Genomic DNA, 55805 nt, shown 5'->3' with positions numbered 1-55805 from the left:
CCCTGCCGCTGCTCGCGCCCATGTCCGAGGTCGCCGGTCGGCTGGCCCCCCAGGTCGGCGCCTACCACCTGATGCGCGCCGGCGGCGGCCGCGGCGTGCTGCCCGGCGGTGTCCCGGGCGTGCCGGCGGGCAAGGCCGTCGTCATCGGCGGTGGCGTCTCCGGCTGGAACGCGGCGCAGATCGCCATCGGCATGGGCTTCCACGTGACCCTGCTCGACAAGGACATCAACAAGCTCAAGGAGGCCGACAAGATCTTCGGTACGAAGATCCAGACCGTCGTCTCCAACGCCTTCGAGCTGGAGAAGGCCTGCCTCGAGGCCGACCTCGTCATCGGTGCCGTGCTCATCCCCGGCGCCAAGGCCCCGAAGCTGGTCACCAACGAGCTGGTGTCCCGTATGAAGCCCGGAAGTGTCCTTGTCGACATCGCGATCGACCAGGGCGGCTGCTTCGAGGACTCCCGCCCGACCACCCACGCCGAGCCGACCTTCCAGGTCCACAACTCGGTCTTCTACTGCGTCGCCAACATGCCCGGCGCCGTCCCCAACACCTCCACCTACGCGCTCACCAACGCCACGCTGCCCTACATCGTCGAACTCGCCGACCGGGGCTGGGTGGAGGCGCTGCGCCGCGACGCCGCGCTGGCCCGGGGCCTCAACACGCATGACGGACAGGTCGTTTACCGCGAGGTGGCCGAGGCGCACGGCCTGGAGCACGTGGAGCTCGACCAGTTGCTCGGCTGAGCCCCCTTCCGTGAGCGCCACGATTAAGTCACCTTTTCGCAAAGGCGATACGTCAACAAGGCGCGTCAACGGCTCACACACGGCCGGACCTTGCCCCACAAGGTCCGGCCGGATGTGTGTATGGTCACTTTGCGGCTCTCGGCCAACTCGCCTCGAACGTAACCCTTCGACCGATTCGCACACCGGTCGAACCTGCCGTGCGACGGCCGTACGCCCTTGACAGCGACATGTTTCATTGCCGACACATCGGGCCGGGTCCGGCGGATTGTGTTGCTGCGGACGCCCGACACGCCATAGAGTCGCCAACCGTCGGCATGGTGCCACGCTGACCTTGTCTAGAAGTTTCCTGGTCACCAAGGAGGTAAGACGACTTGTGAATGAGTCGACATTTGCTCCCGGGGGTGGTCAACCAGGAATGCCTACGCTGGGCCCGGGCCCCGCGGGGCCTCAGGCTGTCGGCTCCGTCGCTGTCCGAACCTTCGCAGCCCACCAGAGCCGGACCCGCCCCCGCACGGCTCTGTCAGCACACCAGAGCATGGACGGTCATCACGTGAACGCCATGGCCGGCGACGGAAGTGGCGCGCCCCACAACCACTTCGCCGACTACGACGAACTGCCCGACGGGCACTTCTACGACCCCGACGCCGAATACGAGCCGGACCCGGAGTACGCGGCCACGCTCGCGCCCGACGCTGCCCGCCAGCGCCGGGAGCGCATCGGCCCGACCGGACGCCCGCTGCCGTACTTCCCGATCCCGGGACCGCTGACGAACCACGGTCCCGCGACGATCATCGCGATGTGCAACCAGAAGGGCGGCGTCGGCAAGACCACGTCGACCATCAACCTGGGTGCCGCGCTCGCGGAGTACGGCCGCCGGGTGCTGCTCGTGGACTTCGACCCGCAGGGCGCGCTGTCGGTCGGTCTCGGCGTCAACCCGATGGAGCTCGACCTCACGGTCTACAACCTGCTCATGGAGCGGGGCATGTCGGCCGACGAGGTGCTCCTGAAGACGGCGGTCCCCAACATGGACCTGCTGCCGAGCAACATCGACCTGTCGGCCGCCGAGGTCCAGTTGGTCTCCGAGGTCGCGCGCGAGTCGACCCTCCAGCGGGCGCTGAAGCCGCTGATGGACGACTACGACTACATCGTCATCGACTGTCAGCCCTCGCTCGGCCTGCTCACCGTCAACGCGCTGACGGCCGCGCACAAGGTGATCGTGCCGCTGGAGTGCGAGTTCTTCGCGCTGCGCGGTGTGGCGCTGCTGACCGAGACCATCGAGAAGGTCCAGGAGCGGCTCAACCCCGAGCTGGAGCTCGACGGGATCCTCGCGACCATGTACGACTCGCGCACCGTGCACAGCCGTGAGGTGCTCGCGCGTGTCGTCGAGGCGTTCGACGACCACGTCTACCACACGGTCATCGGGCGCACGGTCCGCTTCCCGGAGACCACGGTCGCCGGTGAACCGATCACCACGTACGCCTCCAACTCCGTCGGTGCCGCCGCCTACCGCCAGCTCGCCAGGGAGGTGCTCGCCCGGTGTCACGCCGAGTGAGTCTGCCGGGGGCCGACGAACTCTTCCGTACGACAGGGGGAATGGCGCTGCAGCCGTCCGCCCCCCGGCGCCAGGCCAACGGCGAGGTCCGGGTGCCCGCGCCGGCGGGCGAGAGCGACGGGGTGGCGGCCGGCCCGGGCGAGGACGCGCCACAGGCCGTGCCCGCGCAGGGCGGGGACGGCGAGGGCGCGGAGCATGTGGCGGCCGACGCCGAACAGACCGACGCCGAGCCGCGCAGCCGGACCGTCGCCGGGGAACGCCCCGCGCGGCGGCCGGCGGCACCGGCGCAGGAAGGTTCTGCCGCCGCTGCCGCCGCAGGCGAGGCTCAGCAGCGCAAGCGGGGGCGGCAGGCCGCCCGGCGGCCCAGTGGGCGTGAGCGGCACGACGAGAAGATCACCGTGTACGTGTCCGCCGAGGAGCTCATGGATCTGGAGCACGCCCGGCTCGTGCTCCGCGGTGAGCACGGGCTGGCCGTGGACCGGGGGCGGATCGTGCGGGAGGCGGTGGCCGTGGTCCTCGCCGACCTGGAGACCCGTGGGGATGCGAGCATCCTCGTACGACGGTTGCGCGGGCGGTAGCGGTAGCCTGCGGGGGCTATGACCTCGAACGACGTTCCCAGTCCCGCACCCGGTGCCGCCGGTGGTCGCCGGCGCGCGCTGGGGCGGGGGCCGGGAGCTCCGCGGGCGGAGCCGGATAGACCTCTGGACGCGCCGGTTCCCCAGGAGGAGCCGTTCGCCGATGAGCCCGTGGCTGTCGAAGAGGTACCCGTTGTTGAGGAGGTGCCGGAGGCCGATGTGCCGCCGGAGGCCCCCGACGGTGTCTTCAAGGTTCGGCTTGCCAACTTCGAAGGGCCCTTCGATCTGCTGCTCCAGCTGATCTCCAAGCACAAGCTGGATGTGACCGAGGTCGCGCTGTCGAAGGTGACCGATGAGTTCATGGCGCACATCCGGGCCATGGGGCCGGACTGGGACCTCGACCAGACCACCGAGTTTCTTGTCGTCGCCGCGACACTGCTCGACCTCAAGGCCGCCCGCCTGTTGCCCGCGGCGGAGGTCGAGGACGAGGCGGATCTGGCGCTGCTGGAGGCGCGGGACCTGTTGTTCGCGCGGCTGCTCCAGTACCGCGCGTACAAACAGATCGCCGACATCTTCACGTACCGGCTGGACGTGGAGGCCCGCCGTTACCCCCGTACCGTCGGCCTCGAACCGCACCACGCGGAGCTGCTGCCCGAGGTGGTCATCAGCATCGGGGCGGAAGGATTCGCCAGGCTCGCCGTGAAGGCGATGCAGCCCAGGCCCAAGCCGCAGGTGTACGTCGATCACATCCACGCGCCGCTGGTGAGCGTGCAGGAGCAGGCCGGGATCGTCGTCGCGCGGCTGCGGGAGCTGGGGGAGGCCAGTTTCCGGGTGCTGGTGGCGGACACCGAGGACACCCTGACCGTCGTGGCCCGTTTCCTCGCGCTCCTGGAGCTGTACCGGGAGAAGGCGGTCGCGCTCGACCAGGAGACCGCGCTCGGGGAGCTGCTCGTGCGCTGGACGGGTGGGGACGGGGACGCGGCGCCGATGGTCACCGACGAGTTCGACCGGCCGCCGGAGACACCCGAGGAGCCCGGGAAGGAGAAGAAACAGTGACCACCGAGGACACCGTCGCCGCGCTCGATCTCAAGGGCGCCCTGGAGGCCGTCCTGATGGTCGTGGACGAGCCCGCGACCGAGGAGCACCTGGCGAAGATCGTGGAGCGGCCCCGGCGGCAGGTCGCGGACGCGCTGCGCGAGCTGGCCGACGAGTACACCGTGCAGGGGCGGGGCTTCGAGCTGCGGTTCGTCGCGGGTGGCTGGCGGTTCTACACCCGGGCCGAGTACGCCCCGGCCGTGGAGCGGTTCGTCCTGGACGGGCAGCAGGCCCGGCTCACCCAGGCCGCGCTGGAGACGCTGGCCGTGGTCGCGTACCGGCAGCCGGTCAGCCGCAGCCGGGTCTCCGCGGTGCGCGGAGTGAACTGTGACGGTGTGATGCGCACCCTCCTGCAACGGGGTCTGGTCGAGGAGGCGGGCACGGAACCCGAAACAGGTGCGATCCTGTATGCGACGACGAACTACTTCCTGGAGCGGATGGGCCTGCGCGGTCTGGACGAGCTCCCGGAGCTCGCGCCCTTCCTCCCGGAGGCGGAGGCGATCGAGGCCGAGACCCAGGAAGCGGTGCCGTCGTTCGACCCGGACGCGCCCGACGCGCCGGGCGCAGCGGACGTAGACGACTAAGACGGAACTTTGATGCGAAGCAGCAGCGGCAGGAACAGCAGCGGAAACAACGGCGGGAGCCGTGGTGGCAACAGCGGCGGCCGCGGCGGGAGCAGCGGTGGCCGCGGTAATTACCGCGGCGCCGGGAACGCCCGCGACGACAAGCAGGGCGGCCGGCCGAAGAAGCCGCGCCCGGAGGAGCGGCGCTACGACGTGGGCCCCGGCGCCACTCAGGACGGCCCGAAGTCGGGTCGTGGCGCCTCGGCGCGCGGCGGCGCCAAGGGCGGGCCCAGGCAGGGCCAGGGCACCGGTCGTGGCCGTACGGCACCCGGCAGCTCCCGTGAGTACGAGGCGCGCGCCGAGGAGCGCAACCGCGAGCGGTACGCGGGCAAGAAGGACATCAAGCTGCCCAAGACCTTCCCGGGCGCCGAGCAGGAGGGCGAGCGGCTGCAGAAGGTCCTCGCGCGCGCGGGCTACGGCTCCCGGCGGGCCTGCGAGGAGCTGATCGAGCAGGCGCGGGTCGAGGTCAACGGCGAGATCGTGCTCGAGCAGGGCAAGCGGGTCGACCCGGAGAAGGACGAGGTCAAGGTCGACGGCCTGACCGTCGCCACGCAGTCGTACCAGTTCTTCTCGCTGAACAAGCCGGCCGGGGTCGTTTCGACGATGGAGGACCCGGAGGGGCGGCAGTGCCTCGGGGACTACGTCACCAACCGCGAGACCCGGCTCTTCCACGTCGGGCGGCTCGACACCGAGACCGAGGGCGTCATCCTGCTCACCAACCACGGCGAGCTGGCGCACCGGCTGACCCACCCCAAGTACGGCGTGAAGAAGACCTACCTCGCGCACATCGTGGGCCCGATCCCGCGCGACCTGGGCAAGAAGCTCAAGGACGGCATCCAGCTGGAGGACGGGTACGCGCGCGCGGACCACTTCCGGGTCGTCGAGCAGACCGGCAAGAACTACCTGGTCGAGGTCACGCTGCACGAGGGCCGCAAGCACATCGTGCGCCGCATGCTGGCCGAGGCGGGCTTCCCGGTCGACAAGCTCGTGCGGGTCGCCTTCGGGCCGATCACCCTGGGCGACCAGAAGTCGGGCTGGCTGCGGCGGCTGTCCAACACGGAGGTCGGGATGCTGATGCAGGAGGTCGACCTCTAGAAGCGTCCTGAGTGCGGCTGTGGCGGCCGATGCCGGGTTTTCCGGTGTCGGCCGCTTCCGTTTGCGGAGAAGGCGCTCAGAGCGGCGCCAGGGGCTTGTGCCGACCGACGACGCTCTTTATAGTCGTAACGACTATTAGTCACACTGACCATAAAGGGGGTGGCGGTCGTGCAGGGCTACGACAAGTACGCCTACGAACCCTTCGCCGTCACCGTCGACCTCGCCGTGCTCACCCTCCGCTCCGGCACGCTGCACGTGCTGCTCGTCGAACGGGGACAGGAGCCGTACGCCGGGCGGTGGGCGCTGCCCGGGGGGTTCGTGCTGCCGGACGAGTCCGCCGAGACCGCCGCCCGGCGCGAGCTCGCCGAGGAGACCGGCCTGGACGACCTCTCCGGTCTGCACCTGGAGCAGCTGCGCACCTACAGCGAGCCCGGCCGTGACCCCCGGATGCGGGTCGTGTCCGTCGCCTTCGCCGCGCTGCTGCCGGACGCGCCCGAACCGACGGGCGGCGGCGACGCGGCCCAGGCCCGCTGGCTGCCGTACGACACGGCCGGGCCGCTCGCCTTCGACCACGACCGGATCCTGGCCGACGCCCACGACCGCGTCGGCGCCAAGCTCGAGTACACCTGCCTCGCGACCGCGTTCTGCCCGCCCGAGTTCACGCTCGGGGAGCTCCAGGGGGTCTACGAGACGGTGTGGGGGACGGGGCTCGATCGTCCCAACTTCCGCCGCAAGGTGCTGGCCACACCGGGGTTCGTCGAGCCCGTGCCCGGTGCCGCGCGCCTGACCGGCGGCCGCGGCAAGCCGGCCGCCCTCTACCGCGCGGGCACCGCCACCGCGCTCCACCCGCCCCTGCTTCGACCGCCCCGGGAAGGACGATCCGCATGACCATGACCACCGTGAAGAAGCGCGCCGCCACCGGATCCCTGCTGGGCCTCGCCCTCGGGGACGCGCTCGGCTTCCCCACCGAGTTCAACGACGTCCCCTCGATCCTCGCCAAGTGCGGGCCCTGGCGGGAGATGGAGCTGCCCAAGCGCCCCTTCGTCTCCGACGACACCCAGATGACACTGGCCGTGGCCCGCGCCATGCGCACCGCGATGGACCGGGGGCTGCTCGTGCCGACGCGGCTGGAGCGGCCCCTGCGCGAGGAGTTCGTGGACTGGTACCAGTCGCCGGAGAACAACCGGGCCCCGGGGCGGACCTGCCTGACCGCCTGCAACCTGCTGAAGGACGACCGGCGGCTGTGGCAGGACGCCAGCCAGATCGGCTCCAAGGGCTGCGGCGCCAACATGCGCGTCGCCCCCGTCGGTCTGGCCCCCGGTCTCAGTGAGGAACAGCGCGCCGGGGCCGCCCAGTTCCAGTCCGCGCTCACGCACGGGCACCCCACCGCGCTCGCCGCCTCCGACCTCACCGCCCACGCCGTACGGCTGCTCGTGCAGGGGGCCGAGCCGGCCGGACTGGTCGCGCTGCTGCGGTCGTACGCCCTCGACAACCGCACCCGCTACCACCACCGCTGGCTCGGCGACCTGTGGACCCGCAGTCAGGACCCGGACCCCGAGCACTTCATCGCGCGGGGCTGGGACGAGTGCCTGGGCGTCCTGGACAGCCTGGAGGCCGCGCTGCGCGACCCGGCGCCCGAGAGCGACCCGTGCCTGGCCACGGGAGCGGGATGGATCGCCGAGGAGGCCCTGGCCACCGGGCTGCTGTGCTTCCTGCTCTTCCCCGACGAGCCGGTGACCGCACTGCGCCGGGCCGCCTGCTCCTCGGGCGACTCCGACTCCATCGCCTGTCTGACGGGCGCCTTCGCGGGCGCGTACGCCGGTGCCGAGGCCTGGCCCACGCCGTGGGCGGACCGGATCGAGTACCAGGGGGAACTGGTGACGCTCGGGGCGCTGTGGGACCTGTGATCAGGCCAGTGTGGGTGATCAGGCCAGTGTGATGGAGCCGCCCGTCACCGTGATCTGTTCCTGGGGCAGTGGCTCGGTCGCCGGGCCCGCGGCCACCGAGCCGTCGGAGATGCGGAACTCGCTCTTGTGGCAGGCGCAGTTGATGGTGCCGTCGGCGACGGTGCTGACCGTGCAGCCCTGATGGGTGCAGACCGCGGAGAAGGCCTTGAAGTCGCCCTCCGTCGGCTGGGTGACGACGACCTTCGGGCCCGCGAAGATCTTGCCGCCGCCGACGGGGATCTCACTGGTCTTCGCCAGTTCCTCACCGGCGGCGCCGGTGGTGGACCGGTCGGTCGTGGTCGAGGTCGACGAGGAGCCGCCGTCGTCGTCGTCGCAGCCCGCGGCGAGGGTCGCCGCGGCCGCGCCGCCCGTGGCGATGAGGACGGTGCGCCGTGTCGGGGAGAAAGTCATGTCGTCACTCCGAAAGTGCGGAAGTACCAGAGCGCGGATGTCAGCCAGATGATCGTGAGCACGACGAAGACCAGTCCGCCCACGACCGGCAGCAGCCAGCCCGGGAGTCGCTCCGAGCGGAGCAGCAGCATCTTGGCAGTGAAGGCGCCGAAGAAGAAGCAACCCAGGAGGGAGTGCCACAAAACGCGCTGTTCGTATGACTGATAGCCAAGCGCGTACAGGCAGTGGACCGCAACCGGGACCGAGATCAGGAAGGCCGCTCGGCCCGACCACCGGTGCAGGGTTCCCGACCAGCGAGGGCCCGGCAGCCTGCTGTACAGCATCAGCGCCGACACGCCCTGGACCAGCGCGAAGAACACCGCGGCCGTCGCCAGCCACGACTTCACCGCGATCGTGCTGCCGAGGCCCGCCAGGTTGAAGACGGTCCCGGACGGGTCGTGGACCCTGCCGTACACCCCCAGGGCGACCGCCACCGCGGCGGCCGCCAGGGCAGGGACCAGATAGCGGGCGGGGTGCGAGCCGGGCGGTTCGGGGGAGGGGAAGTCCTGCGTGACGGCGTTCGGGTCGACGGACATGATCGACTCCCTGGTGGTGTGGTCAGGGGGTGGCGGGGCGGGCCGTGAGCCGTTCTCCGTCGACCGTCACCGCGCCGGTCTCCGGATCGAACCCGGGCGCGGGGGACGCAAGGCCGTCCCGGGTGAGGACGCCGACCTGGGTGCCGTCCTTCAGCACGATCCAGCCGGCGTCGATCGTCGCGGAGCGCACGGTGGCCGTCGCCCGGTACAGCCCCGACGGCTTCTTCGCCTTGTCGGCGGTGAACCCGTGGTGCGCGCCCGCCACGTCGACCGTGCCGCGGATCACCTTGCCCTCCTTCAGCGTGCCGTCCAGCCGGGCGCCGTTCTTCCCCGTGAGCCGCAGGGTGCCGTCGTCCTCGACGTCGCCCTTCAGCCAGGACTCCTTCGTACGGCCGTCGCAGAAGTACGCGATCGCCTTCCCGTCGCGCAGGGACAGGGCGATCGCCGCCGAGTCGTCGTCCGTGCGGCCGGCGTAGTCGGCGTTCGGGGGCGGAGTGGCGGAGGCCGTGGCGGTGGGGCCGGGGGAGCCGGAGCTCCGGGTGGGCGCCGGACTCGGTGATCTCTCCTGCCGGGAGGACGAGGCGTTCGTCCCGCCCGGCGTACCCGTCGTCGCGTTGAGCGCCAGCAGGAACACGGCGAGCACCAGTCCCGCGAGCAGGGTGAGCAGGGGTCCCGGACGCTTCATGTCGGCCCTCCCCGAGGCGGGTGTCCTGCCGTCACCCCGTCATGACAGCGGAAGCCGCGCCCGGCGTAAAGGGCGTACGGGGGCACGTCCGTCTCAGCGGGCGGGCGGAGCGCACCCGGCCCGGCAGCGGCTGACTAGGCTGGATGTCTCAAGAGCCGTACATCAGCAAGGAGCAGCGCCGTGGCGGTACGAGCGGTCCGGGGAGCCGTCCAACTGGAACGCGACGAGGCCGGGCACATGGACGAGCAGGTCGGGGCCCTGCTCACCGCCGTCCTGGAGCGGAACTCCCTCAGCGTGGACGACCTGATCAGCATCTGGTTCACGGCCACGCCCGACCTGCACAGCGACTTCCCGGCGGCCGCCGCCCGCAAGCTCGGGATCGTCGACGTGCCGCTGATCTGCGCGCAGGAACTCGACATCGAGGGCGCCATGCCGCGGGTCGTGCGGATACTCGCGCACATCGAGTCCGACCGGCCCCGCGCCGAGATCAGCCATGTCTACCTCGGTGCCGCCGCCGCCCTGCGCAAGGACATCGCCCAGTGAGAACCGCGCTCGTCATCGGTACCGGCCTCATCGGTACGTCCGCCGCCCTGGCCCTCGCCCAGCGCGGCGTCGTCGTCCATCTGGAGGACCACGACCCGGAGCAGGCCCGTACGGCGGCCGCGCTCGGCGCCGGCACCGACGAGGCACCCGAGGGGCCGGTCGACCTCGCCGTCGTCGCGGCCCCGCCCGCCCATGTGGCCGGGGTGCTCGCCGACGCGATGCGCCGGGGCGTGGCCCGCGGCTACCTCGACGTGGCCAGCGTCAAGGGCGGGCCGCGCCGCGAGCTGGAGGCGCTCGGCCTGGACCTGTCGGCGTACATCGGCTCGCATCCCATGTCCGGCCGGGAGAAGTCCGGCCCGCTGGCCGCGACCGGCGACCTCTTCGAGGGCCGGCCCTGGGTGCTGACCCCGACCCGGGACACCGACACCGAGGTGCTGAACCTCGCCCTGGAACTGGTCTCGCACTGCCGGGCCGTCCCCGTGGTGATGGACGCCGACGCCCACGACCGTGCCGTGGCGCTCGTCTCCCACATGCCCCACCTGGTCTCCAGCATGGTCGCCGCCCGCCTGGAGAACGCCGAGGAGGCCGCCGTACGGCTGTGCGGACAGGGCATCCGGGACGTCACCCGGATCGCCGCCTCCGACCCCCGGATGTGGATCGACATCCTCTCCGCGAACCCCGGCCCGGTCGCCGACCTGCTCACCGACGTCGCCGCCGACCTGGAGGAGACCGTGCAGGCGCTGCGCGCGCTGCAGTCCTCCGACGAGGCCAAGCGCCGCGAGGGCGCCGACGGCGTCGAGGACGTGCTGCGCCGCGGCAACGCCGGGCAGGTCCGCGTCCCCGGCAAGCACGGGGCGGCTCCGCGGGTGTACGAGGTCGTGGCGGTGCTGATCGACGACCAGCCGGGGCAGCTGGCCCGGATCTTCGCGGACGCCGGGCAGGCGGGGGTCAACATCGAGGACGTGCGCATCGAGCATGCGACGGGGCAGCAGGCGGGTCTCGTGCAGTTGATGGTCGAGCCGAAGTCCGCGGTGGTGTTGTCCTCGGCGCTGCGTGAGCGTGGGTGGGCCATCCGGCAGTAGCCGGGGGCCGCCGCCCCCGGACCGGCTGCTCGGCGTGCACCTCGGCCAAGAGGGTGACGTATGCCCGGTAACCTTGTGCGGGGCACAGTCGCGCCCCGTACACCCACCGCCTCGCACCAGGAAGGTGTCCCCCCGTGGAAAACGGCGCCGCCCAGCCCGTGATTGTCGCCATCGACGGTCCCTCCGGCACGGGCAAGTCGAGCACGTCCAAGGCCGTGGCCGCCCAGCTCGGGCTGAGCTACCTGGACACCGGCGCCCAGTACCGGGCGATCACCTGGTGGATGGTGACCAACGGGATCGACATCGAGGACCCCACCGCCATCGCCGCCGTCGCGGGCAAGGCGGAGATCGTCTCCGGCACCGACCCGGCGAACCCGACGATCACCGTCGACGGCATCGACGTCGCCGGCCCGATCCGTACCCAGGAGGTCACCTCCCAGGTCAGCGCGGTGAGCGCCGTACCGGAGGTGCGGGCCCGGATCACCGAGCTGCAGCGGTCGCTGGCCGCCGGAGCGGAGAAGGGGATCGTCGTCGAGGGGCGCGACATCGGTACGACCGTGCTGCCCGACGCCGATCTGAAGATCTTCCTCACCGCCTCCCCCGAGGCCCGTGCCGCCCGCCGCAGCGGTGAGCTGAAGGGCGCGGACGTGCACACCACCCGTGAGGCGCTGATCAAGCGGGACGCGGCCGACTCCTCCCGCAAGACCTCCCCGCTCGCCAAGGCGGACGACGCCGTCGAGGTGGACACCACCGAGCTGACGCTGGCCCAGGTCATCGAGTGCGTCGTCACCCTCGTCGAGGAGAAGCGAGCCGCGAAGTGAGCGATCTGCCTTCCGCGAGGGGCGCCGAGATCGGGCGCCGGATCGGCGTCGGCCTGATGTACGGGCTGTGGAAGCCGCGCGTGCTGGGTGCCTGGAAGGTCCCCGCGAGCGGTCCGGTGATCTTCGCGCCGAACCACTCCCACAACCTCGACGGCCCGATGGTCATCGGCGTGGCGCCCCGGGCCTCGCACTTCCTCGTCAAGAAGGAGGCGTTCGTCGGCCCGGTCGGCACGTTCATGGTCCGCACCGGCCAGATCGCGGTCGATCGTGCGTCCACCGACCGTACGGCCATCGCCCGCGCGCTCGGCGTCCTGGAGAACGGCGGTGTCCTCGGCATCTTCCCGGAGGGCACCCGCGGCGAGGGCGACTTCGCCTCCCTGCGCGCCGGGCTCGCCTACTTCGCCGTACGCAGCGGGGCGCCGATCGTGCCCGTCGCCGTACTGGGAAGTTCCGAGAAGCGCGGACGGTTGATAAAGGGGCTTCCCCCGCTGCGCTCCCGGGTCGACATCGTCTTCGGCGACCCGTTCGAGGCGGGGGACGGCAGCGGACGGCGCACCCGCAAGGCGCTGGACGAGGCGACCGAGCGCATCCAGAAGCACCTGGCCGCGCACCTGGAGCACGCCAGGCGGCTCACCGGCCGCCGCACGGCGGGCGAATAAACGCCGCGCGCCCGACCGGGCGCCGGGCAACACTGAGTAGTGGGTCACCCGGGACGAACGGGGTGATCCACCGATCACCACGATGAACGACGAGGTACGGACTTCATGAACGACCACATCCAGCCCGGCGGCTCGGACGGATTCGAGCACGACCACGGGGCGCTCGGCGACGCCGAGTACGCGGAGTTCATGGAGCTCGCCGCGGAAGAGGGCTTCGACCTCGAGGACGTCGAGGGCGCCATCGAGGAGGCGGGTCACGGGCCGCTGCCCGTGCTCGCCGTCGTCGGCCGTCCGAACGTCGGCAAGTCGACCCTCGTCAACCGGATCATCGGGCGGCGCGAGGCCGTCGTCGAGGACAAGCCGGGTGTCACCCGTGACCGCGTGACCTACGAGGCCGAGTGGGCGGGCCGCCGCTTCAAGGTCGTCGACACCGGCGGCTGGGAGCAGGACGTCCTCGGCATCGACGCCTCCGTGGCCGCGCAGGCCGAGTACGCGATCGAGGCCGCCGACGCCGTCGTGTTCGTCGTCGACGCCAAGGTCGGCGCCACCGACACCGACGAGGCGGTCGTACGGCTGCTGCGCAAGGCCGGCAAGCCCGTCGTGCTGGCCGCCAACAAGGTCGACGGGCCGAGCGGCGAGGCAGACGCGGCGTACCTGTGGTCCCTGGGCCTCGGCGAGCCGTACCCGGTCTCCGCGCTGCACGGCCGCGGCACCGGCGACATGCTGGACGCCGTCCTGGAGGCGCTGCCGGAAGCGCCCGCGCAGAGCTTCGGCGGCACCGGGATCGGCGGACCGCGCCGCATCGCCCTCATCGGCCGCCCGAACGTCGGCAAGTCCTCGCTGCTGAACAAGGTGGCGAACGAGGAGCGCGTCGTCGTCAACGAACTCGCGGGCACCACTCGCGACCCGGTCGACGAGCTGATCGAACTCGGCGGCGTGACCTGGAAGTTCGTCGACACGGCCGGTATCCGCAAGCGCGTCCACCTCCAGCAGGGCGCCGACTACTACGCCTCGCTGCGCACGGCCGCCGCCGTGGAGAAGGCCGAGGTGGCGGTCATCCTGATCGACGCCTCCGAGTCCATCTCGGTCCAGGACCAGCGCATCGTGACGATGGCGGTCGAGGCGGGCCGTGCGATGGTCATCGCCTACAACAAGTGGGACACCCTCGACGAGGAGCGCCGCTACTACCTGGAGCGGGAGATCGAGACCGAGTTCGGCCAGGTCGCCTGGGCGCCCCGGGTCAACGTCTCGGCGCGCACCGGCCGGCACATGGAGAAGCTGGTCCCGGCGATCGAGACCGCCCTCGCCGGCTGGGAGACCCGCGTCCCGACGGGCCGTCTCAACGCCTTCCTCGGGGAACTGGTCGCCGCCCACCCGCACCCGATCCGGGGTGGCAAGCAGCCGCGCATCCTCTTCGGCACCCAGGCGGGAACCAAGCCGCCGCGGTTCGTCCTCTTCGCCTCCGGCTTCATCGAGGCGGGCTACCGGCGCTTCATCGAGCGCCGCCTGCGCGAGGAGTTCGGCTTCGAGGGCACCCCGATCCACATCTCGGTGCGGGTGCGCGAGAAGCGCGGCAAGAAGAAGTGACGCCGACACGGCCGGAGGGCGGTTCCCCCAGGGGAACCGCCCTCCGGCCGTGTCACGGACTCCCGTTGCTCACAGACTTCTTCGCGGCCCGGGCGGCAGCGCGGCCGGGACGGGCACCATCGCGGTCTGTGTCTGCTGCTGGCCGGACTGACCGACCTGGCCGACGCGCTGCCACTGCGACTGCTGTCGCGCGGTCTGGGCGCCCGCGCTGTAGGCACTGTAGGAGTGGCTGAACGAGCCCGGCCGGTACGCGGTCGGCGCGCCCCCCGTGCTGTTCGGGATGTTCCCGAAAGCGGTGAACCCCAGGTTGTCCTCGCCGCTGCGGTCGCCCGGCAGCGAGCGGAACGTCTTGACGTACTCGGCGTAGAGCGCGTCGTAGATCGGCGTGGCCGATGGGCCGCCCTGGGAGTCCTGGGCCGGTCGCGCGGACGGGATCGACTGGTAGGACTGGCGGCGGGGAACCTCGTAGGTGTGCACGTATGTCCAAACGACGGCGCACTTCAAGAGATGCGGTTACCGGCAGGGGCGCGGGGCTGCGGCGCACGAGGCGAATCTCAGGTCCCGGCGAGAGGAAGCGCCGCCCCCACCAGCTTCCCGTTCGCCGCCGCCCTGTCCAGCGCGTCCCGCAGCAGGTCCTCCCGCGGCTGGCGGCCGATCGAGCCCACCGGCGCCGCGAACATCAGGACCTGCTGGTGCTTGTTGGCGGCGGCCCGCCACCCCTCCGTCACCTGCAGCGGCTGGTGGGCCTGCCACCAGGCGACCGGCTGCCCGCCGTTCACGGACGGCTGCAGTACGGCGTGCAGCTGGCCCATCGCCAGCAGCACGGACCAGCCGTGCTGCACCGGCGGCACCTCCGACAGCTCGGACAGCGGCATGAAGCCCTGCTCGATGAGGAGCGGCAGGAAGTCGTCGCCGGCTCCGACGGTGCCGGGGCGCACGATGGGCGCGGTGGGCTCGACGACCAGCGCGGGGTGCAACTCTCCGGCGAGCAGGACGAGTCCGCTGGTCACACCGAGCACGGCCTGCTCGGGGACGACCTTCTCCGTGTCCAGGTCGACGGTGTCGCCGCTGATGGAGCGGACGGCTCCCTGGAGCTGCTCCTCGGTGACCTGGACGACCTGCGAGGGCAGACAGGTGGCGTGGGCGAAGGCGAGGACGGCGGTCTCGTCCCCGATGAACAGGACGGTGCTGGTGCGCTCGTGCGCGGAGTCGCCCGGGGTGCGGCAGGACGTGCAGTCGTAACTGCCCGGGGCGTTCTCTCCGGTGAGCAGCCGGTCGGCTTCTTCGTCGCCGATCTCGGCGCGTACCTCGTCGCTGACGTCGAGCATGCGCGGCACGGTGACTCCCTCGGAATGCGGTGCGTTGACGGGCCGGGTGGCTCCCCGGCTCATGAGATGACAACGGGGGAGCTGTGGTGGGGGTCACGCTGAACGTCCGGCACGATCAAATCACCGAACACGGTTGGTCACTTTAAGTGTGGAATCGGGCACTCCTTGTCAAGTAACGGGAAGGTCACGGAGGTTGGTTCCGTGAACTGACTCACAGCGTGCCCGGGTCGCCATCCGACAAATCCTGAAATCTCCGTATGTAGTGGGTGGCCGAAACTCACCGCTACTTGCGGTAACCATCAACTGGCCTGCGACAACAGGCATTTGGTTGATAACGGCTCGTCAGGCTCCCTAGATTGCTCCGCCGTGTGCAGCGAGCACCGCTCGGGTACGTCCAACGGCCGCGCAGAGCCAGACAACGCGCAGCGACACCGCCGGTGGACGGGGCGGAGCGCGACACCCGCGTCGACACGTGGGAAGCGCCCCGCCCGGGGGAGGCCCGGGTCCGTAGAGAGGGAACTTCATGTCCGAATGTGCCGATAACCAGCCCCGCAAGACGCGTACGACGGCGGTCCTCGCCGGGGCGGCACTGCTCGCCCCCCTCGGACTGCTGGCCGCGACCGGCAACGCCGCGGCGGCCGACAGCGGGGTGTGGGACCGCATCGCCCAGTGCGAGAGCGGAGGCAACTGGCACATCAACACCGGCAACGGCTACTACGGAGGACTGCAGTTCTCCGCCAGTACCTGGCGCGGGTACGGCGGCACCGCCTACGCGTCCACCGCCGACAAGGCGACCAAGGCCCAGCAGATCGCCGTCGCCACCAAGGTCCAGAAGTCCCAGGGGTGGGGCGCGTGGCCGGTCTGCTCGGCCCGCGCCGGAGCGACCGGCAGCGCACCGGCGAACTCCGGATCCTCCACCGAGTCGACATCCAGTAAGTCGAGCAACTCGAGCAAGTCGAGCAAGCCGAGCACGTCGACCCGGTCGACGAAGCCGGCCACCAAGTCCGGCTCGTCGAAGAGCGCTGCGTCGAAGGCGCCCGAGCGCTCGACGAACAACACCTCGCGCGGCACCGGCCGCGGCGACTACACGGTCCGCGTGGGCGACACCCTCAGCACCATCGCGGCCGCGCACAACACCACCTGGCAGCGGCTCTACGCCGCCAACAAGGGCGTCGTCGGCGGCGACCCCGACCTGATCCTGCCGGGTCAGCGCCTCGCGATCTGAGGCGCCGTCCGAAGCGGACGCCCCGCCGGCCGTCGCGGCCCCATCCGGTTCACCCACCGGGTGGGGCCGCGCCGTCTGGGGCGCGACGCGCCCACTCGACCGCCTCCCCGCCGAACACGACGGCCCCGCGCCGCAGTTCGTACACGAAGGCCCTGCGGGCGCGCAGCGCGGGCGGCAGCCGCTGCTCGGCGAGCACCACGCACGCGTCGAGCGAGGCCAGCAGGGCGTAGGTACGGGCCGCGACCGCCGGGGACATCCCCTGGGCCGGCTCATCGACGAGGACCACGCGCGCGTGTGCCGACAGGGCGCGGCACAGGGCCACCATGCGCTGCTCACCGCCCGAGAGCGTTCCGGCGCGGCGCCCGAGCAGGGGCTCCAGCTGCGGGTACAGCGTGTGGTCGGCCGCGGTGAGGTCCAGGTTCTCCCGTACCGTCAGCGAACCGAACACCGCCCGCCGTTCGGGCACCAGGCGCAGCCCGCGCCGGGCCCGCTCGAACGCGGGCATCCGGGTCACGTCCGTCCCGTCCCACACCACCGCGCCCCCCGACAGCGGCACGGCCCCGGCCAGCGCCCGCAGCACCGTCGTACGGCCGGAGCCGTTGCGGCCCAGCAGCAGGGTGAGGCCCGGAGCCGGGGCGGTGAGGGTGACGCCGTGCAGGGCCTCCAGGGGGCCGTACCGCACGCGCGCGTGCCGCAGCGAGATCACGTCGTCGCCTCCAGGACGTCGAGGACACGGTCGGGCGGGCCCGAGGCGACGATCCGGCCCGCCGCCATGACGTGCACGACGTCGGCGAGGCCGGCGACCAGATCGAGGTCGTGCTCGACGACGAGCAGGGCGGTGCCGTCGGCGGCCAGCGCCCGCAGGATCCTCGCGAGCGCGCTCACCTCGGCCGTGTCGAGTCCGGCGGCGGGCTCGTCCAGCAGCAGCACACGCGGGCTCCCCGCGAACGCCCGGGCCAGCTCGACCCGGCGGAGCGTGCCGGTGGGCAGTCCGGCGGCGCGCCGCGCAGGGACCGGCCCGTCCAGCCCGAACAACGCCAGCGCCCGCTCCACGGCCTCCGGCCCGGCGAGCCGCCCCTGCTCGGCACCGACCCGCACGTTCTCCGCCACGGTCAGCGACGGGAACACGGCCAACTGCTGGAAGGTCCGCGCGACACCGAGCCGGGTACGGGCATGCGCGGGAAGCCGCGTGATGTCCCGCCCGCCGAACAGCACCCGCCCGCGCGCGGGGCGCAGCGTGCCGGCGAGACAGTGGAACAGGGTGCTCTTCCCGGCACCGTTGGGCCCCACCACGGCGGTGACCCGTCCGGCGGGCACATCGAGACCGACACCGTCGAGCGCGGTGAAGCGCCCGTAGCGGGCTTCGAGGTGACGGGCGCTGAGGAGAGGCGGCGGCGGTGCCGGCCTCCGGGCGGCCGCGAACGCGCGGCGCGAAGTGCCCTCGGGCGGGGACGGCTTGCGGGGGGTCGCGCGGGGGGCGTCCTGGGGTGAGGACGATGTGCGGGCGGTCGCGGACTCGCCGCGTGGGACGGCCCCGGGCGGGGACGGTGTACGTCCGGCACGGAGCGCGTCGCGTGGGGTGCCTCCCGGTGGGGACGGTGTGCGGGCGGCCTGGAGCGCGTCGTGGGGGACTGTCTCGGGTGGGGACGGTGTGCCGGGTGTCGTGGACTTGCCGCGTGGGACGGCCCTGGGCGGGGACGGTGTGCGGGCGGCCTGGAGCGTGTCGCGTGGGACGTCTTCCGGTGGGGACGGTCCGCGTCCGGGCCGGAGCGTGCCGCGCGGGGTGCCTCCCGGTGGGGACGGCGTACGAGCAGGGCGGGCCATGTCGCGGGGGTCCGTCCGCGCGCCGTACCCCGGCTGTCGCTCCTCGCCCGTCCTCCCCGCTGCCCGCAGTCTCCGCCGTACCCGCGCCCCCAGTGGCGTCAGCACCCCTCGTGGCCGCACGCGGGCGTGTGCCGCTCGCAGGGCCTGGTACGGGCCGTCGGGGAAGCGTCCCGCCAGTGCCGCCAGGATGCCCACCAGGGCCGCCGCGACCCCGCCCCTGGCGCCCGCGTCCAGGCCCACCAGCAGGGCCGCCGCGGTCAGGGCGCCCAGGGGGTTGTCGGCGCCGAGGACCATCACCGCCGCGAACCAGAGCAGGCCGCGCACGGGGTCGTACGCGCCGGCGTCGAAGGCGCGCAGGCCCATGCCGAGCAGGGCGCCGCCGAGGGCGGCCAGCGCGGCCCCCGCGACGAAGGCGAGGAGTTTCATGGACGGCACGCGCACGCCCGCCGCCGAGGCGCCCGGCTCGTGGTCCCGCATCGCCGCCAGCGCCCGCCCGGTGCGGCCCCGGCGCAGCGCCCGCGTCGCCAGCAGAGCCAGGGCCAGCAGGGCCAGCTCCAGGACGTAGTAGGCGCGGTCCCCGTCGAAGCCCGCGGGGCGGCCGAGGGACAGGCCCGAGGTGGCGTACGGCTGGGCGAAGACGAAGCGGCTCACACCGACGCCGACCGCGAAGGTCGCGAGGGCCGGCGCGAGACCGTGGCGGCCGATCGCGGGCCAGCCGGTCAGCAGGCCCAGCGGGGCCACCAGCAGGACCGCCACGGCGAGTGCCGCCAGCTCGGGAAGGCGGGGCAGACCCGGGAAGCGGCCCGCGGCCAGCAGCGCGGTGAACAGGGCACCCAGGCCCGCGTATGCCGCCTGCCCGAGGGAGATCTGGCCGCCGCGGCCGGTGACCACCACCAGGGACAGCAGGATCACGCCCAGCGCCGGCACCTGGATCGCGGTGTGCAGGTCCGACCCGGCGAACCCCAGCGGCAGCAGGAACAGCACCGAGGCCACGAGCCACGCGCCCGGCGGCGTACGCACGCGTGCCCCCGCCGGAGGCGGCAGCGCGTCGCGCGTGCCCACGCCGGGCAGGACGAGCGCGGCGACCAGCAGCGCCACCACGAACAGGTTCGCGCCGATCGCCTGCAGCAACGGGGCACCCCAGCCCGACGGGTGCAGCCGGGTCAGCTGGCTCTGCGCGATCCCGATGCCCAGCGCGACCGCCACCGCGAGCGGCAGACTGCGCATCCGCGCCGCCACCGCGACCGAGAGGACCTCCATCACCAGAAGCGGCAGACCGTACGGGTCGAGACGCACGTACGGCGCCAGCAGCACTCCTGTCAGGCCGGCCGTGAAAGCGCCGAACGCCCAGCCTGCCGCCGCCACCCGGTCCGCGTCGACGCCGCCGAGCACGGCCAGTTCCCGGTCGTCGACCACCGCCCGCAGCTCCCGCCCGAACCGCGTCCACCGCCGACGACCGCGGGGGTGTCCCCGGGAAGGACGCAGTACCGCGCCGACACCGCCCGCCAGGACCAGCACCACGGCCAACTGCCCCCACGGATCCGCCGGCACCAGCTCCGGCACGTCGGCCCGCGCCCCCTGCCCCCACACCAGCGCCGCCCCGCCCACCAGCAGCACGAACACACCGATCGACGCCACCAGGGTCTGCGCGGGATCGCCCCCCAGAACCGCGAGCGGACGGAAGACGAACCGTTCCAGCACCACCCCGATCGCCGGTGCGAGCAGCAGCAGCGTCACCGCCGCCGCCGGCCACAGCGGCCACCCCCACTCCACCACGCACTGCCGCAGCACGTACGCGCAGACCATCGCGATCGCCCCGTGCGCGAAGTTGAGGACCCCGGTCGCCCGGTAGGTGACGATCAGACCGATCCCGGTGAGGGCGGCCGCGCTGCCGACCGAGAGGCCGGCGAGCGTCAGGTCGTAGGTCAGGGACGACATCAGGAGTCCACCGCGTCCGGCTCGCAGATCGGGCACGGGTCGAGGTCGCCGCTCGCCAGCAGCCCGCCGTCCACCGGCACCGCCTCCGGCTTCCCGGCGACGAGCGGGCAGTCCGCGCGGTGCCACAGCGTGCCGCCGGGCACCATCCGCAGCTCACCGCTGACCGCCACAGGCACGACCGCCGCCGGCGCCTCCGCCTCCTCGGGCTCCTCCGGCTCGGTGGCCACGAGAAGGCCGTACAGCTCCTCCACGCGCGCGGTCGCGGTATGCGTCCGCCCGTACGTCAGCAGGACCGCCCCGGCCACGATCAGCGCGGCGCCCGGGATCGTGCAGGACGCGAGATACGGCAACTGCCGTTCGGCGAAACGCTCGCCGGAGACGCCGTACCAGCCGACCACGCACAGCACCGCGCCGGCGGCCAGCGCGGTCAGGCCGGCCCACGGGAAGGGCCGCAGGGTCCGCAGTCGTCCTCTCCGCATCTCCGGCTCCCACACGTCGTACGACGGTCATGTCGGCCAATGGCTTGCACTATGCCCTCTGCAAGCTGACCCTGAAAGCACCGGGCGCGCACGCCCGGGCCGACACCCGGTGGTGAGCCAGATGGTTCTCGGGAGCGACCTCAGGCGAGGGAACGCACGGCGGGGCAACGGCTCCCGGGCGGTGGGACGGGGCACGGCAGTGGCGGCAGCCTTCGTCCTCGTGTTCGCCCCGACCCTCGCGGCCTGCAGCGACGACGACGGCGGCAACGGCGCCTCCTCGCCCTCGGCGTCGGCCACCCCGGCGCCCACGAGCGCGGCGGCCAGCGCGCCCGCCGACGCGGCGGCGGCCGAGCAGCAGGTCCGGCGGAACTGGCAGAAGTTCTTCGACCCGGCCACCTCCACCGAGGACAAGGTGGCCGTGCTGGAGAACGGCCGGATGATGGGGCCGGTGCTCCAGGCGTTCGGCGGGGACCAGCGCGGCGGACAGGTGGCGGCCGAGGTCGAGAAGGTCGAGTTCACCAGCCCGACCGAGGCGACCGTGACGTACACCCTCACCCTCGACGGCGCGACCGCCCTGCCGAACGCCTCCGGGAAGGCGGTCCTGCAGGACGGCACCTGGAAGGTCTCCGTCACCACGCTCTGCGCGCTGGTCGAGCTGAGCGGCGATGCGTCCGCGTCGGCGGTTCCGGGCTGCTGAGACCGCTGCCGTCACGCTGCTGCTCCTGCTGAGCGCGGCCTGCGGCAGTCGGCTCCCGGAGAGCGACTTCGAGCACACCACGACCCCGCAGGCCGCGGTCGTCCGGGTCGGCGTCATCGCCAGCGCCACCAGCCCCGTCGGCGGCGCCGCCTTCACCGGGCCGCGCGACGGAGCGGTGGCCTTCTTCGACCGGCTCAACGCGCGCGGGGGCATCGACGGCCGCCGGGTCGAGGTGCGGCTGTGCGACGACGGCGGCAGCGGCGTCGGCAACAACACGTGTGTGCACAAGCTGCTCGACGAGGACAAGGTCGTCGCCCTGGTCGCCACCACGTCCCTCGACTACGCGGGCGCCTCCCGGGTCTCCCACGCGCGCGTGCCCGACATCGGCGGCCAGCCCATCGGCGCCGCCTACGACACCTGGCCGCACCTGTACGGCATCTACGGCAGCCTCGCACCCCGCGACGGCACCCCGGGCTGGGACGGCACGCTGTACGGCGGCACGGAGGTCTACCGGTACTTCAAGCGCGAGCACGGCGCCCGCACGGCCGCCGTCGTCTCCTACAACCAGTCCGCGTCCGCCGCCTACGCCCGGCTCGTCGAGCGGGGGCTGAAGGCCGAGGGGTACGAGGTCGTCAGCGAACAGGTCGACTTCGCGCTGCCCAACTTCCGTGCCGCGGCCGCCGATCTGAAGGCGGAGGGCGCCGACCTCGTCTTCGACGCCCTCGACACGCACGGCAACGCGCAGCTGTGCGAGGCCATGGACGAGGTCGGGGCACGGGTCACCGCCAAGGTCACCAACGTGCAGAACTGGACCTCCACCGTCCCCGACGACTACAAGGACTCCCCGGCCTGCCGCAACGCCCTGTGGGCCACCGGGTCCAGCCGCGACTACGAGGACACCTCCCAGCCGGCCGTACGGGAGTTCCGGGACGCGACCGAGGACCTCGAGACGCACTCGCAGTGGCAGCTGGAGGGATGGGCGGCCGCGATGTGGTTCACGCGGGCCGCCCGGTCGTGCGCGGACGACGGCATCACGCGCGCGTGCGTCGACGACTTCATGAACCGCAGTCAGGACTACGACGCCGACGGACTGCTGCTCCCCGTCCGCTTCGAGCGCCTCGCCGAACCCCCGAGGACCCGGCGCACATGTCTGTCGGTGGCCCGCTGGCAGGACGGCCGGGGCTGGGTGGCGCAGGGCGAGATGACCCAAACCTGCTTCGACGTCCCGCAACTGCCCTACACCCCGTGAGACAGACTGGGGCTCATGCTGGAGACCTCCGCCCGACTGCTGCGTCTGCTCTCCCTGCTCCAGGCCCACCGCTGGGGGCACCGCCCACGCCCTTCAGGCAGTGGGGGAGGTCCGGGGCGCAGCTCGCCGACCGGCTCGGCGTCAGCCCGCGCACCGTCCGCCGGGACGTCGACCGGCTGCGCGAGCTCGGCTACCCCGTCAACGCCAGCCCCGGCAGCGGTGGCGGCTACCAGCTGGGCGCCGGGGCCGAGCTGCCGCCGCTGCTCCTGGACGACGACGAGGCCGTCGCCGTCGCCGTGGGCCTGCGCACCGCCGCGGGGCAGGGCGTCGAGGGCATCGGCGAGACCTCGGTACGGGCCCTGGCGAAGCTGGAGCAGGTGCTCCCGCACCGGCTGCGCCGCCGGGTCGGCGCCCTGAACTCCTTCACCGTCCCCATGCTGCGCGGCCCGCGCCCCGACGCCGTCGACCCGGCCGTGCTGAGCGAGCTCGCCGCCCTCTGCCGGGACGCCGAACGCCTCCGCTTCACCTACGAGGCGCACGACGGCACGGCCACCCGCCGCACCGTCGAACCCCACCGCCTGGTGTGCAGCGAGCCCCGCTGGTACCTGGTCGCCTGGGACCTCGACCGCGCGGACTGGCGTACGTTCCGCGTGGACCGCCTCACGCCGAAGCCGCCGCACGGACCGCGCTTCGAGCCGCGCGAGCCGCCCGCCGAGGATCTCGCCGCCTATGTGTCGCAGGGCGTCTCCACGCGCGCGTACGCCACGCAGGCCACCGTCCGGCTGCTGGTGCCCCTGGCGGAGGCCGCCGAGCGGTTCTCGCCCTCGGCCGGGACGCTGGAGGCAGACGGGCCCGGTGCCTGTGTCCTGCGCACCGGAGCCGCGAGCCTGGAGGTGATGGTGATCCACGTGATGATGGCGGGCCTGGAGTTCGAGGTGCTGGAGCCGGCCGGGCTGACCGACGTGATCAGGACGGCGCGGGACCGGCTGTCCCGGGCGCTCGAGCGGACGAGCGGATCCGCGGCAGGGGGGTGAAGCCGTCGCCTTCGCGTGCGTAGGTTGTGTGGCGGAGTGGTGCTTTTCCTATGAGGTGTCAGCTGAGGTGACGGCTCCCGCGAACCCGTGCGCAATCGCCTGGGAAAGGGGCTCTGGGGGGATTCTCCGGGAACTTTCCGCAGGGTTTTTCGGGGAGGTGTGACGACGCGCAGGAATTACGTTCGAATGCGTAGGGAAGACTCCCGGAGCCGCTCGTACGTGTGACGGAGTTCGACCGAAACACGTGTCGTGATCCTGTGACAGAAGTGTGACCGGAGTGATCCACATCCCCGTTCCGGGGTTTCCCCGGCGGCCCTGCGCGGCCTAGCGTGGGAGGCATGGCATCGAATGAGCCCCAGGACAATCCGGACGAATACGTCGGCCTCGAGGCCGCGCGCGCCGAGCGGCTCGCCCGGGAACGGGGGTGGTCGACCGTCCGCTCGCTGGCGCCCGGGACGATCATCACCATGGAGTACCGCTTCGGGCGGATGAACTTCGAGGTGCGCGACGGCCGCGTGGCGCGGGCCTGGAAGGGCTGAGCCGGAAGGGCGGAGGAGGACACGGCGAAGGCCCCGGTTCCCGTCAGGAGGGGAACCGGGGCCTTCGTGCGCGGGACCGGGCTGTGCGTACCGGTGGTCCCGCTGCTCGAGGGGGTCAGCCGCCGGTCAGCGGGCGGGCCGCCGAGGCGGTCGCACCGCGCGGCAGGCGCTCGGCGTGCGGGGGTCTGCGGCTGCCGACGGGGGTGACCGGGGTGCGCTCGGAGCGGGCCGTGTGCGGGCCCGGGGCCAGGTAGACCGGCGCCCGGGCCGAACGGGCCGCGGCGACCGTCTCGCGGGCCGCGGCGGCCTCGTCCTGGGCCGTGGCCCGCGGCTTGAACGGCACGGGTACGGCGACGGGGGCGGCCGGCGCCGGGACGGTGCCGGCGCGGCGCTCGCGCCAGCGGTCGCGCAGGTCGAGGATCGCGACCTCGGCGCGGGCGATCAGCGGCTCGCACCAGGGCAGGGCCAGCAGGATCAGCAGACCGGCGGCCCAGCCGAGCACGACATCGCTCAGCCAGTGCGTACCGAGGTAGACGGTGGTGAGGCCGACGCCGAGCGAGACCACCGCGGAGACGGCGGACAGCCAGCGGCGGGCACGCGGGGTGGAGGCCAGATACGCCAGGATTCCCCAGGTCACGACCGCGTTGGCGGTGTGGCCGCTGGGGAATATATCGCCGCCCAGACCCATCTCGTTCGCGCCGATGGAGGTCGCGTAGTGCGGTCCCAGGCGGCCCATGCCGAGCTTGGCGGCGCCGACGGTGATGTTCAGCAGCAGCAGGGAGGCGCCCAGCGTGAGCAGCGGGCGCAGGGTGTGCTGGCGCCAGGATCTCCAGCCGAGCCAGGCGGCGACCATCACGGCGGTCGGGCCGCGCTGGCCGAGGACGACGTAGTAGTCCAGGAACGCGTGGATCTCGGGCCACTGCTGGTACGGCCGGAAGAACATGACCTGCCAGTCGAGGCGGACGAGCCACGAGGTGATCACCACGAGCCACACGATCGCCAGATAGAAGGCCAGGGTCGCCGCGAGCAGCGCGATCCTGTGCCGGCTCATCCTCGGCACATCGATGTGGGCCGGTCGTTCCGGCTCGCGGTCGAGCCTGGCGAACACCCGGTCCAGACGGGTGAGGTTTCGTTCGGTACGCACCTAAACGACGTTACAGCGAGTGAGCTCGGCACTCGGCCGAATCCGCTGGTTTGTGATGACGATGTGATGTGGGATTGCTCTCAGAAGCAGGTTTATTCCTACGGAATCGGTATTCCTCGAACACCGGTCCCTTCAATTCCTTTGATCATTGGCGGGGATAGTTTTAAGGAACTTATGAATGAGTTCACCGGAAACTCACGGAGGACCGGAACCGTTCAGCCACCACGCCCCGTACACGGCCGACGCCACCGCGACACCGCCCGCGACCAGTGCCGACCTCGACGTCCGCAGCCGGGCCAGGGCCAGGGCGAGGGGGAACAGCAGCGGGAAGCCCGGCAGCAGCAGGCGCGGCTTCGAGCCGAAGTAGCTCGACGCGCACAGCGCCAGCGCGAGCACCACACCCCCGTACACCAGCAGCGGAAGCGGCTGGCGCTGCCGTACGCAGACGACGTACAGCCGGATCAGCAGGGCGACGCCGACGACCAGGCCGAGTCCGGCCAGGGCGGACGGAAACGACGTGAACTTGTCGGCGACGAAGCGGGCGAAGGCGTAGCCGCCGTCGAAGCCGTTGCGCCAGCCCGCCTGGACGTCGAGGTAGCCGAGCGGGCCCGTGCCGGTGTGGTGGCCGACCCACAGGACGAACCCCGCGGTGCCCAGTGGGGCGAGGAGCAGACCGAGGGCGCGTGCCGTGGCGTGCGCGCCGGGCTCGGGCGCCGCGCTGCGGTTCCGCACGAACGAGAACCCGGAGAGGGCGCCCCGCTCCCGCAGGAAGGACGCCAGGCCGGCCGCCCAGACCGCCGCGACCACCGCGAGCCCCACCGGCCGGGTCAGGCCGGACAGCGCCGCGAGCACGCCCGCGATCACCCACCGTCCGGTCAGCACCGCGTACAGCGACCAGGCGGCCAGCGCGGTGAACAGTGACTCGCTGTACGCCATCGACTGCACGATCCCGACGGGCAGCAGGGCCCACACCAGCACCGCGCAGACGCCGGCCCGGCGGCCGTACACGTGATCGGCGACCGCGAAGATCCCCCAGGCCGCGGCGAGCGAGGCGAGCAGGGAGACGGTGAGACCGGCGTCGGCGTACGACAGCGGAGTGGTCGCGTGCAGCAGCCTTTCCAGCCAGGGCAGCAGCGGGAAGAAGGCGAGATTGGAGTGGACGTCGCCGTTCGGCAGCCGGACCTCGTAGCCGTACCCGAGCTCGGCGACCCTCGTGTACCAGAGGGCGTCCCAGCGGGCCGTCAGCAGCGTGTACGCGCTCTTGTCGCGGGCGGCGCTCCACAGGGCCAGGGCGAGCAGGCCCAGGGCCCGCACGGCCGCGTACCCCAGCAGGGCGGGGGCCGCCCGGCGCAGGGCCGCGGTGCGGCGAGGCGCCACGCGCGTTTCAAGATCGGTCACGGGCTCGATTATCGACCGGGTAACGGGAGTGTTGCCGCGAAGTGGCCCAGGTGAGTGGCGTACGCCACACGGGATCCCGGCGAAGTGTGAGAGTTCCGCCACGTGGCCCTGGCGCGAACTCGCGTACGCTGCGATTCACTCGTGTTCGTTTGCGCGGGCCGGAGACCACCGCTCCTCTCCGGCCGAGTCGCGGGGAGTCCCCACCCCGCGAGCCCGCCGGACCGAGGGATCACCTGGGAGGTATGTACATGTCCGGGACGACCACGGCCGCCGCTGGGCTGCGCCGTCGGGCGGCCGGGGCCGGTGCCAACCGCTGGGTCGTGCTCGTGGTGCTGTGCGTCAGCCTGCTCCTGGTCGCCGTCGACGCGACCGTGCTGCACGTCGCGGTGCCCGCCGTCACCGAGGACCTGAGGCCCGGCGCGATCGAGCTGCTCTGGATCGTCGACACCTATCCACTGGTCTGCGCCGCGCTGCTGATCCTGTTCGGCACGCTCGGCGACAAGGTGGGCCGCCGGCGGATCCTGCTGCTCGGGTACGCCCTGTTCGGCGTCGCCTCCGCGCTGGCGGCGTTCGCCGGGAGCGCCGAGGTGCTGATCGCGGCGCGGGCGCTGCTCGGCGTCGGCGGTGCGATGATCATGCCGGCCACGCTGTCGATCCTGCGGCAGGTCTTCCCCGACCGGCGGGAACGGGCGCTCGCGATAGGCATCTGGAGTGCCGTGGCCGCGGTCGGCGCGGCCGTCGGGCCGCTGCTGGGCGGCTTCCTCCTCGAGCACTTCTGGTGGGGGTCGGTCTTCCTCGTCAACATTCCGCTGATGCTGGTCAGCCTTCCGGTGGGACGGCTGCTGCTGCCGGAGTCGCGGGGTGCCGGTGACGGGCCCTGGGACGTCGTCGGCGCGCTGATGGCGGCGGCCGGGCTGTTCTGTCTCGTCCTGGGCGTGAAGCGGCTGGGCGGCGGGGAGCCGGGGCCGTTCACCGTGCTGCCGCTCGCGCTGGGCATCGTGCTGATCGCGTTCTTCGTACGACGTCAGCGGCGGCGGGCGCATCCTCTGGTGGACCTGCGGATGTTCACGCGGCCGGCGTTCAGTACGTCCGTGGGGTGCATCGTGCTGGCGATGCTGGCGCTGGTCGGTCTGGAACTGATCGCCGCGCAGTATCTCCAGCTGGTGCTGGGGCTCTCGCCGCTGGAGACGGGCCTACGACTCCTGCCACTGACCTTCGCCGCGATGGCGGCGGGGCTGGCCGGGGCGCGGCTGCTGCGGGGGTTCGGGCCGCGGCGGATGGTCTGCGGGGGGTTCCTCCTCACGGCGGTCGCGGTGCTGATGCTGACCGCGATGGGCGGGTCGGACAACGCGGGGCTGCTGCTGTCCGGGTTCGTGCTGCTCGGATTCGGTCTCGAGACGACGCTGTTCGCGGCGTACGAGTCGATGCTGAGCGAGGCTCCGGCGGAGCGGGCGGGTGGGGCCGCGGCGATCGGCGAGACCTCCTACCAGCTGGGGGCGGGTATCGGCATCGCCCTGCTGGGAAGCGTGATGAACGCCGCCTACGCGCCCGGGTTGTCCTCCGTGCCCGGGGTGCCGGCGGCCGCGTCGGCGGCCGCGGGGCATTCGCTGGGCGAGGCATATGAGGTCTCCGGGCAGTTGGGCGGGCCGGCCGGGGTCGCGCTGCGGCGGGTCGCGAAGGACAGCTTTGTGCACGGGCTGCATGTCACATTGCTGGTCAGCGCGGGGTTGTTGCTGCTGGGGGCGGTGATGGCGCTGCGGCTGCCGCGGGCGATGCAGTGTGAGCCGGCCGGGGTGGAGGTGGAGCTGCCCGCTCCCCGCGAGGTCGAGTCTCCCACCCACGCACCACCCGTGACGGTTCGCTGAGGAGTGACCCTCGCCCGTGGGGGTGATCCGCCGTCGGCGACTTTCCCCCGGGGGGTGGGCGTGCGTGCGGGCGGTGGGTGGGGGAGCGCGGGCGGGTTGTTCGGCGCCGCCGGGCCGCGCCGTCGTGCCTCTTGCCGTTGCGGCGGGAAACAAGCACGGCTAACGTCGCCCGGGACATTGTGACTAGCGGTGCTAGTTTTATGCCCCCGGGAGGCTGTCGTATGTCCGCGTCCTCGAAGTTGCCCCCGTTCGATCCCGCCGATCCCCTCGGTCTCGACGAACTGCTCGACCCCGAGGATCTCGCCATCCGTGACACCGTCCGGAGCTGGGCCGCTGACCGGGTGCTGCCCGAGGTGGCCGAGTGGTACGAGCAGGGGGAGCTGCCGGGGATCCGGGAGCTGGCCCGGGAGCTCGGGGCGATCGGGGCGCTCGGGATGTCGCTCAGCGGGTACGGGTGCGCCGGGGCGAGTGCCGTGCAGTACGGGCTCGCCTGCATGGAGCTGGAGGCCGCCGATTCCGGGATCCGGTCCCTGGTGTCCGTGCAGGGGTCCCTCGCCATGTACGCGATCCACCGGTTCGGGAGCGAGGAGCAGAAGCAGGCGTGGCTGCCGCGGATGGCCGCCGGTGAGGTCATCGGGTGCTTCGGGCTCACCGAGCCCGACCACGGGTCCGACCCGGCCGGCATGCGGACCTACGCCAAGCGGGACGGCTCGGACTGGGTGCTGAGCGGGCGGAAGATGTGGATCACCAATGGTTCCGTGGCCGGGGTCGCGGTGGTGTGGGCGCAGACCGACGGGGGGATCCGCGGGTTCGTCGTGCCCACCGACAGTCCCGGGTTCTCCGCGCCCGAGATCAAGCACAAGTGGTCGCTGCGGGCCAGTGTGACCAGTGAGCTCGTGCTGGACGAGGTGCGGTTGCCCGCCGACGCGGTGCTGCCGGAGGTCGTCGGGCTGCGGGGGCCGCTGAGCTGTCTGTCCCACGCGCGGTACGGGATCGTCTGGGGCGCGATGGGGGCGGCGCGCAGCTGTTTCGAGACGGCCGTCGAGTACGCGCGGACACGGGAGCAGTTCGGGCGGCCCATCGGGGGGTTCCAGCTGACCCAGGCCAAGCTCGCCGACATGGCGGTCGAGCTGCACAAGGGGATCCTGCTCGCCCATCATCTGGGGCGGCGCATGGACGCCGGCCGCCTGCGTCCCGAGCAGGTCAGCTTCGGCAAGCTCAACAACGTACGGGAGGCCATCGAGATCTGCCGTACGGCGCGGACGATCCTCGGGGCCAACGGGATCTCGCTCGAGTATCCCGTCATGCGGCACGCGACGAACCTGGAGTCGGTGCTCACCTACGAGGGCACCGTCGAGATGCACCAGCTCGTCCTGGGCAAGGCGCTCACCGGACTCGACGCCTTCCGCTGACCCGGACCCGGGGGGCCGAGGCAGGGCCGGTGAGCGGCCCTGCCTCAGCTCTGGTTGAAGAAACCGTCCGTCCGGTGCCCGGCCGGATCGCCGTTCACGATCTCCGTGTTGGACGGGGTCAGCAGGAACACCCGGGTGGAGACCCGCTCGATCGAACCGCGCAGACCGAAGATCAGCCCGGCCGCGAAGTCGACGACGCGCTTGGCGTCGGAGGCCTCCATGGCCGTGAGGTTCATGATGACCGGCACGCCCTCGCGGAACAGCTCACCGATCAGCCGCGCGTCCCGGAAGCTGTCCGGGGTGACGGTGCCGATCCGGCGGCCCTTCTCCTCGGCCGTGTCCGTGGCGACCTTCACGCGCGGGTCGGTGACCCAGGCGTCTTGTGAGTCGGTCCCCTCGGAGTAGTCGTCGTCGTAGTAACGCTCGTCATCGTTGTCGTCGACGAGGCCAAGCCAAGCACTCGCCTTGCGCACCGATCCCATGGACGCCTCCTCTCACAGCGGTCTTTCATGCTTTCCGCATCCCATGGTCGTCCATGATGCGGATGTCGCGCCAAGTGGATAGACGCCGCGCGGGGGGTTTGTGACGGTACTGGTGCACAGCGGATCCGTCGAGAGCCCGCGTCTCCCAAGGGTCCTGCCGTGCACGGCTGCTGACTGAGAGTGAAATATGACTGTTCGTGCCGTACGGGTGATACATGGTGCGTACGGGTGAACAAGCCGGAACGTTCAACGGCAATTATCGGCCGATAGCATGCGGCAGCTCAATGTCTGACTACGGGGGTTTTCATGTTCGGAATCGTCAGGCCGTGCAGTCATCGACTCGGTGAGCGGCTCAAGACCCAGTGGATGGCGCACTTGTGCGGGCTGTGCCTCGCGCTGCGCGGCGACCACGGGCAGTTCGCGCGGGTCGTCACCAACTACGACGGGCTGCTCGTCTCGGTCCTGACGGAGGCTCAGGCCGAGCGGGCCGGGGGGTGGCGGCGTACGGCGGGACCGTGCCCGTTGCGCGGGATGCGCACCGCCTCCGTCGCGCAGGGCGAGGGCGCGCGGCTCGCCGCGGCCGTCTCGCTGGTGCTGGCCTCGGCCAAGGTGCGCGACCATGTCGCCGACGGGGACGGGCTGCTGGCGCGGCGACCGGTCGCCGCCGCCGCCCGCCGGGTCGCGCGGAGCTGGGGGCGGGCGGGGGAACGCGGCGGGGCCGCGGTCGGGTTCGACACGGCGGTCCTGGTGGACGCCGTGGACCGGCAGGTCGGGATCGAGGCGCTCGCCGGGCCGGGCACCTCGCTGCTGACCGTCACCGAGCCGACCGAGACCGCCACGGCCGCCGCCTTCGCCCACACCGCGGTGCTGGCCGGACGGCCCGGGAACGCCGTACCGCTCGCCGAGGCCGGGCGTCTGTTCGGACGCCTCGCGCATCTGCTGGACGCCGTGGAGGACCAGGCGGCCGATGCGGAGGCCGGTGCCTGGAACCCGCTGACGGCCACCCGGACCCCGCTCACCGAGGCCCGCCGGCTCGCCGACGACGCCCTGCACGGGATACGGCTCGCGCTGAAGGACGTCGAGTTCGTGGAGGCCGGGCTGGCGCATCGGCTGCTCGCGCACGAACTGGAGCGGTCGGTGGACCGGGCGTTCGGGACGGCGTCCTGCGGACACCGGGCGCCGTCCGCCTTCGGCCCGCCGCCGCAGATGCCCCAGCCGCCCGTCACCCCCAAGCAGCCACGGGGGCTGCTGGCCGGGTGCGCGGTCGCGCTCGGGCTGTGCTGCACCTGCCAGGTGTGCTGCGCCGACGAGTTCGAGGGGCCGTGGTCGCGCAAGAAGCGCGAGGGCTGCTGCGGCAACTGTGACTGCGGCAACTGTGACTGCGGGTGCTCGGACTGCGGCTGCTGCGACGGGTGCGACTGCTGCGGCTGTGACTGCTCCTGCTGACACAGGGTCACTTCCCGGTGCACGTAGCGCTCTGTGAGGGGCGTCACGGTGAGTGTCCGGCGGCCCCGGTACGTATCTCCTGTCGAGAAGCGGATGCTCGAAAGGAGCGGGGACCATGCCCGGGCGCTCTGACAGGACCGTGCCGCTTGCCGTGAAGATCGTGGTGAGCGGGGGGCTCGGCGTCGGCAAGTCGACCTTCATCGGGGCCGTCTCCGAGATCGAGCCCCTCGACACCGAGGCGGCGATCACACAGGTGTCGGTGGGGGTCGACTCGCTGGAGGGTGTGGAGGCCAAGACGAGAACCACCGTCGCGCTCGACTTCGGGCGGATCACCCTCGATCCGACCATCGCGCTGTATCTGTTCGGGACGCCCGGACAGGGACGGTTCTCGTTCCTGTGGGACGACCTGGTGGAGGGCGCGTTGGGGACGGTCGTCCTCGCGGACACCCGGCGGATCGAGGAGTCCTTCGCGGCCGTGGACTACTTCGAGGCCCAGGGCGTGCCGTTCGTGCTCGCCGTGAACCGGTTCGACGGGGCCGAGCGGGTCGAACTGGCGGAAGTCCGGCGGGCGTTGGGGCTGAACCCCGAGATTCCCGTGCTGGAGTGCGACGCGCGGGAAAGGGGTTCGGTACGGGACGTGCTGGGCGCCCTGATGGACCGCGTGATCGGGGTCCGGGCAAGCCCGAGGCGACGGGCGGTCGGCGTGCGCTGATCGCCGTGGGGCTCGGGGTGCTGCGAGGGGAGGGGTGTGCGTGTGAAGGCGTAGGGCGAGAACGCGAGATGCGCCCCTCCGGAACAAGGGGCCGGGGCGCGCAGCGGGGTCAGCTCAACAGGACGAGGACCACACTCGACCGAAGTCGATGTGGGAGCGTGTGACCAGCCACTGCTGCGGATGCATGGGCCAAGTGGAACAGGTCTCCGGTTGACCGTCAACCGACTTGAGACGTACGGCTCACAGTTCGGACAGCCTTGACAGTGAGGGGAAACGTCCCCGTACTCTCGCTGTACGGCCCTGCTGAGGGGCTCGGCCGTACCTCTTCGCCGTGTGAAGGCACCCACGTGTTCGACCAACCGTGTCACGGAGCCTTCCCATGCCTTCCGACGCCCTCGGCACAAGCACCCACCCCACCTCCACGGCGAGGCAGTCACTCGTGATCGTCGGAGCCGGGCCGCGGGGGACCGGTCTGATCGAACGCATCGCCGCCAACGCGCCCGAGCTGTACGCCGGTTCGGGTCTCGACATCCATCTCGTCGACCCGCATCCGCCGGGCGCCGGACGCATCTGGCGGGCCGCCCAGTCGCCGCTGCTGTGGATGAACTCGCACGCCGAGGACGTCACCATGTTCACGGACGACACCGTGCAGATGGACGGCCCGGTGCGGTCCGGACCCACCCTGCACGAGTGGGCCGGGGTCGACGGGCGGCTCTTTGCCGACCGGCAGCTCCAGGGCGCCTATCTGCGCTGGGTGCACGACCGGGCCGTGGCCGGCCTGCCCGAGCAGATCACCGTCCACCACCATCCCCGGCGTGCGCTCAGGGTGAGCGGCCCGCGCGAGGGACGTCAGCAGGTGTGGCTGGAGGGGCGGCCCCGGCCGCTGCTCGCCGACCTCGTCGTCCTCACCCTGGGCCACCTCGACGCCGAACTCGACGACGAGCAGCGCGAGCTGGCCGCGTACGCCCGCGCGCACGGGCTCACCCATCTGCCGCCCGACTTCACCGCCGACAGCGACCTGTCCGCACTCCGTCCCGGCGAACCCGTCCTCGTACGCGGCTTCGGGCTCGCCTTCGTCGACCTCATGGTGCTGCTCACCGAGGGCCGCGGCGGACGGTACGAGGGGGACACCTATGTGCCCTCGGGGCGGGAGCCGGTGCTGTACGTCGGGTCGCGGCGCGGAGTGCCGTACCACTCGAAGATCGGCTACGACTGGACGGGGGAGCGGCCGCCGCTGCCCAGATTCCTCGGGCCCGCCGAGATCGACGCGCTGCTCGCGCGGCCCCAGGGCTTCGACTTCCGCCGGGACGTGTGGCCGCTGGTGGAGAAGGAGCTGGGCTTCGCCCACTACCACCGGCTGTTCACCGCCCACCCCGAGCGGACCGCGATCGCGTGGACGGACTTCGAGGAGAAGTACGCGGCCACCGGTGACGCGGCCGAGCGCGACGCCCTGGTGGCGTCCGCCGTGCCCGATCCCCGGGACCGGCTCGACCTCGCCGCGCTCGACCGGCCGCTGGACGGGGCGCGGTACGCGTCGCACGAGGAGTTCCAGGACGGCCTGCGACGGTACGTGGAGGACGACCTCGACCGGAGCCACGACGCCCGGAACAGCGCCGACCTCGCCGTCTTCCTGGGACTGCTGTCCGTCTACGGGCAACTCGTACGGCTCGGGGACATCGGGTCCTGGTGGCACGGGTTCTTCAGCTACCTCGCCTCGGGGCCGCCCGGCCCCCGGCTGCGGCAGCTGCTCGCGCTGTCCCGGGCCGGGGTGCTGAGGTTCGTCGGCGCCGACATGGCCGTACGCGCAGAGGACGGCGTGTTCCGGGCTTCCAGCCCGACCGTGCCCGGATTCTCCGTCGAGGCGCGGGCGCTGGTGGAGGCCCGGCTGCCCGAGCCGACCCTCCGGCGCGCCCTCGACCCGCTGCTGCGCGAGCTGCACGCCGAGGGCGCCGGGGAGACGGCGGACGGACTGCTGCGGGTGGACCGGGCCGACGGGCGGGTCCTGGACGGGTCCGGCCGGCCCCACCCACGGCGCTTCGCGCTCGGCCCGCACACCGACGGACGTACCCCGGGAGCCTTCACCCGGCCACGCACGGGCGGACCGGCGTTCCGGCAGAACGACGCCACCGCCCGGGCGGCCCTGGTGTTCCTGCGGGACCTCGGCGTCGACGCCGTCGCCTAGAGCCGGTCCGGCGGTATCCACAGAAGGGGCTTCTCCCGTATGACTTCCTCGCACGGCCGGGGGCTGCTGCACCTGGCCGCCGCCGTCGACCAGCCCGGGGTGTACGACGCCGGCTCCCATGTCGAGCTGGCGCGGCTCGCCGAGCGCGGCGGGCTCGACTTCGTGACCCTGGACGACACCTTCGCCCGGCCCGGACTCGACGCGCCCGCCGTGCTGGCCCGGGTGGCGCCCGCCACCCAGCGCGTCGGACTGGTGCCCACCCTCACCACCACCCACACCGAGCCCTTCCACGTCCAGGCCGCCGTCGCCACCCTCGACTGGGTCAGCCGGGGCCGGGCCGGCTGGCGGATCGACGTGTCCGTCGGCGAGGGCGAGGCTCGGCTCTTCGGCCGCCGCAACGCCGCTCCGCTGGAGGCGCTGTGGCAGGAGGCCGGTGAAGTGGCCGACGTCGCCGCGAGGCTGTGGGACAGCTGGGAGGACGACGCCGAGATCCGGGACGTGGCCACGGGCCGTTTCCTCGACCGGGACAAGCTGCACCATGTGGACTTCACCGGGACCACGTTCGCGGTGAAGGGCCCCTCGATCGTGCCCCGGCCACCGCAGGGGCACCCCGTGCGCGTCGTCGACGCCACCGAGGGGCACGCGCGCGGCACCGCCGCCCGGTACGCCGACGTGGCCCTGGTGCGCGTGGCGAGTTCCGCGCAGGCCCGTGCCCTACGCGAGCAACTGCGTGCCGACGCCGCCGCGTTCGGGCGCGACCCGGACACCCTGCGGGTGCTGGTGGGGCTGCTCGTCGACCTCGGCGACGGCGAGCACGCGGCCGAACCGGGCCACGGCGGGGGCGGCCCCCGGCAGACCGCACAGGGCCCGCTCTACCGGGGCGGCCCCGTCGACCTCGCCGAGCTGATCGCCTCCTGGCACCAGGACGGCACCGCCGACGGCTTCCACCTCACCCCCGTCGAACCCCGCCGCGATCTGGAACGCCTGGTCAACGGCACGGTCGCGCTGCTCCAGCACCGCGGTCTGTTCCGCACCTTCTACCCGGGCAGCACCCTCCGCGAGCACCTCGGCCTGGCGCGGCCCGCCAACCAGTACGCAGGGGGAGCAGCATGAGCGCCCGAAAACCGATCGTCCATCTCGCCGCCCTCCCCCACTCTCGACTTCGCTCGAGCGGGGGGACCCCCATCCCCGGCGTCAACAACACCACCGTCTGGGCCGACCCCCGCTCCCGGTCGCAGATCGAGTTCTCCTCCTTCGAGCACCTCGCCCGCACCGCCGAACGCGGGCTGTTCGACTTCTTCTTCCTCGCCGAGGGGCTGCGGCTGCGCGAGCACAAGGGCCGGATCCACGACCTGGACGTGGTGGGACGGCCCGAGTCGCTCACCGTCCTCAACGCGCTCGCCGCCGTCACCGAGCGCCTCGGGCTCGCCGCCACCGTCAACGCCACCTTCAACGAGCCGTACGAACTCGCCCGCAGACTGGCCACGCTGGACCACCTCAGCGGCGGCCGGGCCGCCTGGAACGTGGTGACCTCCTCGGACGCCTTCACCGGTGAGAACTTCCGGCGCGGCGGCTACCTGAACCACTCCGAGCGGTACGGGCGGGCCGCCGAGTTCGTCGCCACCGCACGACAGCTGTGGGACTCCTGGACCCCGGAGGGGGTCTCCCGGCCGTTCGCGCACCGGGGCCGGCACTTCGACATCGCGGGCGAGTTCACCGTGCCCCGCTCGCCGCAGGGGCACCCCGTGGTGATCCAGGCGGGCGACTCCGCCGAGGGCAGGGAGTTCGCGGCCGCCACCGCCGACGTGGTCTTCAGCCGGCACGGCACGCTGGAGGCCGGGCGCGCCTTCTCCGCCGACCTCAAGCGGCGGCTCGCCAAGTACGGCCGTACGCCCGGCGATCTGAAGATCATGCCCGGGGTCACCGTCGTCCTCGGCGACACCGCCGCCGAGGCGCGGGAGCGGGCGACGGAGATACGCCGGCAGCAGGTCTCCCCGCAGAACGCGATCCTCGCCCTGGAGCAGCTCTGGGGCGTCGACCTGTCGGCGTACGACCCCGACGGGCCGCTGCCCGAGATCGACCCGGTGCCCGATCCGCAGCTCACCCGGGGCCGCACCCGGCGCGGCGACACGGTCGCGATCGCCGAGAAGTGGCGGGCGCTGTCCAAGGAGAAGGGGCTGTCCATCCGGCAGACCGTGATCGAGGCGAGCGGCCGGCAGTCCTTCATCGGCACACCCGGGGCGGTCGCCGCCGAACTGGAGACGTTCGTGCGCCGGGGCGCCGCCGACGGCTTCGTCCTCGTACCGCATCTCACGCCCGGCGGGCTCGACGAGTTCGTCGACCGGGTGGTGCCGCTGCTCCAGGAGCGTGGCGCGTTCCGCACGGAATACGAGGGCACCACCCTGCGCTCCCATCTCGGGTTGTCCCACCCCCCACTCGAAGGACTGATCAGTTGACGACGGACGCGGCAGACGTCTGGAAGCAGTGGCACGAGCACCGCGTCGAGACGCTCTCGGCGCCCTACGGACCGCTCGCGCTCACCGGAACGTACTGGCTGGAGGACTTTCCGGACGGTCGACTTCCGGACATCCCCGGGGCCTGGGTGGCCGGAGAGGACGGGGTGGTCCTCACGGCGGCCGAGGCCGACGGGCTCACCGTGGACGGTAAGCCGTTCAGCGGTGAGGTGCGGCTCGGCGCCGACGCGGGAGCGGTGGCCGCGGCCCGGGTCGCGCACGGGGAGCGACGGCTGGTCGTGCTGGTGCGGGAGGGGGTGTGGGGGGTGCGCGACTTCGACCCGGGCGCCGAGGCCCGGCGCCTGTTCCGGGGCGTCGAGGCCACTCCGTACGAGGACCGCTGGTCGGTGCCGGGGCGCTTCACGCCGTACGGCGAGGACCGCACCGTCCGGGTGCCGAACGCGGACGGGCGGGAGCGCGGGCTCGGGCTCGGCGGGGAACTGGCGTTCGCCCTCGACGGGCAGGAGCACACGCTCCAGGTGACCGTGCAGGGCGACGGCTCGCTGTGGGCGGTGTTCGCCGACACCACCAGCCGGGTGACCAGCTACCGGTTCCGGTTCCTCCACCCGGGCGCACCCGACGCGCACGGGCACACGACGGTCGACTTCAACCGGGCCGTACTACCTCCGTGTGCATTCGCCGACGCCTTCATCTGCCCCTTCCCGCCGCCGGGGAACACTCTGGGCGTGGCGATCGAGGCAGGGGAGCGCAACCTGGTCTGAGCTGGGGCAAGAGGGCTTCAAGAGTGCTCAACTCACGCAGTTCGTTCAAGGTCTGACGGCCGAAAGGCGCCCTTGCGCCGACCGGCCGTTCGGCCGAATACTCCCCCTCAGCGCTTGTCAGGGTCACGGCGTGTCCGAAATCCGGGCGAACGTCGGTCCTGGCTGCGCCTCACGGGCCCCGACCCCACACGACGGGCCCCCGACTTCCCCTGGGAGGGAACGAAACGTGAGGATCAAGCGCACCACCCCCACCACTCGCGGCACCTCGAGACGGAACCGGCTGATCGCCGTCACCACCGGCCTCATGGCCGCGGCCGCCGTCGCGATCCCCAACGCGAGTGCGGCGGACACCGCCACCTTCAGCTCCGCCCAGCTCAAGAGCGCCGGCACCTCGGTGCTCCAGGCGGACGTCCCGGGCACCGCCTGGGCCGTCGACAGCAAGACCGACCGCCTTCTCGTCACCGTCGACAGCACGGTGTCCGACGCCGAGATCGCGAAGATCAAGGAGGCCGCGGGCAGCAACGCCGGGGCCCTGACGATCAAGCACACCCCGGGCAAGTTCAACAAGCTCATCGCGGGCGGCGACGCCATCTACGGCGGCGGCTACCGCTGTTCCCTCGGCTTCAACGTCGTCAGCGGCAGCACCTACTACTTCCTCACCGCCGGCCACTGCGGTGAGGTCGCCTCGACGTGGTACTCCAACTCCGGGCAAACCACCACGCTGGGCACGAACGTCAGCTACAGCTTCCCGACCAACGACTACGCGCTGGTCCGCTACACCAACAGCTCGGTCACCAAGTCCGGCACCGCGGGCAACACGGACATCACCAGCTCGGGCACGCCCAGCGTCGGCACCACGGTCTACCGTGACGGCTCGACGACCGGTATCCACAGCGGGCGCGTCACCGCTCTGAACGCGACCGTCAACTACGGCAGCGGCGACATCGTCTACGGCATGATCCAGACCAACGTCTGCGCCGAGGGCGGCGACTCCGGCGGTCCGCTGTACTCGTCCAGCGGCATCGCCTACGGTCTGACCTCCGGCGGCAGCGGCAACTGCACCTCCGGCGGCACGACCTTCTTCCAGCCGGTGGCGGAGGCCCTGAGCGCCTACGGCGTCAGCGTGTTCTAGTCCTTCCCGGCAGTGTGCGTCCGGCCCCCGCGCGTGAACCGGCGTGCGGGGGCTTCCCCTTGTCCGGGGTCTTCCCCTGTCCCGGGTCTCCCCGTGTCCGGAGGGCGGGGTTACCGTCGAAGGACGCCGTCGTAGGACGGGTCTTTCGGACCCCTGGGGGCCGGGATGGTCGTGGAGTTGGTGGCGGCGGGAGCCGCGCTCGTGTCCGCCGGAGTGGTGTACGTGGCGGCGGCGGCGCGGGTCGTCAAACAGTACGAGCGGGGCGTGGTCTTCCGCCTCGGGAAACTCCGGCCCGAGGTGCGCGGACCCGGGCTCACCCTGATCGTTCCGGGCATCGACCGGATCCGTAAGGTCAACATGCAGATCGTCACGATGCCGGTGCCGGGGCAGGAGGGCATCACCCGGGACAATGTGACGGTCCGCGTCGACGCCGTCGTCTACTTCAAGGTGACCTCCCCGGCCGAGGCGGTCGTCCGGGTGGAGGACTACCGGTTCGCCGTCTCGCAGATGGCGCAGACCTCGCTCCGGTCCATCATCGGCAAGAGCGAGCTGGACGATCTGCTCTCCGACCGCGAAAAGCTCAACCAGGGGCTGGAGTTGATGATCGACAGCCCGGCCGTGGAATGGGGCGTCACCATCGACCGGGTCGAGATCAAGGACGTCTCCCTGCCCGAGACGATGAAGCGGTCCATGGCCCGGCAGGCCGAGGCCGACCGGGAACGCCGCGCCCGGGTCATCAACGCCGACGCCGAGCTGCAGGCGTCGAAGAAGCTCGCGGAGGCGGCGCGGGAGATGTCCGAGCAGCCCGCCGCACTCCAACTGCGGCTGCTCCAGACGGTGGTGGCGGTCGCCGCCGAGAAGAACTCCACGCTGGTGCTGCCGTTCCCGGTGGAGCTGCTGAGGTTCCTGGAGAGGGCACAGCAGCAACTGCCCGCGGCGCCTTCACCGGAGAAGGGGACCGGCCCCCCGGCGCGGGGAACCGGCCAGGAGTAGCGCTGAGCGGCGTTTGCAGTGGGAACGGGGTGGTGAAGGCGCGAAGGGCGTGAAGTGCTCACCCTGTGCGCGTCCCGGAGTCAACCTTGTGTGCTCCCTGTGTCCTTCGGAAGAGTGGCTGGCCGTCAACCACCCTTCCGGCCCGTACGGTCCCCACAACCGTCCGGGCCACCCCCACAGGAGGACGCGAGTTGCAGCACCGACGCATACCCCGGCGACGGATGGTCATGGCGGGCGCGGGTGTCGCCGCCCTCGTCGCGGCGGGAGTCACCTTCCAGACCGCGAACGCCAGTGAACCGGCGAAGAGCCCGCAGCCGGCCACCCTCTCGGCCTTCGCGGCCGGAAAGCTCGCCGCGGCACTCGGCGAGGACCTCGGCGCCGACGCGGCGGGCACCTACTACGACGCGAAGAGCGGCAGCCTCGTGGTGAACGTGCTCGACGCGGCCGCCGCGAAGGCCGTCGAGGCGGCCGGCGCCAAGGCGAGAATCGTGGAGAACTCCCTCGCCGAACTGGCCGGCGCCCGTACGGCGCTCACGGCGGACGCGGCCGTCCCCGGCACCGCCTGGGTGACCGACCCGCGCACCAACAAGGTCGTCGTCACCGCCGACCGCACCGTCTCCGACGCCGAGTGGGCCAGGCTCACCGAGGTCGTCGACGGCCTCGGGCAGGTTGTCGAACTCCAGCGCACCAAGGGGGAGTTCAAGCCCTTCATCGCCGGCGGCGACGCGATCACCGGCGGCAGTGGGCGCTGCTCGCTCGGCTTCAACGTGGTCAAGGGCGGCGAGCCGTACTTCCTGACCGCCGGCCACTGCACCGACGCCATCTCCACCTGGTCGGACTCCTCCGGCGCCGTGATCGGCACCAACGAGACCTCCAGCTTCCCGGGCGACGACTACGGCCTGGTCAGGTACACCGCCGACGTCGACCACCCCAGCGAGGTCGACCTCTACAACGGTTCCGCCCAGCGGATCACCGCCGCCGCCGAGGCCACCGTCGGCATGAAGGTCACCCGCAGCGGCTCCACCACCCAGGTCCACTCCGGCACGGTCACCGGTCTGGACGCCACCGTGAACTACGGCAACGGCGACATCGTCAGCGGTCTCATCCGGACCGACGTCTGCGCCGAGCCCGGCGACAGCGGCGGCTCCCTCTTCTCCGGCAGCAGCGCGATCGGCCTGACCTCCGGGGGCAGCGGCGACTGCACCTCCGGCGGGGAGACGTTCTTCCAGCCGGTGACGGAGGCGCTGTCGGCGACGGGGACGCGGATCGACTGACGCGTTTCCGGGCGTTTCGATGCGTCTTCGCAGGTGAGAGACGCCCGAACAGTCGTCGTACACATGTTCGGAATTTGGTCTATGGTGGGGGTGAGGGATTAGGGAACTGATGTTCGAGAGCGGGGTGGCGGGAGGTGCGTGTGCCAGGCTTCACGCATCTGCACACCGTCTCCGGGTTCTCCCTGCGGTACGGGGCCTCGCACCCGGAGCGCCTGGCCGAGCGCGCCTCCGAGCGGGGCATGGACGCCCTCGCCCTCACCGACCGCGACACCCTCGCCGGCACGGTCCGCTTCGCCAAGGCCTGCGCGAAGGAAGGCGTGCGCCCGCTGTTCGGGGTCGACCTGGCGGTGACCGCGCCGGTACGTGAGGAGAGTGACGTACGACGGGAAAGGCGCCGCACCCCCGTGCGCGGTGGTGCCTTCATCGACGAGTCGGCACCCCGCGTCACCTTCCTCGCCCGCGACGGCGCCCGGGGCTGGGCCGACCTGTGCCGGATCGTGACCGCCGCCCACGCCGCCGAGGGCATCCCGGTGCTGCCCTGGACCGCCAACCACGGCGACGGTCTGACCGTCCTGCTCGGCCCCGCCTCCGACGTGGGCCGCGCCCTGGCCGCCGGGCGTCCGGACCGGGCCGCGAAGCTCCTCGCCCCCTGGCGCGAGGTCTACGGCGACGCCCTGCGGCTGGAGGCCGTCTGGCACGGCCGCACCGGTACGGGACCCGGCTCCCTGCGCCTCGCCGCCCGTACCGTCGGCTTCGCCGCCGACCAGCGGATCCGCCCGGTGCTCAGCAACGCCGTCCGGTACGCCGACCCCGGTCAGGGGCCGGTCGCCGACGTCCTGGACGCCGCCCGCCGGCTCGTCCCCATCGACCCGGCCAAGGAGCTCGACTCGGGCGAGGCCTGGCTGAAGGGCGCGGACGCCATGCGCGGGGCGGCGGAGCGGATCGTGGAGGCCGCGGGCTTCCGGCGGGACACCGCCCACCGTCTGCTGGAGCAGACCCGGGCCACGGCCGCCGAGTGCCTGGTCGACCCCGAGGACGACCTCGGCATGGGCACCGTCCACTTCCCCGAACCGCACCTCGTCGGCGCGGGCCGCCGCACCGCCCAGCGGGCGCTGGCCTCACGGGCGGCGGCGGGGATGGTGCTGTACGGGTACGCCGACCGGCACGCCTACTGGGAGCGGATGCACCACGAGCTGGACATCATCGCCCACCACGGCTTCGCCTCCTACTTCCTGACGGTCGCCCAGGTCGTCGACGACGTACGCCACATGGGCATCCGGGTCGCCGCGCGCGGCTCCGGCGCGGGCTCCCTCGTCAACCACCTCCTCGGTATCGCCCACGCCGACCCGGTCGAGCACGGGCTGCTGATGGAGCGCTTCCTGTCGAAGGAGCGGGTCGTGCTGCCCGACATCGACATCGACGTGGAGTCCGCGCGCCGGCTCGAGGTCTACCGCGCGATCATCGGCCGGTTCGGCACCGAGCGGGTCGCGACGGTCGCGATGCCGGAGACCTACCGGGTCCGCCACGCCGTCCGGGACGTCGGAGCCGCCCTGTCCATGGACCCCGCCGACATCGACCGGGTCGCCAAGTCCTTCCCGCACATCCGGGCCCGGGACGCCCGGGCCGCTCTGGAGGAGTTGCCCGAACTCAAGGCCCTGGCAGATGAGAGGGAGAAGTACGGCAAGCTCTGGGAGCTGGTCGAGGCCCTCGACGCCCTCCCGCGCGGGATCGCCATGCACCCGTGCGGGGTGCTCCTCTCCGACGCCTCGCTGCTCTCCCGTACGCCGGTGATGCCGACCAGCGGCGAGGGGTTCCCGATGGCGCAGTTCGACAAGGACGACGTGGAGGATCTCGGGCTGCTCAAGCTGGACGTGCTGGGCGTGCGGATGCAGTCGGCGATGGCGCACGCGGTCGCGGAGGTGGAGCGGGCGACGGGGGAGCGGATCGACCTGGACGCGGTCGCGGGCGGCGATCCGGCGACGTACCGGCTCATCCGTTCCACCGAGACGCTGGGCTGCTTCCAGATCGAGTCGCCGGGCCAGCGGGACCTGGTGGGGCGGTTGCAGCCGGCCACCTTCCACGACCTGGTCGTGGACATCTCGCTGTTCCGGCCCGGGCCGGTCGCCGCCGACATGGTGCGGCCGTTCATCGAGGCACGGCACGGACGGGCGCCCGTCCGTTACCCGCACCCCGATCTGGAGGAGCCGCTGAAGGGGACGTACGGGGTCGTCGTCTTCCACGAGCAGATCATCGACATCGTCGCGATCATGACCGGCTGCGGGCGCGGCGAGGCGGACCGGGTGCGGCGCGGGCTGTCCGACCCGGAGTCGCAGGGGCGTATCAAGGTGTGGTTCGCGCGGCACGCGGCGGAACACGGGTACGACGCGGAAACGATTCAGCGGACCTGGGGGATCGTCGAGGCCTTCGGTTCGTACGGCTTCTGCAAGGCGCACGCGGTCGCCTTCGCCGTCCCGACCTACCAGTCGGCGTGGCTGAAGGCGCACCACCCGGCCGCCTTCTACGCCGGGCTGCTCACCCACGACCCCGGGATGTATCCGAAGCGGCTGCTGCTGGCGGACGCGCGGCGGCGCGGGGTGCCGATCCTGCCGTTGGACGTGAACAGCTCGGGAGTCGCACACCGTATCGAACTGGTGTCTGAATCGGTGTCCCCGCAGGGGCGTTGGGGACTCCGTCTGGCCCTCTCCGACGTGCACGGCATCAGCGAGGCCGAGGCGGCACGGGTCGCGGACGGGCAGCCGTACGCCTCGCTCCTCGACTTCTGGGAGCGGGCGCGTCCGAGTCGGCCGATCGCACAAAGGCTCGCGCAGGTGGGCGCGTTGGACGGCTTTGGCGCCAACCGGCGTGATCTGCAACTGCACTTGACCGAGCTGCACCGGGGTGCGCGGGGCGCGGGCGGCGGCCAACTCCCCTTGGCGGGCGGGCGGAAGACCGCCCCGGCCGGACTGCCGGACCTGTCCTCCGCCGAGCGGCTCAGTGCCGAGCTGGGTGTGCTGTCCATGGACGCCTCACGCAACCTGATGGACGACCACCGGGCCTTCCTCGACGAACTGGGCGTGGTCTCGGCGCGACGGCTGCGGGAGGCGCGGCACGGGGAGACCGTGCTGGTCGCGGGCGCCAAGGCGGCCACCCAGACCCCGCCGATCCGGTCCGGCAAACGGGTCATCTTCACCACCCTGGACGACGGTACGGGCCTGGTCGACCTCGCCTTCTTCGACGACTCCCACGACGCCTGCGCCCACACCGTCTTCCACTCCTGGCTGCTGCTGGTGCGCGGGGTGGTGCAGCGGCGCGGCCCGCGCAGCCTCAGCGTGGTGGGCGCCGCCGCCTGGAACCTCGCCGAACTCGTCGAACTGCGTGCCGAGGGCGGGCTGGACGAGGTGGCGGCACGGCTCGCGGCGCCGGCGCCGGTGCGGGAAGAGGCCGGTGACGGGGCTGGGGACGGTGGCACGGCTGGGGGCGGTGACGCCAAAGGGAGCCGTGACGCGAAAGGGAGCCGTGACGCGAAAGGGAGCCGTGACGCGGAAGGAAGTCGTGATTCGACAGGGGGCAGGCGAATCCATCTGCCGACCGGATACGAACTCCACCCGTGGGCCGATCTGCGGCCCGCGGGACAGGAGGCCTCTCAAAGGCCTTCGACGGTACGGAAGTTGTGGCACCAGAGCCCGGGGAGTGCGGGATGACCATCCTCTGCGTACGTTTCCAGCTGCCTCCGCTGTACGAAGCCGAAGCCGCCCTGCCGGGGCTGCTCGGACTGCTGCAGGAGTTCACGCCCGTCGTCGAGGCGCTGCCGCCGGACGGGGCGCTGGTGGATCTGGGGGGCGCCGAGCGGTACTTCGGGCGCAGCGCGGTGGAGCTGGCGTCGGTGATCAGGGTCCGTGCCCTCGCGCTGTACGGCGTCGACTGTGTCATCGGCGCCGGTCCCGGCCCGATGCTGGCCCGCATGGCGCTGCGGGACGCCCGGCCGGGGCTGACCCGCGCGGTCCCGGAGGGTGAGGGCCGGGTGCGGGAGTTCCTCGCCGAGAAACCGGTCGCCGCGCTGCCCGGCGTCGGCGCGGCCACCGCCCGCACCCTGTGCGACTACGGCCTCGACACCCTCGGCCGGGTCGCCGCCGCCCCCCTGTCCACCCTCCAGCGCCTGGTCGGCGCGAAGACGGGCCGCGAGCTGTACGAGAAGGCGAGCGGCGTCGACCGCGGCCGGGTCGTACCGAACGCGGTCTCCCGCTCGCTGGCCGCCGAACGCCCCTTCGAGCGGGACGAGTTGGATCCCGACCGGCACCGCAGGGCCCTGCTGTCGGCGGCCGGGGAACTGGGCGCCCGGCTGCGCGCCCTGGAGAAGGTCTGCCGCACCCTCACCCTCACCGTGCGCTACGCCGACCGCTCCTCCACCACCCGCAGCCGCACCCTCAAGGAGCCGACCGCGCACTCGGCGGCCCTGACGAGGACGGCGTACGGCCTGTACGAGGCGCTCGGCCTGCAACGCGCCCGGGTCCGCGCGCTCGTCCTGCGCGCCGAGGCCCTCGGCCCCGCCGACCAGGCCTCCCACCAGCTCACCTTCGATCCCGTGGACGAGAAGGTCCGCCGCATCGAGGAGGCCGCCGACCGGGTCCGGGCCAAGTTCGGACCGGGGGCGGTGATACCGGGGGCGCTGGCGGCGTGAGGTGACACGGGGCGCTGAGCGGGTCAGTTGGCCCACGGCGGAGTGATCCGCGTGCCGTCGGCCAGTTCCGCCTCCAGACCGATGGACGTGGTGACCCACGAGAGCGCCGTGTGACCGGTCGGGTTCTCGACCGCCAGGGTCGTCCCCGGGTTGATGATCACGGTGTCCCCGGCCGTGATCCGCTCGGTGTGCCCGTCGAGCGTGATGAGCAGTTCGCCGATGAGCAGATGGAAGATCTCCTCCCGGTTGACGGTGTGCGCGGGAGCCTTCGTCCCCGCCGGGATCTCGCCGCGCCAGGCGCAGAGCTCCTTGCTGCCGGTCAGGGGAGAGGCGTACGAGATGAAACGGGCGCCGTGGATCTCGTGGGCCACGGCGTCGGACGGGCGGACGACGGGCATGGGTGTCTCCTTCGACGAGTCCTTCAATATGGTCAAGATGCTTGACTACTTGACCTATGGTCAAGCTGCTTGACCATCCAGTCAAGGGTGTTTCAATGCCTCCGTGCAGAACTCCGAGGCCATGGCCCTGTCCGCAGCTCTTCTCGGCGCAGCCGGTGAGCTGACCCGACGTATCCATGAGGGGGTCGTCGCGCGCGGCTTCGAGGGGGTCAGGCCCGCCCAGGGCTTCGCCTTCGCCCGACTGGCCCCGGACGGCGCCACGGTCACCGACCTCGCCGTCCACCTCGGCGTCACCAAGCAGGCGGCGAGTCAGCTCGTCGACGAGCTCGTGCGGAAGGGCTATGTCGAGCGGCGGGCGCATCCCGACGACGCCCGGGCCCGGTTGATCGTGCTCACCGAGCGGGGGTGGGAGTGCACTCGGGCGGCGGAGGAGGCGGCCGCCGAGGTCGTGCGCGAGTGGGTGGACGTGCTCGGGGAGGGGGGAGTACGCGTGTTGTGCGATCAGTTGTGGCGCATCGCCCCCTACGGTCCCATCAGGCCCGCCTGGTGACGGAATGTCAGTGGCCCCGGCCGTCACTGACTACCACTGGAAGTTTTTACTGACGCGTAACTTCACACATGAGCTACTCGTTCGTAACTTGATGAGTGAACAGCATCCTCGTGATCCGGATCACAGGGCGTAAGGCCATCGCACCTCCCTTGAGCCGCAAGGAGATCACACGATGCTGCCCTGGAAGCGCGTGCTCAGACCACTCGCCGCACTGCTGCTGGCCGCCGCGGCCGCCACCGTCCCCGCCTCCACCGCCCAGGCCGCCGCCCCATCGAGTGGCTGGAACGACTACAACTGCAAGCCCTCCGCCGCCCACCCCCGCCCCGTCGTCCTGGTCCACGGCACCTTCGGGAACTCGATCGACAACTGGCTGTCCCTCGCCCCCTACCTCAAGGACCGGGGCTACTGCGTCTACTCCCTCGACTACGGCCAACTGCCGGGCGTCCCGCTCTTCTACGGCCTCGGCCCCATCGACACGTCGGCCGGACAGCTCTCCGCCTTCGTCGACAAGGTGCTCTCCGCCACCGGCGCCGCCGAGACCGACCTCGTCGGTCACTCCCAGGGCGGCATGATGCCCCGCTACTACCTGAAGTTCCTCGGCGGAGCCGCCAAGGTGAACGCGCTCGTCGGGATCGCCCCCGACAACCACGGCGCCACGCTCAGCGGCCTCACCAACCTGCTCCCGTACTTCCCGGGCGCCGAGGAACTGCTCTCGGCCGCCACCCCCGGCCTCGCCGACCAGATCCCCGGATCGGCGTTCCTGACCAAGCTCAACGCCGGCGGCGACACCGTGCCCGGCGTCCGCTACACGGTCATCGCCACCAAGTACGACGAGGTGGCGACGCCGTGGCGCAGCCAGTACCTCAGCGGATCCGGCGTCAACAACGTCCTGCTGCAGGACCTGTGCCCGCTCGACCTCTCCGAGCACGTGGCGATCGGCCTGTTCGACCGGATCGCCTTCCACGAGGTGGCCAACGCGCTCGACCCGGCCCACGCCACCGCCACCACCTGCGCGTCCGCACTGAGCTGACGCGCGGATCGTTCCTCCGGGGCCTGTCCGGCCTGAGCCGCCGGTCAGGCCCCGGAGCCTTGAGGGGCGCGGCGACTCAGCGCCCGCGCCGGCCGCCGCCCACCGCACGCCGGTGCACCGAGGCGAACAGCAGCGCCGCACCCGCCGCGAGGACGGCCGCACCGCCCATCGCGAGGTAGGAGGTGCGGTCGTCGGCGCCGGTCTCGGCGAGGTTCTGCCTCGTACCGGCTGCCCGCACCGCCGACTCGTCGGTGTCGGCATCGGTGTTTCTGGTGTCGGTGTCGGCACCGACGTCGTCCGCGGCCGCGGGGGCCGCCGGGGCCGCGGACGACGGGTCCGTGGTGGGGTCCGCCGTCGTCGCGGCGTCGTCGTCCCCGTGACCGCCGTGCTCGATCGTCGACTTGTCGGCACCGTCCTCGATCTGCTCCTCGGAGGGCGCAGAGGCGGACGGGGCCGCCGAGGAGGTGCCGCCGAACGTGACGTCCGAGCAGGAGTAGAACGCCTCCGGACTGTCCGAGCGCTGCCAGACCGCGTACAGCAGCTGCCGACCGGAACGCTCGGGCAGCGTCCCGGAGAACGTGTAGAAACCGCCCGCCGCCACCGGGTCGGTGGCCGTCGCCACCGGATGCTCCAGGTCGAGGTCGGACCAGCCGAGCGGCTTCGCCGCGTCGTAGCCGGACTTGGTGAGGTACACCGTGAAGGTGCCCTTGTGCGGGGCGGTCACGCGGTACTTGAAGGTGTACGCGCCCCTGCTCACGCTCGTCGCCGGCCAGTCGGCGCGGGTCAGGTCGAGGCCCTTGAACTCCTCGTTGCCCGCGCTGCACAGCCTGCCGTCCGGGATCAGCTCCTGGTGGCGCCCGTTCGCATCGCCGATGCGGACGCCGTTCCAGTCGTACAGCGCCTGTGTGCCGCCCGCCACGACCGCCGCCCGGCACGCGTTCGACCGGGGGTTCTCGGGACCCTCCGCGTAGCACTGCGCCACCCGGCTGACCGGATCTCCCAGCGTGCCGTGCGCGGCCGCGGGCGCGGCGGACAGCGCGGTCAGGGCCAGCGGGGTCAGCCCGAGGGCGGCGACTGCGGCGGCCTTGCGGCGTGCGGGCATGGGGGATCTCCTCGGAACCGGAATCAGGTGCGCGGCGGGCGGCGCCGATGTGCGCCGCAACCAAGAAACCGCGAAAACGCCTGCTGAGGGAGGGCCGGAGCGATCTTTAGGGTTGCCTTAAGGGAGCGCTCAGACGGAGATCAGGTAGGTGCCGGAGGTGGACGGCGGAGAGGATGGCTAGCGTGTCCGGTATGACGAACGAGGAGATCCGGCCCGCCACGGCGGCAGACGTACCGGCCGTGAAGGCGGTCACCGACGCGGCGTACACGCACTACATCGAGCGCATCGGCGTCGTGCCGATGCCCATGCGGGCGGACCACGCGGCGAACGTGGCCGCGGGGAAGGTGTTCGTGACCGGGGATCCCGTCACGGGCCTGGTGGTTTTAGAGGAGTTCGCGGACCACCTGTTCCTCGACAGCATCGCCGTCCACCCGGACGCCCACGGCAGGGGCGTCGGGCGGCGGCTGCTGCACTTCGTGGACGCGCACGCGCGTGCACTCGGCCTGCCCGAGGTCAGGCTCTACACGAACGTGATGATGTGGGAGAACCAGAAGATCTACCCGAGGTACGGCTACGAGCTGGTGGGACGGCGGGTGGAAGGCGACTACGACCGCCTCCACTACCGCAAACGGCTCGGCTGACGCCGGCCGCGGGGTGCCTCACCCGTCCGGCCACCAGGTGCGTGCGATGTCCTTGCGCACCTCGGGGCGCCCCGCGGGGCGCTCGTCCGCCTCTTCGCGGATCCGGCGGGATTCCGTCTTCTTCAGGGGCTTCTGCACGGTAGTGCGGCGCATGACTGCCTCCTTCAGGGCCACCGGGTTCCGCGTTCTCACGGAGGTAGACCCTTTCCGGGAGAGTTCCTCATCGAACCCGCGCTGTCAGTGGCGGGTGTCACGATTCGAGTGTCAGTGGTGGGTGTCACTCTTGGGCACATGCGGAAGAACGGTGACGAAATGACTCCAGCGGGTGTCGACTGGGACGCGGAGGCGGCGGGCTTCGACGAGGAGCCCGATCACGGACTGCGCGACCCCGAGGTGCGTGCCGCCTGGGCGGACCGGCTGCGGACCTGGCTACCCGAGCGCGCGTGCGACGTCCTCGACCTCGGCTGCGGCACCGGCAGCCTCTCCCTCCTCGCCGCCGAACAGGGGCACCGTGTCACGGGCGTCGACCTGTCCCCGCCCATGATCGACCTGGCCCGCACCAAACTCGCCGGGTGTGACGCGGTGTTCCTCCTCGGTGACGCGGCGGCGCCCCCGGTCGGCGAGCAGCGCTTCGACACCGTGCTCGTACGGCATGTGGTGTGGGCGCTGCCCGACCCCGCCCGCGCCCTGCGGCACTGGCGCGGGCTGCTGCGTCCGGGAGGGCGGCTCGTCCTGGTCGAGGGCGTCTGGGGGACGGTCACCCCGGCCGGCATACCGGCGGACCGCCTGACCGCCCTGCTCGCCCCGCTCACCGTGGACACACGCGTGGAGCGGCTGTCGGAGGACCCGCGCCTGTGGGGCGGGCCGGTGGAGGACGAGCGGTACGCGGTGGTGGCGACCGTCTAGCGACCGCTCAGGGCTGTCCGCCCCTCACCCCAGCAGCGCCCCGAAGTCGCCCTCACGCGCCAGCGTCTCCAGCTCGTCGAGGGCGGCCACGGCGGCCGCGGCCGCCTCGGGATCGGTCCTGGCCAGGCCGCTCTCGGCGAACTCGTCCTCGTCCAGCCGCCGTACGTCCGTACCGTCGGCGGAGCGCCACAGGTCCAGGTCGAGGTCCTCCACGACCAGCTCGGTGCCGAACAGCGTGGCCGGGCGGGTGACATCGCAGTACCAGCCCTTCAGGGCGCCCGTCGCGGCCCGGACCTCCTTCACCGCGTACCACCGGTCGCGCCAGTAGTACTCGGTGAAGACGTCACCCGTCTCGAACCGTACGAAGCCGAAGTCGCGCACACCGTCACCGGCCCAGGGGGCGCGTACGGCGATGCGCGTGCCGTCGTCCGACAGCAGCTCGGCCGCGTAACGGATCTTCGTACGGCCGCCCTTGACCAGGACCACGTCCACCGGGCGGGCGGGGTCAGCCGAGTGTGCGGACATAGCGCACCTCCGTCGCACAGATCTCGTATCCGAACCACTTGTTGATCGCGAGCATCGGCCCGTTGTCCGAGTCGTTGCCGGTGTACGCCTCCGTGTACCCCGCCGTGCGGGCGCGGTGCAGGGAGTCGTTCTTGACGAGCTTGGCCAGACCCCGGCCGCGGTAGGCGCGGGCGGTGCCGGTCATACCGGTGCCGTAGCGGCCGGAGCCGTCGGTGTGGGCCACGCTGAAGGCGACGGGGCGGCCGTCGGCCACGGCGACCGAGGTCAGCTCCCGGTGGAGGTGGGGGTGTTTCCAGTACTCCTCGACCCAGGCTTCGTAGTCCGTGAACTCGGTGGGGACGTCGCTCGGTTCGTCCGAGCCGGCCTCCGCGTCGAGGGCGAACAGCGGACGCGGGTCGTCCGCGAAGTCCGCGCCCGTGCGCAGCTCCACACCCGGTGGCGGGGGCTGGAGCGGCGGCAGCGGGGTGTGCGCCAGGTCCAGGCGCAGGAAGTACGCGGAGCGGCTCGGCCGGTAGCCGTGGAGCTCGGCGAAGGCGCGGTTGCCGGGCTCGTCCAGGACCCAGGCGAACACATGGGTCGCCCCGAGCGCTGCCAGGTGATCCTCGGCGGTGCGCACCAGCAGCCCGCCCGCGCCGCGGCCGGTGCGCGCCGGGTCGACGTACAGGTTGAGATAGCCCTGACCGGGCTCCGGGCTGTCATGCGCGACGCCCAGTTGGGCGGTGCCGACGATCTCGCCGTCCTCCTCGGCGAGCAGCGCGCGGTAGAAGGGGCGGAGATGGGGCAACGAGAGATGGTGCCGCACGGACTCCGGGCTGAAGAACACGTAGGGCAGGGCCAGGTGCCGGATCCGGACGAAGCCCTCGACGTCGGCAGTCGCGCCGGGGCGCAGCTCGCGCACGATGACGGTCATGTGAGCGCACGCTACGGGCGGTCCGTGCGCTCGTGCCTCTCATTTTCCGGTGGGTGCGGGACAATCGGGCCGTGACCTTGAAGATCCACATCGATGAGGGCGCCGCGCCGTACGAGCAGGTGCGGGCGCAGATCGCCGAGCAGGCCCGGTCCGGAGCGCTGCCGGTCGGGTACCGGTTGCCGACGGTACGGGGGCTCGCCGAGTCGCTGGGGCTGGCGGCCAACACCGTCGCCAAGGCGTACCGGGCCCTGGAGACCGACGGCGTGATCGAGACGCGGGGCCGCAACGGCACGTTCGTTGCCGCCGCCGGCTCGGCCGCGGAACGTGAGGCCGCGTCCGCCGCGCAGGCGTACGCCGAGAGGGCGCTGCGGCTGGGGCTGAGCGAGGAGCAGGCGTCGGCCGCGGTGCGGGATGCCCTGCGGGCGGCGTATGAGGGGTGAGGGCCTGCTGCCGCGAGGCTGAGCAGGGTCCGGTACCGCCAGGACACGCAGATCAGGGCGGGAAACCAAGGGCGGAGCCGGACCTGCGGCAGGAACGGTGAGCGATCAGCGGCGGGTCGCCAGGGATCGGGGGGTGCGGGTCGCCGTCAGGCCCGCCCGTTCCGCTGTTCTGCCGAACAGCGCCGCGTCGCCCACTGCCGCGCCGCCGGGGTCGTTGTTGAAGTACGCGTAGACGTCGTCCCTGTCGGTCCAGGTGGTGGCGATGCGGTCGATCCAGGTCTCCAGGGCGCGCTGGCCGTAGCGCGGCCACGGGCTGGCGCGGCCCTCGTGGAAGCGGACGTAGCCCCAGTCGGCGGTCCGCCACAGCGGGGTGGCCGGGCGGGACTGGACGTCGGCCCAGCACAGGGCCGCGCCCCTGGCCTGGAGGACCGAGCGGACCGGCGGCGTCCACCACGACTCGTGACGTGGTTCGACCGCGACACGGGTGCCGGAGGGGAAGCAGGACAGACAGGCGTCCAGCAGCCCCGGGTCGGCGCGCAGGGTCGGCGGCAGTTGCAGGAGGACCGGGCCGAGGCGCGCGCCGAGCCCGGCGGCGTGGCTCATCAGCCGGTGCACCGGCTCCTCGGGGTCGCGCAGCCGCTTGATGTGGGTCAGATAGCGGCTGGCCTTGACCGCCACCACGAAGTCCGACGGGACGCGCTCGGCCCAGGACGCGAAGGTGTCCCGGGAGGGCAGCCGGTAGAACGCGTTGTTGATCTCGACGGTGGCGAAGTGCTCGGTGTACTCCTCCAGCCATCGCCGCAGGGGCACGTCGGCCGGGTACAGGACCTCACGCCAGTCCTTGTACTGCCAGCCCGATGTGCCGACGTACAGGGTCATACCTCCATCAAAGCACCTCTACAGATAAAGCCCCGCGTCCGAGCGGTTCCGCGGCTCCGGCAGCGAGGTCGGGGACGTGCCCCGCCGCAGCGCGTACAGCTCCGCCAGCGTCGCCCCCTCGCGGCCGATCCCCTCCTCGGTGCCCAGCCAGTCCACCGCCTCCCGCCGGGTCAGCGGGCCCACCTCGATCCGGGCGAGGCAGCGGCCGGGGCGGACCACGGCCGGGTGGAGGCGCTCCAGGTCCTCGTTGGTGGTGACCCCGACCAGGACGTTGCGCCCCTGGCCGAGCAGGCCGTCGGTGAGGTTGAGCAGACGCGACAGCGCCTGGCCCGCCGTGTGCTTCGCCTCACCGCGGATCAGCTCGTCGCAGTCCTCCAGGAGCAGCAGCCGCCAGCGGCCCTTGCCCGCGGTGTCCTCCTCGCCGATCGCGATGTCCATCAGATAGCCGACGTCGGAGAAGAGCCGCTCGGGGTCGAGGACGCAGTCCACCTGGCACCACTCCCGCCAGGAACGGGCCAGCGTGCGCAGCGCCGAGGTCTTGCCGGTGCCGGGCGGGCCGTGCAGCAGGAGCAGCCGCCCGGCGATGTCCTCGGGGGTCGTGCCCATCAGCCGGTCCATCGCCTCGGCCACGGGCGCCGTGTAGTTGGGCCGTACCTCCTCCCAGGTGCCGGCGGAGATCTGGCGTGTGGTGCGGTGCGGCCCGCGCCGCGGCGAGACGTACCAGAAGCCCATCGTCACGTTCTCCGGCTGGGGCTCGGGCTCGTCCGCCGCGCCGTCGGTGGCCTCGTCCAGCACCTTCGCGGCGAGTTCGGCGGTGGTCGCGGTGACGGTGACGTCGGCGCCGCGGTTCCAGCGGGAGACGAGCAGCGTCCAGCCGTCGCCCTCGGCGAGCGTCGCGCTGCGGTCGTCGTCGCGGGCGACGCGCAGCACGCGGGCCTGCGGCGGCAGCAGGGTCGCCCCGGAGCGGACGCGGTCGATGTTCACCGCGTGCGAGTACGGCTGCTCGCCCGTCGCGAAGCGGCCGAGGAACAGCGCGTCGACGACATCGGACGGGGAGTCGGAGTCGTCGACGTTGAGCCGGATCGGCAGAGCGTCGTGTGGGTGCGCAGACATAGCGGCCATGATCCGGCACCGGGGCGTCCTCTGCACCCGGTTTCCGTGGTGCGCGCGGTGTGTCGGTCTTGCCCGGAAGTTCCGGAGTGCGCCGGTCGCCCGGCGCCCTCCGGAACTTCGACGGCTCACACCAGGGCGTCGACCGCCCTGTGCCGGATCCGGCGCGTCCCGCGCACGACCGCGTATCCCTTCGTCAGCGCCCGGTCCCGGACGAACGTACGACCGATCGCCCGTCCGTCGAGGAGCCGTTCGAACTCCTCGGCGTCCGTGCCGCGCCGCACCGTCACCCGCCGCAGGGCGTACGGCCCCTGGGCGCGGCGGGCGAGGGTGTTGCCGACGGCCAGCGCCTGGGCGAAGCCGTTCTCGCGGACCGCCGTGCGCACCCGGCGACTGGAGTAGCCGTACGGGTAGGCGAACGACACCGGCAGGGCGCCGAGTTCATCGGCGACGATGTCCCGGCAGCGGGTCAGCTCGGTGCGCAGCGCGAGGTCGTCGAGCTGGTCGAGCTGCGGGTGGCTGTGGCTGTGGCCGCCGATCTCGACGCCCGCGTCCGCCAGTTGGCGCACCTGCGGCCAGTCCAGCATGGTGTCCAGGCCGCCGCCGGTGTCGTGGGCGCCCTTGATCCAGCCGGTGGAGACGAACAGCGTGGCCGGGAAGCCGTACCGGGCGAGGGCCGGGAGGGCGTGCCGGTGCACGCCCTCGTAGCCGTCGTCGAAGGTGATCAGCACCGGCCGGGCGGGCAGCGGCCGGCCCTCCCGCCAGCGGGCCGCGAGGCCGGCCGTGGTGAGCGGGGTGAGGCCGCGGTCCGCGATCACCGCCATCTGTGCGGCGAAGGCCTCCGGCGAGACCGAGAGGGTACGGGTGGCGTCGTTCGGACGGTCGGCGACCGCGTGGTACATGAGAATCGGAACGCGCGCCTCCGTCATACGGCCCGCCTCCTGTTCCGCGCCCCCGTCATGCGGCCCTACCTTCTTGAGTGGGTCCCGTGAGTTCGCGACTCTGGGACTGCGCGGGTGGGGCAGGGATGGTTTTCATGCTGGCTGCCTTCGATGGCTC

Annotated in this window: 54 protein-coding genes and 1 pseudogene (1 of these 55 running past the window's edge); 36 read left to right on the top strand and 19 right to left on the bottom strand. The window is 72.1% G+C overall.

Annotated elements, in window-relative coordinates:
• From ald to ACIRF9_RS46965, 8 genes are all read left to right on the top strand, one after another.
• Positions 1-740: the 3' portion of an alanine dehydrogenase gene (gene ald / locus ACIRF9_RS47000; protein WP_403836071.1), read on the top strand. The gene continues 385 nt to the left of window position 1, outside the view; 740 of the gene's 1125 nt are visible here — the last part of the coding sequence; its start codon lies beyond the left edge, outside the window; the stop codon is at positions 738-740.
• A gap of 415 nt (positions 741-1155) precedes the next feature.
• Positions 1156-2292: a ParA family protein gene (locus ACIRF9_RS46995; protein WP_403836069.1), complete on the top strand. Its 1137-nt coding sequence runs from the start codon at positions 1156-1158 to the stop codon at positions 2290-2292.
• Positions 2277-2870, top strand: a complete 594-nt coding sequence (locus ACIRF9_RS46990; RefSeq protein WP_403836067.1) for a hypothetical protein — start codon at positions 2277-2279, stop codon at positions 2868-2870. The genes ACIRF9_RS46995 and ACIRF9_RS46990 overlap by 16 nt, the downstream gene beginning before the upstream one ends.
• Before the next feature lie 18 nt (positions 2871-2888).
• Positions 2889-3923: a segregation and condensation protein A gene (locus tag ACIRF9_RS46985; RefSeq protein WP_403836065.1), complete on the top strand. Its 1035-nt coding sequence runs from the start codon at positions 2889-2891 to the stop codon at positions 3921-3923.
• A 56-nt stretch (positions 3924-3979) separates the two neighbouring features.
• Positions 3980-4546: an SMC-Scp complex subunit ScpB gene (scpB, locus tag ACIRF9_RS46980; RefSeq protein ID WP_403836101.1), complete on the top strand. Its 567-nt coding sequence runs from the start codon at positions 3980-3982 to the stop codon at positions 4544-4546.
• Between the two features lie 12 nt (positions 4547-4558).
• Positions 4559-5680 (top strand): pseudouridine synthase, encoded by a 1122-nt coding sequence (locus ACIRF9_RS46975; RefSeq protein ID WP_403836064.1) that lies wholly within the window; start codon positions 4559-4561, stop codon positions 5678-5680.
• A 159-nt stretch (positions 5681-5839) separates the two neighbouring features.
• A complete protein-coding gene (locus ACIRF9_RS46970; protein WP_403836062.1) occupies positions 5840-6568 on the top strand; it encodes an NUDIX hydrolase in 729 nt (242 codons plus the stop codon).
• Positions 6565-7587, top strand: coding sequence for an ADP-ribosylglycohydrolase family protein (locus ACIRF9_RS46965; RefSeq protein WP_403836060.1), 1023 nt, complete (start codon positions 6565-6567; stop codon positions 7585-7587). Before ACIRF9_RS46970 ends, ACIRF9_RS46965 begins: the two co-directional genes overlap by 4 nt.
• An 18-nt stretch (positions 7588-7605) precedes the next feature.
• Here the strand turns inward: ACIRF9_RS46965 and ACIRF9_RS46960 are convergent, their stop codons facing one another.
• Genes ACIRF9_RS46960 through ACIRF9_RS46950 form a run of 3 tightly spaced genes read right to left on the bottom strand, consistent with a single transcriptional unit; the run spans position 7606 to position 9297 of the window.
• Positions 7606-8037, bottom strand: a complete 432-nt coding sequence (locus ACIRF9_RS46960) for a Rieske (2Fe-2S) protein (RefSeq protein ID WP_403836058.1) — start codon at positions 8035-8037, stop codon at positions 7606-7608.
• A complete protein-coding gene (locus ACIRF9_RS46955) occupies positions 8034-8612 on the bottom strand; it encodes a DUF6529 family protein (RefSeq protein ID WP_403836056.1) in 579 nt (192 codons plus the stop codon). Before ACIRF9_RS46955 ends, ACIRF9_RS46960 begins: the two co-directional genes overlap by 4 nt.
• Positions 8613-8634: 22 nt before the next feature.
• Positions 8635-9297 (bottom strand): hypothetical protein, encoded by a 663-nt coding sequence (locus ACIRF9_RS46950; protein ID WP_403836054.1) that lies wholly within the window; start codon positions 9295-9297, stop codon positions 8635-8637.
• 180 nt (positions 9298-9477) lie between these two features.
• Between ACIRF9_RS46950 and aroH the strand changes: the two genes are divergently transcribed.
• The 5 genes from aroH to der all read left to right on the top strand — a co-directional run bounded on the left by aroH (position 9478) and on the right by der (position 13989).
• Positions 9478-9840, top strand: a complete 363-nt coding sequence (aroH, locus tag ACIRF9_RS46945) for a chorismate mutase (RefSeq protein WP_403836052.1) — start codon at positions 9478-9480, stop codon at positions 9838-9840.
• The gene (locus ACIRF9_RS46940) at positions 9837-10922 is read left to right on the top strand and encodes a prephenate dehydrogenase (protein WP_403836050.1); all 1086 of its coding nucleotides are present in this window, start codon (positions 9837-9839) and stop codon (positions 10920-10922) included. Before aroH ends, ACIRF9_RS46940 begins: the two co-directional genes overlap by 4 nt.
• 134 nt (positions 10923-11056) lie before the next feature.
• Positions 11057-11743, top strand: coding sequence for a (d)CMP kinase (cmk, locus tag ACIRF9_RS46935; RefSeq protein WP_403836048.1), 687 nt, complete (start codon positions 11057-11059; stop codon positions 11741-11743).
• Positions 11740-12402 carry a lysophospholipid acyltransferase family protein gene (locus tag ACIRF9_RS46930; protein ID WP_403836046.1) on the top strand — a complete coding sequence of 221 codons (663 nt, stop codon included), beginning with the start codon at positions 11740-11742 and terminating at the stop codon, positions 12400-12402. The genes cmk and ACIRF9_RS46930 overlap by 4 nt, the downstream gene beginning before the upstream one ends.
• Positions 12403-12507: 105 nt before the next feature.
• Positions 12508-13989, top strand: coding sequence for a ribosome biogenesis GTPase Der (der, locus tag ACIRF9_RS46925; RefSeq protein WP_403836044.1), 1482 nt, complete (start codon positions 12508-12510; stop codon positions 13987-13989).
• Positions 13990-14058: 69 nt separating this feature from the next.
• On the opposite strand, the gene ACIRF9_RS46920 is transcribed toward der, so the two are convergent.
• Both ACIRF9_RS46920 and ACIRF9_RS46915 read right to left on the bottom strand, forming a co-directional pair.
• Positions 14059-14466 carry a hypothetical protein gene (locus ACIRF9_RS46920; RefSeq protein WP_403836042.1) on the bottom strand — a complete coding sequence of 136 codons (408 nt, stop codon included), beginning with the start codon at positions 14464-14466 and terminating at the stop codon, positions 14059-14061.
• A gap of 77 nt (positions 14467-14543) precedes the next feature.
• A complete protein-coding gene (locus ACIRF9_RS46915; protein WP_403836040.1) occupies positions 14544-15326 on the bottom strand; it encodes a hypothetical protein in 783 nt (260 codons plus the stop codon).
• A gap of 514 nt (positions 15327-15840) precedes the next feature.
• Here ACIRF9_RS46915 and ACIRF9_RS46910 point away from each other — a divergent pair.
• A complete protein-coding gene (locus ACIRF9_RS46910) occupies positions 15841-16542 on the top strand; it encodes a transglycosylase family protein (RefSeq protein ID WP_403836038.1) in 702 nt (233 codons plus the stop codon).
• A 49-nt stretch (positions 16543-16591) separates the two neighbouring features.
• On the opposite strand, the gene ACIRF9_RS46905 is transcribed toward ACIRF9_RS46910, so the two are convergent.
• Genes ACIRF9_RS46905 through ACIRF9_RS46895 form a run of 3 tightly spaced genes read right to left on the bottom strand, consistent with a single transcriptional unit; the run spans position 16592 to position 20783 of the window.
• Entirely contained in the window at positions 16592-17248 is a 657-nt protein-coding gene (locus ACIRF9_RS46905) for an ABC transporter ATP-binding protein (RefSeq protein ID WP_403836036.1), read from the bottom strand.
• Positions 17245-20304 carry an ATP-binding cassette domain-containing protein gene (locus tag ACIRF9_RS46900; RefSeq protein WP_403836034.1) on the bottom strand — a complete coding sequence of 1020 codons (3060 nt, stop codon included), beginning with the start codon at positions 20302-20304 and terminating at the stop codon, positions 17245-17247. Before ACIRF9_RS46900 ends, ACIRF9_RS46905 begins: the two co-directional genes overlap by 4 nt.
• On the bottom strand, positions 20304-20783 hold the full coding sequence (locus ACIRF9_RS46895) for a hypothetical protein (protein WP_403836032.1): 480 nt from the start codon (positions 20781-20783) through the stop codon (positions 20304-20306). Before ACIRF9_RS46895 ends, ACIRF9_RS46900 begins: the two co-directional genes overlap by 1 nt.
• Before the next feature lie 121 nt (positions 20784-20904).
• Between ACIRF9_RS46895 and ACIRF9_RS46890 the strand changes: the two genes are divergently transcribed.
• The 4 genes and pseudogenes from ACIRF9_RS46890 to ACIRF9_RS46875 all read left to right on the top strand — a co-directional run bounded on the left by ACIRF9_RS46890 (position 20905) and on the right by ACIRF9_RS46875 (position 24302).
• Positions 20905-21480 (top strand): hypothetical protein, encoded by a 576-nt coding sequence (locus tag ACIRF9_RS46890; RefSeq protein WP_403836030.1) that lies wholly within the window; start codon positions 20905-20907, stop codon positions 21478-21480.
• Entirely contained in the window at positions 21449-22729 is a 1281-nt protein-coding gene (locus ACIRF9_RS46885; RefSeq protein WP_403836028.1) for an ABC transporter substrate-binding protein, read from the top strand. Before ACIRF9_RS46890 ends, ACIRF9_RS46885 begins: the two co-directional genes overlap by 32 nt.
• A gap of 15 nt (positions 22730-22744) precedes the next feature.
• Positions 22745-23763, top strand: a pseudogene (locus ACIRF9_RS46880) (helix-turn-helix transcriptional regulator).
• A 338-nt stretch (positions 23764-24101) separates the two neighbouring features.
• Positions 24102-24302: an I78 family peptidase inhibitor gene (locus ACIRF9_RS46875; protein ID WP_403836026.1), complete on the top strand. Its 201-nt coding sequence runs from the start codon at positions 24102-24104 to the stop codon at positions 24300-24302.
• Positions 24303-24417: 115 nt separating this feature from the next.
• Here the strand turns inward: ACIRF9_RS46875 and ACIRF9_RS46870 are convergent, their stop codons facing one another.
• Together ACIRF9_RS46870 and ACIRF9_RS46865 are read right to left on the bottom strand one after the other, a co-directional pair.
• The gene (locus tag ACIRF9_RS46870) at positions 24418-25446 is read right to left on the bottom strand and encodes a phosphatase PAP2 family protein (RefSeq protein WP_403836024.1); all 1029 of its coding nucleotides are present in this window, start codon (positions 25444-25446) and stop codon (positions 24418-24420) included.
• A 195-nt stretch (positions 25447-25641) separates the two neighbouring features.
• Positions 25642-26844, bottom strand: a complete 1203-nt coding sequence (locus ACIRF9_RS46865; RefSeq protein WP_403836022.1) for a mannosyltransferase family protein — start codon at positions 26842-26844, stop codon at positions 25642-25644.
• 248 nt (positions 26845-27092) lie between these two features.
• Between ACIRF9_RS46865 and ACIRF9_RS46860 the strand changes: the two genes are divergently transcribed.
• Positions 27093-28709, top strand: a complete 1617-nt coding sequence (locus tag ACIRF9_RS46860) for an MFS transporter (protein ID WP_403836020.1) — start codon at positions 27093-27095, stop codon at positions 28707-28709.
• A 221-nt stretch (positions 28710-28930) separates the two neighbouring features.
• Positions 28931-30121 carry an acyl-CoA dehydrogenase family protein gene (locus ACIRF9_RS46855; protein ID WP_403836018.1) on the top strand — a complete coding sequence of 397 codons (1191 nt, stop codon included), beginning with the start codon at positions 28931-28933 and terminating at the stop codon, positions 30119-30121.
• 44 nt (positions 30122-30165) lie between these two features.
• Here the strand turns inward: ACIRF9_RS46855 and ACIRF9_RS46850 are convergent, their stop codons facing one another.
• Positions 30166-30603, bottom strand: coding sequence for a cell division protein SepF (locus ACIRF9_RS46850; RefSeq protein ID WP_403836016.1), 438 nt, complete (start codon positions 30601-30603; stop codon positions 30166-30168).
• A gap of 306 nt (positions 30604-30909) precedes the next feature.
• Here ACIRF9_RS46850 and ACIRF9_RS46845 point away from each other — a divergent pair, with 306 nt between their 5' ends.
• The 11 genes from ACIRF9_RS46845 to ACIRF9_RS46795 all read left to right on the top strand — a co-directional run bounded on the left by ACIRF9_RS46845 (position 30910) and on the right by ACIRF9_RS46795 (position 46255).
• A complete protein-coding gene (locus ACIRF9_RS46845) occupies positions 30910-32049 on the top strand; it encodes a DUF5685 family protein (protein WP_403836014.1) in 1140 nt (379 codons plus the stop codon).
• Positions 32050-32164: 115 nt separating this feature from the next.
• Positions 32165-32761, top strand: a complete 597-nt coding sequence (locus tag ACIRF9_RS46840) for a GTP-binding protein (protein ID WP_403836012.1) — start codon at positions 32165-32167, stop codon at positions 32759-32761.
• Between the two features lie 379 nt (positions 32762-33140).
• A complete protein-coding gene (locus ACIRF9_RS46835) occupies positions 33141-34943 on the top strand; it encodes an FAD/NAD(P)-binding protein (RefSeq protein WP_403836010.1) in 1803 nt (600 codons plus the stop codon).
• A 39-nt stretch (positions 34944-34982) separates the two neighbouring features.
• Positions 34983-36056: an LLM class flavin-dependent oxidoreductase gene (locus ACIRF9_RS46830; protein ID WP_403836008.1), complete on the top strand. Its 1074-nt coding sequence runs from the start codon at positions 34983-34985 to the stop codon at positions 36054-36056.
• Entirely contained in the window at positions 36053-37399 is a 1347-nt protein-coding gene (locus tag ACIRF9_RS46825; RefSeq protein ID WP_403836006.1) for an NtaA/DmoA family FMN-dependent monooxygenase, read from the top strand. The genes ACIRF9_RS46830 and ACIRF9_RS46825 overlap by 4 nt, the downstream gene beginning before the upstream one ends.
• Positions 37396-38178, top strand: a complete 783-nt coding sequence (locus ACIRF9_RS46820) for a DUF1684 domain-containing protein (protein ID WP_403836004.1) — start codon at positions 37396-37398, stop codon at positions 38176-38178. Before ACIRF9_RS46825 ends, ACIRF9_RS46820 begins: the two co-directional genes overlap by 4 nt.
• 226 nt (positions 38179-38404) lie before the next feature.
• Entirely contained in the window at positions 38405-39310 is a 906-nt protein-coding gene (locus tag ACIRF9_RS46815) for a S1 family peptidase (RefSeq protein WP_403836002.1), read from the top strand.
• A 165-nt stretch (positions 39311-39475) separates the two neighbouring features.
• Positions 39476-40303: a slipin family protein gene (locus ACIRF9_RS46810; RefSeq protein ID WP_403836000.1), complete on the top strand. Its 828-nt coding sequence runs from the start codon at positions 39476-39478 to the stop codon at positions 40301-40303.
• Between the two features lie 191 nt (positions 40304-40494).
• Positions 40495-41577 (top strand): S1 family peptidase, encoded by a 1083-nt coding sequence (locus ACIRF9_RS46805; protein WP_403835998.1) that lies wholly within the window; start codon positions 40495-40497, stop codon positions 41575-41577.
• A 140-nt stretch (positions 41578-41717) separates the two neighbouring features.
• A complete protein-coding gene (locus ACIRF9_RS46800; RefSeq protein ID WP_403835996.1) occupies positions 41718-45278 on the top strand; it encodes a DNA polymerase III subunit alpha in 3561 nt (1186 codons plus the stop codon).
• Positions 45275-46255, top strand: coding sequence for a DNA polymerase thumb domain-containing protein (locus ACIRF9_RS46795; RefSeq protein WP_403835994.1), 981 nt, complete (start codon positions 45275-45277; stop codon positions 46253-46255). The genes ACIRF9_RS46800 and ACIRF9_RS46795 overlap by 4 nt, the downstream gene beginning before the upstream one ends.
• A gap of 23 nt (positions 46256-46278) precedes the next feature.
• Here the strand turns inward: ACIRF9_RS46795 and ACIRF9_RS46790 are convergent, their stop codons facing one another.
• Positions 46279-46653, bottom strand: a complete 375-nt coding sequence (locus ACIRF9_RS46790) for a cupin domain-containing protein (RefSeq protein WP_403835992.1) — start codon at positions 46651-46653, stop codon at positions 46279-46281.
• Positions 46654-46756: 103 nt separating this feature from the next.
• Here ACIRF9_RS46790 and ACIRF9_RS46785 point away from each other — a divergent pair, with 103 nt between their 5' ends.
• Positions 46757-47203 carry a MarR family winged helix-turn-helix transcriptional regulator gene (locus ACIRF9_RS46785; protein WP_403835990.1) on the top strand — a complete coding sequence of 149 codons (447 nt, stop codon included), beginning with the start codon at positions 46757-46759 and terminating at the stop codon, positions 47201-47203.
• A 172-nt stretch (positions 47204-47375) separates the two neighbouring features.
• A complete protein-coding gene (locus ACIRF9_RS46780) occupies positions 47376-48233 on the top strand; it encodes an esterase/lipase family protein (protein WP_403835988.1) in 858 nt (285 codons plus the stop codon).
• 76 nt (positions 48234-48309) lie between these two features.
• Here the strand turns inward: ACIRF9_RS46780 and ACIRF9_RS46775 are convergent, their stop codons facing one another.
• Complete coding sequence (locus ACIRF9_RS46775; RefSeq protein ID WP_403835986.1) at positions 48310-49335, bottom strand: lytic polysaccharide monooxygenase; 1026 nt, start codon at positions 49333-49335, stop codon at positions 48310-48312.
• A gap of 191 nt (positions 49336-49526) precedes the next feature.
• Here ACIRF9_RS46775 and ACIRF9_RS46770 point away from each other — a divergent pair, with 191 nt between their 5' ends.
• Complete coding sequence (locus tag ACIRF9_RS46770) at positions 49527-49976, top strand: GNAT family N-acetyltransferase (protein WP_403835984.1); 450 nt, start codon at positions 49527-49529, stop codon at positions 49974-49976.
• Between the two features lie 18 nt (positions 49977-49994).
• Here ACIRF9_RS46770 and ACIRF9_RS46765 read toward each other — a convergent pair whose 3' ends face one another.
• Positions 49995-50129 carry a hypothetical protein gene (locus tag ACIRF9_RS46765; protein WP_403835982.1) on the bottom strand — a complete coding sequence of 45 codons (135 nt, stop codon included), beginning with the start codon at positions 50127-50129 and terminating at the stop codon, positions 49995-49997.
• Between the two features lie 138 nt (positions 50130-50267).
• Here ACIRF9_RS46765 and ACIRF9_RS46760 point away from each other — a divergent pair, with 138 nt between their 5' ends.
• A complete protein-coding gene (locus ACIRF9_RS46760; protein WP_403835980.1) occupies positions 50268-50882 on the top strand; it encodes a class I SAM-dependent methyltransferase in 615 nt (204 codons plus the stop codon).
• A gap of 24 nt (positions 50883-50906) precedes the next feature.
• On the opposite strand, the gene ACIRF9_RS46755 is transcribed toward ACIRF9_RS46760, so the two are convergent.
• Positions 50907-51407 carry a DUF402 domain-containing protein gene (locus ACIRF9_RS46755; protein WP_403835978.1) on the bottom strand — a complete coding sequence of 167 codons (501 nt, stop codon included), beginning with the start codon at positions 51405-51407 and terminating at the stop codon, positions 50907-50909.
• Positions 51388-52317, bottom strand: a complete 930-nt coding sequence (locus tag ACIRF9_RS46750) for a GNAT family N-acetyltransferase (protein ID WP_403835976.1) — start codon at positions 52315-52317, stop codon at positions 51388-51390. The genes ACIRF9_RS46755 and ACIRF9_RS46750 overlap by 20 nt, the downstream gene beginning before the upstream one ends.
• A gap of 71 nt (positions 52318-52388) precedes the next feature.
• On the opposite strand from ACIRF9_RS46750, the gene ACIRF9_RS46745 reads away from it, so the two are divergent.
• Entirely contained in the window at positions 52389-52757 is a 369-nt protein-coding gene (locus ACIRF9_RS46745; protein ID WP_403835974.1) for a GntR family transcriptional regulator, read from the top strand.
• A gap of 105 nt (positions 52758-52862) precedes the next feature.
• Here ACIRF9_RS46745 and ACIRF9_RS46740 read toward each other — a convergent pair whose 3' ends face one another.
• From ACIRF9_RS46740 to ACIRF9_RS46730, 3 genes are all read right to left on the bottom strand, one after another.
• Positions 52863-53636 carry a DUF72 domain-containing protein gene (locus tag ACIRF9_RS46740; protein WP_403835972.1) on the bottom strand — a complete coding sequence of 258 codons (774 nt, stop codon included), beginning with the start codon at positions 53634-53636 and terminating at the stop codon, positions 52863-52865.
• Positions 53637-53654: 18 nt separating this feature from the next.
• Positions 53655-54749: a DUF5925 domain-containing protein gene (locus ACIRF9_RS46735; protein ID WP_403835970.1), complete on the bottom strand. Its 1095-nt coding sequence runs from the start codon at positions 54747-54749 to the stop codon at positions 53655-53657.
• A 125-nt stretch (positions 54750-54874) separates the two neighbouring features.
• Positions 54875-55675, bottom strand: a complete 801-nt coding sequence (locus ACIRF9_RS46730; RefSeq protein WP_403835968.1) for a polysaccharide deacetylase family protein — start codon at positions 55673-55675, stop codon at positions 54875-54877.
• Between the last annotated feature and the right edge of the window lie 130 nt (positions 55676-55805).

Source organism: Streptomyces sp. NPDC096132 (assembly GCF_044763345.1).
In the GTDB taxonomy this organism is placed as follows: Bacteria; Actinomycetota; Actinomycetes; order Streptomycetales; family Streptomycetaceae; genus Streptomyces.
The sequence above is the reverse complement of the archived record's forward strand: the minus strand, read 5'-3'. Positions and strand labels throughout refer to the sequence as shown.

Coding starts and splice junctions, on each gene's coding strand:
- ACIRF9_RS46995 (WP_403836069.1), top strand. CDS start 1,156: ATGCCTACGCTGGGCCCGGGCCCCGCGGGGCCTCAGGCTGTCGGCTCC.
- ACIRF9_RS46985 (WP_403836065.1), top strand. CDS start 2,889: ATGACCTCGAACGACGTTCCCAGTCCCGCACCCGGTGCCGCCGGTGGT.
- scpB (WP_403836101.1), top strand. CDS start 3,980: ATGGTCGTGGACGAGCCCGCGACCGAGGAGCACCTGGCGAAGATCGTG.
- ACIRF9_RS46975 (WP_403836064.1), top strand. CDS start 4,559: ATGCGAAGCAGCAGCGGCAGGAACAGCAGCGGAAACAACGGCGGGAGC.
- ACIRF9_RS46965 (WP_403836060.1), top strand. CDS start 6,565: ATGACCATGACCACCGTGAAGAAGCGCGCCGCCACCGGATCCCTGCTG.
- ACIRF9_RS46960 (WP_403836058.1), bottom strand. CDS start 8,037: ATGACTTTCTCCCCGACACGGCGCACCGTCCTCATCGCCACGGGCGGC.
- ACIRF9_RS46955 (WP_403836056.1), bottom strand. CDS start 8,612: ATGTCCGTCGACCCGAACGCCGTCACGCAGGACTTCCCCTCCCCCGAA.
- ACIRF9_RS46950 (WP_403836054.1), bottom strand. CDS start 9,297: ATGAAGCGTCCGGGACCCCTGCTCACCCTGCTCGCGGGACTGGTGCTC.
- der (WP_403836044.1), top strand. CDS start 12,508: ATGAACGACCACATCCAGCCCGGCGGCTCGGACGGATTCGAGCACGAC.
- ACIRF9_RS46910 (WP_403836038.1), top strand. CDS start 15,841: ATGTCCGAATGTGCCGATAACCAGCCCCGCAAGACGCGTACGACGGCG.
- ACIRF9_RS46900 (WP_403836034.1), bottom strand. CDS start 20,304: ATGTCGTCCCTGACCTACGACCTGACGCTCGCCGGCCTCTCGGTCGGC.
- ACIRF9_RS46895 (WP_403836032.1), bottom strand. CDS start 20,783: ATGCGGAGAGGACGACTGCGGACCCTGCGGCCCTTCCCGTGGGCCGGC.
- ACIRF9_RS46890 (WP_403836030.1), top strand. CDS start 20,905: ATGGTTCTCGGGAGCGACCTCAGGCGAGGGAACGCACGGCGGGGCAAC.
- ACIRF9_RS46885 (WP_403836028.1), top strand. CDS start 21,449: ATGCGTCCGCGTCGGCGGTTCCGGGCTGCTGAGACCGCTGCCGTCACG.
- ACIRF9_RS46875 (WP_403836026.1), top strand. CDS start 24,102: ATGGCATCGAATGAGCCCCAGGACAATCCGGACGAATACGTCGGCCTC.
- ACIRF9_RS46860 (WP_403836020.1), top strand. CDS start 27,093: ATGTCCGGGACGACCACGGCCGCCGCTGGGCTGCGCCGTCGGGCGGCC.
- ACIRF9_RS46855 (WP_403836018.1), top strand. CDS start 28,931: ATGTCCGCGTCCTCGAAGTTGCCCCCGTTCGATCCCGCCGATCCCCTC.
- ACIRF9_RS46850 (WP_403836016.1), bottom strand. CDS start 30,603: ATGGGATCGGTGCGCAAGGCGAGTGCTTGGCTTGGCCTCGTCGACGAC.
- ACIRF9_RS46845 (WP_403836014.1), top strand. CDS start 30,910: ATGTTCGGAATCGTCAGGCCGTGCAGTCATCGACTCGGTGAGCGGCTC.
- ACIRF9_RS46840 (WP_403836012.1), top strand. CDS start 32,165: ATGCCCGGGCGCTCTGACAGGACCGTGCCGCTTGCCGTGAAGATCGTG.
- ACIRF9_RS46835 (WP_403836010.1), top strand. CDS start 33,141: ATGCCTTCCGACGCCCTCGGCACAAGCACCCACCCCACCTCCACGGCG.
- ACIRF9_RS46830 (WP_403836008.1), top strand. CDS start 34,983: ATGACTTCCTCGCACGGCCGGGGGCTGCTGCACCTGGCCGCCGCCGTC.
- ACIRF9_RS46825 (WP_403836006.1), top strand. CDS start 36,053: ATGAGCGCCCGAAAACCGATCGTCCATCTCGCCGCCCTCCCCCACTCT.
- ACIRF9_RS46810 (WP_403836000.1), top strand. CDS start 39,476: ATGGTCGTGGAGTTGGTGGCGGCGGGAGCCGCGCTCGTGTCCGCCGGA.
- ACIRF9_RS46795 (WP_403835994.1), top strand. CDS start 45,275: ATGACCATCCTCTGCGTACGTTTCCAGCTGCCTCCGCTGTACGAAGCC.
- ACIRF9_RS46790 (WP_403835992.1), bottom strand. CDS start 46,653: ATGCCCGTCGTCCGCCCGTCCGACGCCGTGGCCCACGAGATCCACGGC.
- ACIRF9_RS46780 (WP_403835988.1), top strand. CDS start 47,376: ATGCTGCCCTGGAAGCGCGTGCTCAGACCACTCGCCGCACTGCTGCTG.
- ACIRF9_RS46775 (WP_403835986.1), bottom strand. CDS start 49,335: ATGCCCGCACGCCGCAAGGCCGCCGCAGTCGCCGCCCTCGGGCTGACC.
- ACIRF9_RS46770 (WP_403835984.1), top strand. CDS start 49,527: ATGACGAACGAGGAGATCCGGCCCGCCACGGCGGCAGACGTACCGGCC.
- ACIRF9_RS46765 (WP_403835982.1), bottom strand. CDS start 50,129: ATGCGCCGCACTACCGTGCAGAAGCCCCTGAAGAAGACGGAATCCCGC.
- ACIRF9_RS46760 (WP_403835980.1), top strand. CDS start 50,268: ATGCGGAAGAACGGTGACGAAATGACTCCAGCGGGTGTCGACTGGGAC.
- ACIRF9_RS46755 (WP_403835978.1), bottom strand. CDS start 51,407: ATGTCCGCACACTCGGCTGACCCCGCCCGCCCGGTGGACGTGGTCCTG.
- ACIRF9_RS46750 (WP_403835976.1), bottom strand. CDS start 52,317: ATGACCGTCATCGTGCGCGAGCTGCGCCCCGGCGCGACTGCCGACGTC.
- ACIRF9_RS46740 (WP_403835972.1), bottom strand. CDS start 53,636: ATGACCCTGTACGTCGGCACATCGGGCTGGCAGTACAAGGACTGGCGT.
- ACIRF9_RS46735 (WP_403835970.1), bottom strand. CDS start 54,749: ATGTCTGCGCACCCACACGACGCTCTGCCGATCCGGCTCAACGTCGAC.
- ACIRF9_RS46730 (WP_403835968.1), bottom strand. CDS start 55,675: ATGACGGAGGCGCGCGTTCCGATTCTCATGTACCACGCGGTCGCCGAC.